The following is a 56,853-nucleotide window of genomic DNA, read 5'->3' as shown; positions in this document are numbered from 1 at the left end:
TCCGGTAAGAGAGTTTTTACAAAAGGAAAATTGTATAAAGCAAGGCATCACACAACGACCTTAGAAGATCCGTGGACACCAGTTAAAGTATTACGAGCTAATAATGATTTAAATGATCTTCATATTATCAAACACTGTTATGAAGGAGCAGACCATACATTCTTTGAAAATCATTTTTTAGAAGTTAAAAACTAAACAAAATTCTTATTTTGGAGGGAAATAGATATGATGAAAGTTTTTAAAATGAATGATTGCGATTGGGTTTGCGCTGAAACGGAAGAGCAAGCTAAAGAGTATTACAAGAAAGAATGTGGTTTTGATGATGACGAAGTTAATGAGTATTTCGAAGGGGAGGTAAGTTTAAATACCATGATGCATGTAGATGCAGATGACTTGCCAGAAGAAGAACTTACTAAATGTCAGCAGATGACTAAGTACGGTGATACATTGTTGGTCTTAAAACCGTTCAAATGGGTAATTGAACACGAGAATATTACAAGTCCTTGTGTTATAGCTTCAACAGAATACTAAACAAAATCTTTATTTGAAAAGGAGACGGGAGTCATGAGAGAACGTGAAAATTGGGATGTATTATGTGAGGTTTGCGATAAAACGATTGAACGTGGAGTAGCAACAGAATCTGGCGATAATTACTGTGACACTTGCTATGACAAGTTGGCGTATGGAAACAAAGATAAATAATCTAATAAAATCGTTATTTGAGAGAAAGGAAGAATGAAGAATGAACAAATATACAGCAGTAACATTTGTTAATTTAGGTGTTTTAACGTTAGCTGGATTTATTTTTTACTTAACAAATAGTTGGTGGTCATTAATTATCTTATTCTGCTTATTTAGAACTACTAAGGATTAATACAAAAACGCTATTTTAGTAGAATCCCCCCTTTTTAAAAGGCCTGTTGTGAGGGTAGGCCTTTTAAAAAAATTAAGGGTAAAGCTTTACATGGAGATAAATTATATATTACTAGATTTAATTCATAAATCCTGTGTGTTGAAGATTAAAAAAATTATATATTTAACAAAAACTTCATTTTAATAGAAAGCGAGGTGGTGATATGAGTCTTACTTTTATAGACTTATTCGCCGGGATTGGCGGATTTAGATTAGGAATGGAACGAGCGGGTCATAAATGTCTTGGATATGTAGAATGGGACAAATTTGCTAGAAAATCGTATGAAGCAATCCATAACATTGAAGGAGAGTGGACAGTAAATGACATTAACGATGTTAACCCAGGAGAAATCCCAGCAGCTGACGTTTGGTGTTTTGGATTTCCTTGCACCGATATATCAATCGCAGGACCACAAAAAGGATTGTCCGGAGCAAGATCAGGATTATTTTATAAAACGATTGAACTCCTCAAAAGCCAAAAAGAAAAAGATAAACCTAAATACCTTTTCATTGAAAACGTTAAAAACTTGTTTTCAGTTAATGGAGGATGGGACTTTGCCAGAATTCTCATTAGCCTGGACGAAGCAGGGTACGATGCAGAATGGCAATTGCTCAATTCTAAAGACTTCGGAGTCCCACAAAACAGAGAAAGAGTCTTTATTATTGGACATTCTCGAAACAAATGTGGACGAGAAGTATTTCCTATCGGAGGAAACAACAAAGAGATTGATAATGTACCCGGACAACAAATTTACGCCAATACACTCACAGCAAGATACGGATCAGCATTGGGATCAGGAGCGTATATTCTTGAACGTGAACAGCATTAAGAAATCGAAAGAACCGAAAGTATTGGTGAAGGAAGCTACAAAGCAAGGATATGCAGTAGCGGAAGTAGGAGACAGCATTAATTTTTCGGTCCCGAACTCAAAAACGAGAAGGGGAAGAGTCGGAAAGCAAATCGCACAAACATTAGATACGGCATGTAATCAGGCAACGTTGCTAACTGATTATCGAATCAGAAAATTAACGCCAAGAGAATGTTGGAGACTCCAGGGCTTTCCGGATTGGGCTTTTGATAAGGCACAGGAAGTAAACTCAGATTCTCAGCTTTATAAACAATCCGGAAACTCAGTGACTGAGACAGTCATCCATGAGATAGCAAAGAGATTAGTATAAAAATTTCATTTTGTAGAAAATGAGGGATATATATGCGGATGTATAGATGGAGAGCTACATTAACTGCTAGTGGAGAATATGAACGGCTAAAAAAACTCAAAGAGCGTAGCCGAAAGAGAAAATTACATCGTAACTTCACTATAGAGAAGCAAGAATGGTCTTCAGCGTGGTTTGGCTGGATAGATCCAATGTGGATTGCAAAAAGAGAAGACAGAAGAAGTAATAGACGTAAATTTAAAAGAGCAGCTAGCAAAAGCTAACTGCTCACCCAAGAAAAACAGAGGAAAGATAACCATGTATCTATAGTATTTACGGAATATTGAGTTTTATTCAGGGGAGGAAGAGAAAAATGAGTAAAGAAAAGCAATTAAAAGAAACGATTGAATCATGGTTAAATAGTGTGGATGTAGAAGATGTAGAAAGTTTTCAATCGGTTGTTAGAGAAATTGAAGATGTTTTAAATATTTACATTGAAAATATGTAGGAGGTAGAGGGAAATGAAGAAACTATTAATGCTACTATCACTTATGTTAGCGGTCGGTTGTGAGAAAGAAGATCCGCCAACAAATGCGGATAAATCAAATAGTACGGAATATATAAAAGTTTTTGTTGATAAGGAAACAGGTTGCGAATACTTGCATAAGTCTGAGGGTGCTGGATATCAAGGTTATGGCGGAATGACAATCCGATTAGATGAAAGCGGAAAACCAAAAGGTTGTAAAAAGATTTCTTAACAAAATAATCCTTTTAATAGAAAGCGAGGCAAAACAATGAGCGTATACTCAACGAAAGAACAAGAAACGGTATTAACTTTCGATAACGAAACGAAGGAATGGAGCGCATACTCTTGCGTTCCTAAACACATTCGTAAACTAGTAGCCTTGGTCGGAGAGGAAAACGTTACAGTTATCGAAAGTGATGGTGACGGCAACTCAGTAGCGGTGAAATGTACGTTGCAAGAGAAAAACGTAAGTATGAAACGCTTGCGAACATATAGCGAGAAACAGAAGCGTGAGATGGCGGAGAGAATGCGAGCGGTTCGTGGTATTGCAATTGACTAACGTAATCATTTTAAAATTGTTGAAATACAAGTATTAATATTTTTTGTAAACTATTAAATATAAACGATCTTTGGTAACCAAATAAAAACCGCTCAACAAACAATATATTGGAGGTGTAGTTAATGAACTACGGAGAAATGCTTTTATCGAAAGTGGTAGATACCGCTAATCCTATACAATTAAACCATGTAACAGAACGAGATTTTGTTACAGAAGCGGAGCGTAAAGCATACCGTTTTATTAAAGATTACGTAGATACTAATCGAGGGCGTGTCCCAGACTTCCGTACGCTAGTAGCAGAAGTCGACGGCTTCACATACGTCCCAAATGTCGAGGATAGTTTCGAGTATTTAACGAAGCAAATAAAATCCTATTCTGCGAAGATTGAAGTGATGGGATTACTACAAAACGAAGCGCCGGGCCAATTCGAACAACTAGACGGAAATTCTTTCCTTGAATGGTTGCGAGAAAAAGTCGACGGAGTTATAATAAGAACAAACGTTCGAGATAAAGTGGGAACAAGTTTAAAAGCTGATGCGCCTAAATTTCTAGAAGAATACGAACGGCGTAAAAAGGGTGATTCATATCGCATTTGGCACTCACGTTTTCCATTCATCAATAAGGCGATTGGTGGCTATGTTTCTTCAAACGTCTATACAATCTACGGAAAGTCAGGACGGGGTAAATCCGCAACGACTATCGAAGAGGGTGTAGAGATGGCGTTCCAAGGTGCGAACGTACTTATTTGGTTAATGGAAATGGGATGGTTCGAGGGAATGGTACGTTTGTATACATCGATTTCTTCTCGTATTGGAGCGACTGTAGCCGAACTAGACGGTATAAATTTAGAAGCCGGTTTTGATTCGAAGGAAATCCGTCATGGTAAACTATCAGAAGAATTTGAACAAGGATTTAAAACGTTCTTAGCGAATATCAACGAAATTCTACCTGGTAATATTATCGTACGAGGCGTAGATGATGACGATTTTCACCGAAGGGATTTACGACAGTTAGAAGTAGATATAACTGAGACGAATGCAGATGTAGTAATTGTCGATCCGTTCTATTATCTAGACTACGAAAAGAACACGTCTAAAACGGCTGGTGGCGATGCGGCTGAAACATCGAAGAAGTTACGTCGATTAGCCGGTAAGACAGGCGTGGTTATGTTCGCTATTACACAAGCGGATGAGGTCGATAATAATGAGGACGAAGATGGTCAACGAGAATTACGCTTACCAAAACGTAGCGAGGTAAAGAAAACAAAAGCGCTCTTAGAGGACGCGGCGTTATTGATAGCGGTTGATACTGACGCAAAACAAGGACGAGGTATGATCGGTATTAATAAAGGTCGTGACGGCGGTGAAGGGGAAAGCGCTGAAATTATTTACATGCCGCAGATTGGTGTAATTAAGGAAATGGAAACCGGCGAACAAGCGGCGAAGCAATTCACTTCGGTATTTTAAATTAAAAGAACGGTAGGTGGATCACCTTGTCAAGTATTCAGATACGTGGGCAAGACGTAAATGTAGACATCGAATATGAACTTCGGCAGTTTTCTTGGACTAACGAACGATGGTCCTACGATAAACTGATTGCGGCAAGTCCGTTTCGATATGAACACACGCCGAGCTTCTTCGTCAACTTAGATGGAGATTACGCAGGTACATGGAAAGATTCAGGCGCATTTGATAACGAGTGGGAAAGCGGCAACTTTACCAGATTGTTATCTTACTTGCGAAATGAGACGTATGAAGAAACGGAAGAGTATCTACTCGAAATGTACGGTGTGGAATATAGTTACGACAATCTCATACTCAAGCCGCCGAAACTCCGGATTGAAAGCAGACGTAATCCCCTCGATTTTGGTCGGTTGCAAGAGTACGCTTATCGTCATCCGTATTTAGGACAACGAGGTATTAGTGAAGAGGTGCAAAGGCAAATGAAGATCGGTTACGACCGTTTTAGGCAGGCGGTTGTAATTCCGTGGTTTGATACAAACGGTAGATTGGTGAATATAAAGTATCGGAAGGTTTCTTCGAAAGTCTTTTGGTACGAAAAGGATGGAAAGCCAATTGGAGATTTAATATACGGACTACATCTTGCTTATAGACGAAATATTAAACGTGCAGTATATTGTGAAGCGGAAATAGATGCGATGTCGTTTATGACGGCTGGGGTTTTCGGATTGGCAAACGGAGGCTCGTCGTTTAACCAAAGTAAGGCAGATCAATTATTAAAGTCGCCAATAGAAGAATTAGTTATCGTAGCGGATAACGATCTAGCAGGCGAGAAACTTCGAAAAGAACTTGAGAAATATTTAAACGGCAAAATACGCTTGACAAATGGATTTGTTCGTGGGTATAAGGATGCGAATGAAGCGTTGATAAAAGACGGAAGGGACTCGTTGATATCTGTAGTTGATAATGCGGAGCCAGTTCGATTAAAATTGATATACGTGAATTCACGTAGTGACGGTCGGAGGGAAGATACGAAACCTTCCCGGTAAATAGATGTTATTCCGTTTCCCATTCGTATAATTCTTCGATGTCACAATGTAGTTTAGCGGCAATATTACGTGCTCTTTCTACATTCGGCAAATTACGCAGGCTGACATAATCCGTTATGGATTGCGGTGTAATACCAACTTTTAGTGCGAGTTCAGCTTGTGTAATGCCGTTCTTTTTACATAGTTCGGGAATACGGCACCTTCCGACTTTAAACGATTTAACCACCTCCTTTCTTAAATCGGAGGCTTTGAAACTATTATTCTTGAATGTTTATAATTTTAACTACTTTTTCTATAGGTACGTCTAGATGTAGACAGATTTCTTCTATTGTACTCAAATTTACAGACATCCCTTTGTTAATATTGGCAATAGTTCTTGCGTTTAGAATGGTACCGCGGAGATCACTAATTACCATCTCTTTCTCTTTTAGTGTCTCATGCAACGGAGAGTAGTCAATCATTTTAACACGTCCTTAAAAAAAGTTTCTCAACCCATTCTCTGTTTACAAAAGTAAACATTAGAATTATAATTACATTATACCAAAATTTTCTTATACAGCATAGGAGGGTTTTCAAGTGCCGGGGTTTCACAGAGAGATATGCGATTTTATAAATGATAGAGACGATTTAACATTTTCAAGTGTAGGTGAACAAATCGAGGCGTCAAAGCAATGTATGTCTAAGTTTAAGAAGGATGGTACCATAGGGTTTAGAAAACTCTTGAGACTCTCCTATTATCTATTTCCAGAGAAGCAACGTGAGAGGATGGAGGATTGGTGCCTGCAATTAGATTCAGCAGAGTCAATCCAACAGAGTCTAGAATATGCAGCAATAACGCGGAATGTAAATTTACTAAAAAAACTAATTAAGAAACACAAAAAAGAAACTGGTATTGTAGGAGATTATATAGATGTTTATAAAATTATCTATAAATACATGAATTATGATATAGAAGGTTATGAAATAATAGAACATTTAAAAAAGATTGAAAATACTGAAGATGGTACGCTTGCGATTTTGATTAACATACTTAAGTGTTATGATCATTTTGCACAAAAAAAGATTCACCTTATGTTGGATCTCGCTTTAGAGGTAGAAGAAATGATTAAGAATTTAAGTGACAGTCGAAAGTTATTTATCAAAGAATGCTATCTTCATAGATTAGCTGAAATTTTAGCTCCAGTTTACCTACATAGAAATGAACTAGATTTAGCAAGACATTATGCATCTCTAATAATTAATGCAAATATTTGCGCGAAAACAGTTTCTGATGCGTCATACTATGTAGGGATGTCGTACTTAGTTGAAGATAAAGATAAATGTTTAGAATATCTTCAAAGAAGTCACGAAATCGCCAAATCTGTCAATGTAAAAAATTTAATTCTACAAACCAGAGATAACCTAGATTATGTTAAAATTTACCTAGGTATACCGCTTGGGATAGATTCAGATGCGAGACTTGTCATGTATCAAAACAACAGAAAAAATGTAAAGTTAATTAACGATTATATTGAGGAGAGAGGTGAGAGAGATTTTCTTTTGATGTATAGAGCTTGCAATCAAGAATCTATCCTTGGGCTGTACGAATGTTTCCAGAGGTTCTTTTCAAATTCGAACTTCTTTTTCTCTAGTCTAGTAGCGAAAGAAATATACGACAGAGGCGATCGTTCCGGTATGACTCAAATGTTAACTAATTTTAAAACTAACAATTTAAAGGGAGAGATTCAGTTTGAAAAAAGTTTTATTAGGAGTTTCCGCAATTTTGACTCTAGCTCTAGGAGTGTTTGCGCTTAATGAATTTGTAGATGCACAAGGAGATAATCAACAATACAGTTCACAAGAAACAAGACCGGGTGGTTAATTAGCAATTGAATAAGATTATGAAGAGCGATCTTATTGATCGTTCTTTTTTTTGTTTTTCTAAATGCTTACTAAAGTATACAAAGTGTAAATTCCAGTACTTAGTGTACTTTGATAAATATTCCATGGTAATATGCTACAATTTGAACATTGGCAATAAACGAAAAATTTCTTTTGAAAAAAATTATAAAAAATGTGCGCGGGCTTGGCCGCTTGTGCGTCATAGTTATTGTAAGGGGGAATAAGAAGTGAAAGAAGAACAAAAATTGAATATTAACGAGATGGCAAACGATTATCTTCGAACAGGAGACGATTTCATCTTTACGGATTTGTACACTAGCTTATCGGAGGTATATCGGGACAAGCTTCGGTATTGGAGTACGAGTACATACATGGCAAACGAACATGATATAACCGGATTGTTCCACGATGTAATACAAAAGGTATTAGAAAGTTTGCGAAATAACGTTGGCGGCGATTTCGTAAAACTATTCGCAGTATCATTAGGTAACAGTTACAAATCATTACTACGGAAGTTACGTACAAGAAGAAAGTACGAATTATACGATGGGCCAGATAGCGATGAGAATGAGAACACGGCAATGTTCGAAACTCTCAAAGACGACTTTGACTTAGAAGAGCACGTTATAAAAAAGAAAGAAGCCGACCAGCGTGAGCTAATCGACTTCCTTACAGACCCAGACAAGGTCAATGACGAGACAACGACGGCGATCGTTGAATCGTTCCTGTCGAGTGAGAATAAAACTCCAACGCCGACGGCAATCGGCAAAATGTTGGGGCTACATCACTCGACAGTTATACGCAAAATTGAACGCCTGGCAAAGCGCTTCGACGAGAGACAATTCGGTAATTACCGAGATTATCTCCTTGCGTAAAGATACGTTCTATATGCTTAGGCAGTGCATATAGGACAAGTAGTTTAACTCATTTTGTTTAATGTACGAAGGGGGCAAAACGCTTCCCTTTGTACTTACAACTAACCGACTTGGCAGGTCGATTAATTGCAATACTTTTGCTTAACGAGGAGTTAAGCGGAGGTACACTGACAATGCACCTCACTGTAATTATACAGTATTACCATGGTATGTTACAAATTAATTATATGTAAATTCTAGCGACAACATTCGAGATATTACGTATTATTCGTATAAAATAATTTAACGAATGTCGATATAACGTCATTACCCGTCGTTAACCTTTCCTTCCCCTAAATGTAGTAAACGGGTAGTGGCGTCATATGGGCGTTTGGCATTACAGCACGATGTGTTGCGTCCTAAAATTCTTGATTTCTACCGATGTATCCCCCACGTCGGTATTGCGTAACTTGAGAGGTTGTTTATCGCTGAAGAGCGATAAGTTGCGTAATACGGGCGTGGGAGGCACCCAAGCTCGAATTTATAACAAGGGAGTTGTTTCAATGGGTATTAGAGAAACGTTAAAAAAGCGTGAGGAACAACGTGAGGCAAATCAAAACGGAGGTAACAACGATTTTCCAGAAGGCGTAACGCGATATGTTCGCATGGGGAAACACGGCGAAGTAAACGCAGACGGCCGCACGTTTATCTTACTGGCTGATCCAGATAACTGGTATTTCTACTTCGTACACGAGGATAAAACATTCGACGGTAAACGTACGATTCACCGATTCAGAAAACATTCCTGTTTACATTCTCCACGTGAAACAGACGCAGACATTACGCAATACTTCAAACCAGGTAAAACGGAATGTCCATCATGTAAAGTCGGAGCGAAACGTAAGATGTACGCAATGATTCCTGTGTACGATTTGGAATACGGTACTTACCGCGTGATTGATACGGCAGAGTTCCACATTAACAACATCATCGCTGATTACGACAAAGCAGAAAAGATGGGCCGTAAGTTTAATCCGCAATATTCACTAGTAGGTGAAGCGGTTCACTTTAAACAAGTCGATAAGTCTTACTCGTTGGAGTCAGGCGAAGCAACAGACGAGCAAGTCGAAAAGGCTAAAACGTTTATCGGTACGGACTTCAGTTACGAAGATTTAGCTAATTATCGCGAAGAGGACGATATCATTGCATTGTTACAAGATGCGGAAGATGAAGCTATCGATAAATCGAAATTGCCAACGGCCACAAACAACGAAGGTACACCAATCGATATTTCAGACGATGACTTACCGTTCTAAGGGGGAGCGTATATGGCGCATGAAACAACAATTAAGGGCGGTTGCTCGGAACTACGAGTAGCCCTCGCGCTCTTAAACCTCGGTTGGGAAGTAGCGAATTCGTTCATCCCGGAGGTTTACGACTTAGTAGCGCGTGATCCGATTAACAAACAATGGTACACGATACAGGTAAAAACAATTCGAGTAAGACACGATCGTGACGATGCGTTAGTAGTACAAGCGAAAAAAGGTAACGGCGAAGCTTATACGAAAGATGATTGCGACTATATCGCAGGAGTCGAAGGTGACCGAGTATTCATGTTCGAATGTGCAGGACAACGTGAGTATTGGGCTACGGAAACTAGCGCAAGTCAACGATGGATTGAGTTAACGGCGGTAAATGAAAACGAAACGGAGGCGGTTGAGAATGGGTAAATTATCTGTTTTAGGCGCACAACGCGTCAAAGCTCTGACAGAGATGTTAAACGAAAAATTACGTGAAGAATTATTTAATATTGAGACTCCTTCAGAAAAAGAGCTTCAAGCAATGGTAGATAAAGAATTCGGTATCGATGATTGGCAATCAGAATACGAGAGCCATATAGAGCAGGCAAGAGAAGTAATTAAGAAGTTAAATATTATAACGGGCAGAGGCATTTCAATTAGTGAAAATAATTACGGGCGAAACAATACTACGGATTACTCGAAACGTCTTAGTGAATTACGTCAAGAATTTATAGATAAACCACGTCAACAATTACGTGATGAATATAAAAGGAAAGAACAAATGTTGTGGCTTTGTGAAACGTTAGAAGAAGCGAAAGCAATCGTAGGTATCTAATAATAACGAAGAAAACGAGGAGGAATAATAATATGGCTAAATTAGACGGAGTTAAAGTGGTTAATGAAACGGTGGAATACAACGGGTTTGTTTACGAGCTTACGAAAGAAGAAGCGCGACAAGGTGATCTAATTCAGTGCCTTGAAGATGGTGTTATGGATTTAACGTATGGAGCGTTTTATCAAGTAATCGGCACGGATGAATATGATGATATGCAATTTCTTGACGATGATAACGATGAAAGAGACCGAAGTGTTACTGATGAGGAATATAAAGTATTCCGCAAATCCCACGAAATTACCAACGACAACCTTACCGACGCGGAAGGCGGAAAAGAAGGTACTGTAAAAATCGAATTGCCTGACGGAACTAAACTCGAAGGTACTCCGTCTGATTTAGAAAAGATTACTCGTAAGTTACAAGAGATGCAAGTGGAACAGAGATCATCGGTGGAAATGCCAGAAGAAGCGGTCGAAGTAGAGAATGCAAGTGAGCCGGTGTCAGAACGTTTACAGGTTGGTGACTATGCGAAGGTTATCACACACGATGATAATGGCCAATCTAAATTTGGCGATATTGTAAAAGTAACAGAGGATGATGAAAGCAACGTTCCGTTTGACACTAAACATTTAGACGGTAGTTATGCGGGATGGCACTATGAAAATGATTTAGTACGTGCTACAGAAGACGAAGTAAAAGCGGCAACTGCAACGAAAGATGAGCCGTTAAAGATAGGTGATTATGCGAGGGTAGTAGGCAATGAATCAGATGTATATGAAAAAGGCAGTATCGTAAAAATTACCGACGTTCCTTACGAAAAATGGGATTATCAAGCGATTGGAATAAAGAAAGACGATGAAATCGAAGATGCGTACGAGCAATTCTTTGAACGAGAACTAGTAAAAGCAACCGATGAAGAAACACTTGAAGTTAAACAAGCGTTACTGAAAGAAGGGGACTTTGCGAGAGTTATTGCAAATACAACTAGCCATTACTTTGAGGTTGGGACGGTTGTAAAACTTGATGAATACTCAGAAGAAACAGATGCGTTTTCCGCATATTATCTCGACGGGTCTGATTTTTGGAGAATTTATCGTAGTGATCTCGAGCCACTAACGAAAGAAGAAACGGAGCACATTACTCGTGAAACTGAGGAAGAGAAGAAAGCGAAGGCAGAACGTGAGAAGTGGGCGGCTATCGGTCGTAAGGTTGGTGAGATTAAGGACGGTGATGTCGTTAAAGTAACCGACAATACAAACGGTTCACATTTAAATAAAGGAGATATTGGAGAAGTTTCACAAAGTGGTGGTAGAACGTTTCGTGTGAATACCCCAGATTGTACCGACGTAAATTGGTTTGTACCTGGAAGAGTAGAGTTAATCGTCCCTGTAGAACAACGTTTTGATACAGTAGGTTAATTGATGCGCATGCATTTCGAATATTGTAAGAACTGCAGCTCCGTAATAGGGCCGTACCATAATCACGTTTACGACGACCGTGAAGATAATCATTTTTGCGATAAACGTTGTTTCGAAGAGTGGGCGGAAGATAGTCACGAAGTGGTAGTAGAGTTTTATTATCGATTAAATTGCAAGGAAACGGGGCGGTAAATATGACGCCGAAGTTAACGTTAAATCTAAAAATACCGGGTGCTGAAGCCGTTGAAGAAACGAAAACACGGGTAGCGAAAGCGGTCGAGCGAAAGGAAAAAGCGACCGAAACGATTGAAGAAGCGTTCCAACGAGTTTGGCAGACGAGTAAATGGGACGAGAAAGAAGTAGCATTATTTAAACTGGCACATGAAGCGTTCTTTTCCGGTGCGATAGGCAGGTTATCGGAAAAGCGTTTAACGAAAAAAGAAATTAAAGAAATGGGACAACGAGTACAAGAAGAGCGTGAGGATGCGTTGCGAAAGCAGCGTATCCAACAAACGCTTGCTAATAAACCAAGTAATTACCATATTATTACTAATGAAACGAAACTAGGCGAAATGATTTCGCGTTTATATAAAGAAACAGAATTGCAACGTACTGACGAATGGTTTCAACAGGCATTCAAACTATTCGATAATACATTAATCCGACGTAAGTTAAGCGAGCGAGGTATCACAATCCCTTCGGCGCTGTCATTGACGGTGTGGGATACGGAGACTTCCGGATTAGACAAGATGATTGATTTAACGGGTGGTTATTCGTTTTGGCTTCCGTTATTAAATGAAGGTTATTACGTAGCTTACGGACATGTGAATGAAAAACAGCAGTGTAAACGTTCAGTGGCATTAGAAGTAGTTAAGCCGTTTTTAGAAGACGCAGCGCACATCAAATCGTTCCATAACGCAGAGTACGATTTGAACTTATTACGTAACGATGGATTTAAACCGGCGGGTGTACGTTTCGACTCAATGGATGCACAATTTATCTTATATGATCACGAAGAAACATACGGTTTAAAACCGCTATTCACGAAGTACAAAAAAGCAATTGGTGGCTATGCGTTAGAAATGGATGATTTTACTTTCGAAGATTTATTCGGAAATGGGTCACCGTTACCGTACGATGCTGAAACTGTTGGGATATACGCCATCAAGGATGTACACAAAGGTTGGTTATTAACGAAATGGCAAATTGATAACTTAGTAGCGACGGACGATTTAGCAAAAGCGTATTTTGAAATCCGTCAATACTTACCTGAGGTAAACGTGGAGATTGTTCGTACTGGCTTCGAATTAAACTTAGAAGAGCTTTCAAAGTTGGAAATTGAGTACGGAGAAGCCCATGGTGAGGCACAACGTAAGTTATTTGAAACGTATGAGATTGACGATGAGTTTCTATATAAGATGTCGATTGCAATTAAAGGCGAGCAGATTAACAAGTGGATTGAGGCGCAAAAGAAACGTATTGAAAAACAAAACGATATGCTAACTAAGTGCCAAGCAGAAATTAAAGCGGCCAATCCAACGACTAAGAAATATCAACAATTAAAGACTCGTATTCATAAGTATCAAAACGAGGAACTACCCGAGGCGATTCCGCAGAACGCTCCGGATTATATACATGAATTTAATTTATCAAGCAACGATCATTTAGCGTATTTAATATACGACCATTTAGGTATTAAAGACCGTACTAAAGAAATCGTAAAGGATAAGAAGAAAGTACGGGCGGTTTCAAATGATGTGCTAGAACGTTATTTCAAGGAAGAAGAATCGCTTAAACCACTTGCGGACTTCTCGAAATATAGCAAGTTACTCGGCACTTATGTCGAGAAGATGCCGAAAGCGTTAGATGTTGACGGACGGATTCATACGCAACTTAGAACGGTATCAACTGGGCGCTATGGTTCGAGTGGTTACAAAGGAAAACCCAACGACGTTTATACCGGCTCTATTACAGATAGTAACTTCTTAGATATTATTCAACGATTAATAGATTGTAATGAACAGGTCGAAAAAGGAACGAATTTACAGAACATACCTTCACGCTCAGAAGAAGGATTGCGAGTGCGTAAGACGTTTGTTCCTCGAAAGGGATACATGTTTGCTGGTTCGGACTTATCTTCGATTGAACCAAGATTACAAGCGCATCGTATGGCTACAGAATTCGGAGATGAGATATTCGCAATTATGTTCCGCAAAGGGCTTGACCCTTACGTGGAATTTGCATCGTTACTGTTCGATGTACCAAAAGAACATTGTGTGGAATCGTATTACAAAAAAGTAAAGGGCACTGATAAGGCCGTACCACCATTCCGTAAATTAATGAAACAATTATTCCTAGCGGAAGGATACGGGCAGGCTTTTGAGCAGTTTTATAAGTCTGTTCAGGTATACGGAATTACAGAAGAACACGCAGCAACCGCGTATAAGAAATTCGATGAAGTATTACCAGGATTTAAAAAGATGGTAGAAGCGACGTTTGAACATCTTCGACAACATGGATGGGTCGCTACATTATGGGGACAGAAACGTAGATTCCCGAAGTATAAAGAGCAATGGAAACGACTAAATCAACTCATGCGTAAAGCGCGCATTTCAGATAAAAACGACCCGAAACTAGGTGAGAAATCACGAAAGTTAAAGTGGGAAGAACGTTCGGAGTTTTGGGAGTTAATCAAAGCGACAGGTAAAGCCGAGCGACAAGCGTTCAACCATACGATTCAAGGTTCGGGCGCTAACGTATTACAGCTTTGTATGATTCGTAGTTATTACGAATGTACTCTTGCGAAAGGTTGGGAATTCAACCTAACGTTACATGACGAAATGAAGCATTCGATTCCAAACGATCAATTAACACCTGAAGTTATTGCGTTGTATGACGACATTATGACGAATACGGTCATTCTAGAAACTCCGCTAGAATGCGATACGGTAATCGAACCGGAGTGGATGAGCGAGTATTCGGCGGAAGATTGGGATTTCGAAAATTGTAAACCTAAGGAGGAAAAATAAATGTTAGAATCGTTACTTTTAAAATTAATCGTTATGCAAGAAGCGGAATACAACACTGAACAGGTTTTTGGTAAGACGAAAGAAGAGTGGGAGAAAGAAGTTAGCGAATTATCGGCAGAAGAGCAGGCAGATATTTTAGAAAATAACGGAACCTCGGTTCACTCTGAATACGAAGATGGTGGACGTTGGTCAAACTATGAAACTAAAGTATATCGTTTTTGGCATAATAGCGAATCAGTTTACTATCAAATATCTAAAGAAGTACCAGCAACGGAAATGCAAGACGGTGGCGATTTCGGTAATCCAGAAATTGAACAAGTTTACCCGAAAGAAGTGACGACAACTATTTATGTAGGTACTCCACCAGATGAAACAGAGAAGAAACCGAAAGGAGGGCGTAAATGATTAATCTATCCCAAGTATCAACGAAAGAATTAAGCGAAGAATTAGAGCGACGACAAGGCGTAATCAGCGTCAAGGTCGAGCCTTACGAAAAGATAGAGGTCGGAGGTATACGTGTAGCAGGACCAGCAATCGTTTTAATAAATCAAGACTAATAGGAGTGAGGGAATGTTTAGAGGACTAGGAGCAGTATTTACGTTAGCTATATTAGGAATTCTGATTCTGTCATTTGGAACATGGTCAGCTATTTGGCTAGGACTAGCGTGGATTATTAGCTATGTATTTAATTTGGATGTTAGTTATATGACAGTGTTTACGATTAGTTCAATTGTATGGTTGTTAGTTTTTATTGTTAAGAGTTTATTCGCTTATTTAGGAAAGAAAGCTGCAGAAAGATTTTGGGATTGATTGTTGTTAAGGAAAGATAAGCGCAAACGTGTTGCATTTATTAAAACAAACGAACACAACGAATGAAAATAGAAGAAGACTAATGGGAGGCGTTGACTTATCGTAACGAAAACTAACGCAGCACAGCTACTACGTCAGAACACGCAGGAAACATTCGCTTATGAAATCGCAGAGGAATTTCGTCAGTTCCTCGAAACATGGCATTCATACACAGAGCCTTATGATACTTCGTTGGATATCTGGCTCCACGAAAGCTATGCGAAAGTATTAAGCAAAGGTACGTTCTTAGATTATCGAAGCCTACCGTATTTCTCACCTTCCTCAGCTAACTCATGCCCGAGGGAGCTTTACGAAAAGGCATTACGAAGTCCGCGAGATCAGGCCGAAGTGAAGCCGTGGCAAAGACGTTGGCAATTTATCGGAACAAACATCGGAGATGCAATCCAACGTGATATTTTACTAGCGGAACGCCATTACGAAAAGTTCACCGGTGAAAAACCACGTTTCAGAATTGAACGTACGAAAGACGGTTATCCAGCGTTTGAGGATTTCGTTAAAACTCGTAAGGTAATTGAACACAATAAACAACAGTTCGCTTTAATCGGTACGTGTGACGGTATTTTAGAATATACAGATGAGCATGGCGTAATTACACGCGTCGGACTCGAAATAAAATCGAAGCAGACTACCTACAGTAAAACTTCCGAATATTCACTGCGCGAACCTGGCGTCGACCACGTCAAACAAGTTACATGCTACTCGTTAATGTACGACTTAAATTATTACATCGTACTTTATATGAACGCATCGAAAAAAGCATGGGATATGAACGAAGGGGATTATGCGAAATATCCGGATTTCAGAGCGTTCGGCATTGCGATAACGGACGACATGCGTAACGAAGTCTTGGACAAGTTTGCTAGTATCGTAGCGGCAGTTAAGTCGAAACAACCTCCGAAATTAGATATCGAACATTGGACATTTAACAATTATAAGTCGGCATGTGCGCAGTCGTTAAGCGACGAAGAGTACGGGGAAATTAAGACGCAGGTTAATCGTGTAAAGCGTTCAAGTTTATCAGATACGAAGAAAGCTCCGTATATTGGGGCGTTGGAGTTTATCGATAAAGTACGGGAGGGAATTTAATGGAAAACAAAAAATATCTTTATAGATTTTACTGGGATTGTGGTCGAAGTGGATATTTAGAAGGATTATTCGTAGCAACGGAAGAGGAAGTATCAAGTGTAATCGGTAAGGAAGCTTATTTCGGTGAAGTATTAGGTAAACATAGCGAAGTTTACGGAGAAATTGAAGAAGGTGACATTACGAAAGTTGATATTTCACCGGAAGCTGTCTCTGAAGTATCGAAACATCTCGGCACTGAATGGAGCGGGTTTAATCCGTTAGAGTACATCAATGAGGACGATGAGTAAACGTAAAGTCTACCGAGTTCTTTCGGTAGACACCTCGTTAGGCTCACCAGGAATCGCAGTTATAGACGTAATTAACGGCAAGCCGAAACTAATCGATGTATCACACGTTAAAACGAAATCGACCGAACCAATCGCTTTACGTACCAAGACAATCGAATCATGGGCGCACTTATTTATACGCAAGTACGCGCCCTATGATTTGATAGTTCGAGAGGGTTTCGCTAGTAAAATACCACATACGAATTATACGGTGTTTAGCGCTTGGAATGCGGTGGATCGTGCGTTAAATGATTTCGGTTTGAAGGTCGATGATAGCATTGGACAGGCTTCCGTTAAAAAGAAACTCCTCGGTAAGGGACGAGCGGAAAAGGAAGAGGTCGAGGCTGGCGTGAGGCGGTACGTTGAGTGGGGCGGATTTGAAACCTTCGATGAAAGTGACGCGGCAGGTATAGGACTAGCATATTTAATCGATAAAGGGATTATTTCGAAGGAGGAAACGGAATGACTTTTGAGATTTTTAAAGCAAAGATGAATCAGATTCTTGACGATAATAGCGATGAAATATCGGAAAACATAGGAGATTGTTATTATTGGGAATGTTGGAGTATCAGTCGACTAGAAAACGGTAACTTAAAAGTTGGATTTGATATTGGATCAGGTAGTGGGTGGATACCGACGAATATTGAGTACAAAGAGATGACGCTTGAGCAACTTTATGGGCTATTCGATGCTCAGAAGGATTTAGGTGAATTCGATGCGCTTTCTCTGATAATGAATAATTACGGTGGGATTGATGCGCCTGTAATTTATGAGGAAAAAGAATGAAATATGTACTTCACCGACTAGGAATCGTATTCTCTCCGTCACTCACGCATAAAGGAGTCGGACCATTTCCTATTAAATCCGCAAGAAAACGATTTGAACAACGTATTAGATTAATCGAAGAATTCTTAAGTAAGCAAAGGGAGGACGCATAAATGGTTAAAGTTAAACGGTTGCATGAAGACGCAGTAATTCCGAAGTATGCGAAACCAGGGGATTCCGGTTTCGATTTGGTAGCGGTAGAGAACGTAATCATCGAACCAGGCGAAACGGCGGTTGTTAAAACTGGATTAGCGTTCGAAATCCCTAACGGTTACGAAATGCAAATACGTCCTCGTAGCGGAATTTCTCGTAAGACTAAATTGCGAGTTGTGTTAGGGACTATCGATAGTGGATATCGTGGAGAGGTCGGAGTGATTGTAGACAATGCGTCAATCATTGAGTATGCGTCTCAGCCGAGGTTGTTAAAAGGAGTATTTTCTGGAGATAGTGATTTTAATATTACGAAACCAATTAAGTATGAAGCTATTAAAATTCGAAAAGGTGACCGCATTGCACAAGGTGTGATCGCAGCCGTTGGTCATACAGTATTCGAAGAGGTCGAAGAATTATCGGAAAGTGAACGAGGAGAAGGCGGTTACGGAAGTACTGGTACTCAAATTAAAGTTACGACTTGCATAGATGGACGCAAATTAGGAGAAACAATTGCAGACGGATTTATCGCAGGAATTGATTTGGCTAACAACATAGATCGTACAGGGTATCCGAAGCAACTCGAATTTGATTTCGAAAAGGGAGGCGTTAAATGATGGAGATGTTTATCAATGTACTAGACAAAGGTTACGTTAGATTAGTAGATACAATGGGATGCGACTTATCTGTCGTAAATAGCGCTCGTGTCAGCTACGACAAGGAATCAACGGAACTAACCGATAAAGATATCCGTTTAATCAAATTCCTAGCAAGAGAAGGACATACGTCACCGTTTCGACACGCTACGTTACAGTTCGAAATTTATGCTCCGTTAATGGTAGCACGCCAACATTGGAAGTATATCGTCGGTAGCGATCATACAATGGACGCTTGGAACGAGTCTAGTAGACGTTATGTAACGGAAGAACCTACGTTTTATATCCCAAAAGAAAATGAATGGAGAAAAGCGCCAGAAAATAGCAAGCAAGGCAGTGGCAATCTAATCTCTCCAAGTGGCGGTTTCATTTTTACGGATGAGTTAGAAAAATACATCGAAGAAGGGGAACGCCTTTATCAATTCGCGTTAGATAGTGGAGTCTGCGCAGAACAAGCCCGATTATTCCTACCAGCTTACGGAATGTACGTACGTTATTACTGGACGGCTAGTTTACAATCAGTTGTTCATTTCCTTAATCAACGGTTAGCACACGATGCCCAGCTCGAAATCCAATCCTATGCGAAAGCCGTTCTTGAATTAACTAAAGAACAGTTTCCGGTTAGTATTGACGAACTTGTAAACGGATGTGGTAAATAAATGACAATATTAGCGTGGGTCAGCTTGGTAATTAACGTATTTATTGCGTTGGCGGTTATTCGCGACAAGGATTTAAAAGAGGATACGAGGATGTTCTCGCTAGTAATCCAGTTTCCAACGTTGTTGTTCATCGTTTTATATCTAATCGGCTAAATACACTAAGGAGGGCGTTAATATGGCAGACGTAATTAAAATCGAAAGTAAAGACGGAAATATTTACGAGGTTGACGGAAAGAGATATCGTGAGTTAGCGAAAGAGCCAGAAGTTGGAGATACGGTGTTAATTGTTAACGCTGAAGATTCTTTTGGTAAATACGAGGATGGCGATGCTTTAGTGATAGATGAAGTACGGAGTAGAGGTGTTAAGGTAGCCGCTTGTTCAGCTATAGGAAACATAGATGGTTTCATCTATAATGATGAATTTATAGTCGTAGAATCCATCGAAAAGTCAATTGAACAAGAAGCCGAACAACTATCCCGAAAACTAATACGCCTAGAAGAACGAACTGAAGAAAATCACCGCAATATCCTAACGTTCTCACAAATGGCTGAGTCCGCACGTAGTGACGCATCGAAAGCTGTTGGTGGTGTAAACGCATTAGACGAACAACTAGACTTAGTGCGTGAAGATATCGTATTCCTTGACGAAAAGATAGACGAGTTAAAGGAATCAGTGGAAGAACGTAATGCTACACCTATTACGATTAATATCGAAAACTTAAACATATCAAATACGGAATCACTCAAAGACTTCATCGAAAGAATTGCGAAAGGGCGTGGGAATGGTGTTATGTAACGCTAAGAAAATCGCTATTACGGGCAAGGCCCGAAGTGGTAAAACGGAGTTATCTCATTACGCCTGGATGTTATATGGCTTTAAAGAATTCGACTTCTCAACTGTACTAAAGGACGAGTTCCATCGACTGTTTCCGCATATCCCACGCGACCCGAAACCTCGCGCTTATTATCAAAAGTTCGGACAGTGGTTACGGGAGATTGATCCGGATATTTGGGTAAAGATAACGATGGGTAACGTACACAAATATTGTTTCGAGGATTCGTTAAACAAAGTGAATCACAAGCCAAAAGTGTTAGTAAACGGAGTGAGACAGCCGAATGAGTATCAACGTCTTAAGGACGAAGGTTTTACACTTATCCGAGTAAGTGCATCGGATGACTTACGTATTGACAGGGCGAAAGCTGAAGGCGATGTATTTACCGAAGCGGATTTGGAGCATGAAACGGAAAATCATATCGATACTTTCGAAGTAGATTATGAGATTAATAATAACGGTGAGTTAATTCAGTTGTACGGTCAGTTCGATGAGGTTATGAAAGATATCGGAGTGCAGACAGTAAGTAGTAGAGAGAATATGGCGGAAGCTCTTGCTGGTATCAGGAAGTTTTTATAAGGAATTTTTATAAAGAGTGTGGAGATTGAGAGTCTCACTTGTATATAGACGTGTAAGGCAAGATGAAAAAAAAACGAGGAGGAGTAAGCGATGCGTCACTACAGATGGAAACAATCGTTAAGATACGAAGGAAGAACTAAGGGGCTCATAACGTTCATTAAAAAAGCAAAGCGTTATTTAGGCGGTAAGACAATGACTATTGAGCAAAAGAGAAATGAGTACAAATCGAAAGCGATGGAGGAATCGAAATGACCAACGTAATCATTTACACAAAGAACGCATGTCCAAACTGCGACCAAGTAAAGTGGGCGTTAAACGCCGCAGGAGTAACTTATGAAACTCGTAATATCGACGAAGACCCGGCACATACAGCCTGGCTAGCAGACAAAGGGTACATGAGCGCACCTGTAACCGTATTTCCTAGCGGTAAGGAATTAGTCGGATTTGATATGGGTGAGTTTGCTGCGGAATTAAATCTATAAAAGGAGCGTGGGTACATGGGCGTAAGCAAATACGATAACGAAGCGGCACATCGTCGTATTGAACAAAACTATGCATTAGACAACCCGAAATCAATTGATTTATTACTACGGCATTTACCGTATATGTATGAACGTAGATTTAACGGTGATTATGCAGCCTGCGATATACTAATCGATTTAGAGACGGCAATCTCAAAAGCGGACTTGACGGATAGGCAGCGTCAAGTCTTGCGATTAGTATATTTCGAGGATATGAAACAAACGCAAGTTGCGGTCGAGATGGGGATCACGGCACCGACGGTTAACTTGTATAAGCGGTTGTTAACGCAAAAGATAGCGGCAGTGTTTGAACGATGGGGTTGGGAAGACGAGGGTTATAAATTGACGGTAGTAAGTACGGAAAGGAAGGCGGTTGTTTAATGGAGGAACAAACGAAGTATACAAAATACATCTTCAATATCAACGGGGATTACAAAACGCAGTTTGAAACGTACGTAAATACGCTAATTACCACTCTCCGAGAAAGTGATTCTAGCGCGATTAGTAATAGAGATGTACGTGCGGAAGAAATTAAATCGCTCACAGACGCTTATGTGGAAGCGGTGGGAGAACGACCTGAACCGAAACAAATCGAACGTTTAGCAGATTTGTTGCTATACGAGGAGTTGCACGATACACATCCCGATAAAATGACTCGAGAAGAATATCCGATTATGAGCGATCATCAGTTGTCGAGAAGACATAGCGGAGAAGTATCGATGAAAGTAGCGGAGGAGTACGGCGTCGACCGTCGAAACTACAAGCCTCCGGTGCGGAGGAAGCGTACGAGAAAAGAGACGTGGCAAATCGATAGAGAAGCGAAGTCTAGGAATGAGGAGAGACGTAAGGTATATCGCGAGTTTACGAGAGTGCAAGCGGTTAGGGTATATAATGGAAGGGAGCTAGTCGTATGCAAATAAAAATAGCTTTTGAAGATAATACTTCGAAAACACTTACGTATTCTGGTGAAGATAGTTTTGCAGAGTGGTGTAAGACGTTCTTTTCTGGTAGATATTTCATATTAAATGCTCATGAAACGAAAGGTAATATGTGTATTGATACTCACAAGATAAAGTATGTTGAATGTATAAAATAGAAATAAGAACTGATGAAGGCTACCTACCTATATGGTGGTCTTTTTTATGGCTTATTCATATGTTAGAATTGTATAGTAATATCAAGATGCTGATAATTCAGATTTTAAATATTAAGGGGGAAATAAAAATGAAAAAGTTAACAGATGTAATTTCACTTAAACAAGCGGAAAACCCACAGATGCAATACCACATTTACATAAGCACAAAGAGGGATATTGAATTAGAAGGCCGTATTGATTTAGCTGAGAAAGATAAAGAAGAGCAAATACAAACGGAATTAATAGAGTTCTTAGAAAATCAAGACAATGAAAATGAGTTTATTCTAGTTGGTAATCAGGCTGTAAAAGTTAATGAAATTATCTACGTAAAGGTAGAATCGTTGAGGTACTTTGGTTTTTAAGAAAAGACATTATTCATAAAGAGTACCACATATTTAAAAAGGCGCCTATTTTAGGTGCTTTTTTTGTAATTTAATCCAATTTATTTTCTTTAATCACTTTACATATGTTAATAGGTTTGGTATAATATAAGTATAAGGAGGTGAGAAAATGCTAGACGATATGATAAAAGTTCTTCAAGTTATCTACTTCATCGTTTCAATCGCTTGGGTTGTCGCGCAAGCTTCGAAAAAAGACGACGAGTAAGATAACCGAAGAACTAAGCAAGGGGAAGCGAGTTGGTCGCTCGCTTCTCAATAAAATTATAACACGTCTAGTTACAAAATGAAAAAGAATAACAAAACGTTCGTATTTTCGTTAATATTAATGTGTTTCGCTGTTATTGGAATCCGTCAAATGTGGCAGAATACATTTACCGATGTAATAACGATGATCGCGATAGTAATAACAATCGTAGTAGTCGTTAAGGATTTAGTGGGAGGTAAAAGCAAGTGAGATACGATTTAAAATCACGCGAGGAAGTCGAGGGCTTCATACGTAATGAAGTTCTTACGGCTCCCGAAGCCATCGAAATATTAGGCATTACACGTGCGCGTATGAGTCAGTTAATTAAGCAGGGGAAAATTAAGCCTGTGAAAAAGTTGGACAAGGTTAGTTTGTTTTTACGTGCAGATGTCGAGGAGAAACGTAAGGAGTTAGAGGTATTACGGGAGAAGTACCAGCCGTATAATTCTACGAATGAAGACGAGTGAAGCCGCCAGAGATGGCGGTTATTTTTTTTTTATTTTATTAAGTGAATTTTATCGAACACTACTAATTTTTACCTCGTTAGCTACCTATACGTTATGAACCCCTCGTGGAATATTATTCGGCTTCCAAATATACGGAAGTTTACTACAGACCAAGCGGTTATTCCACGATATAGGTTCTAGTAGGGAAACGAATGTGAATTCCACCCTTCGTACTTATAACTAAAAGGAGTCGATTAAATGGCGGATAATAAATCACGCGAATTAAACGCACGAAACAGTTTACAAATTAATGTAGAATTAGACGCTTCAGAAGCAATTAAAGGTTTAAAAACGATTCAAAGAGAAGCGAAAGCCGCAACGAAAGCACTTCGAGAATTAGAGGAAGCGCAGAAAGCGGTGGGTAACTAATGACTCCTTTAAGAATTATCGATGTAACTACCGGTGAAGACCGTACACAAGAATATAGTTTAGTTAACCGTAAGCAAGCCGAAGGATATAAACGTGCTATTGAAAAAGAACAGTATCGTTTATTATCACGAGGTAAGAATTGGGTAGCGAGTTACCACGACCCTATCCGAGAAATCATTACGGGTTTAACATTAACAGAGGCAGGAGCGATTATAAAGCTCTTGCCTTTTTTACGTTTTAAGAGTGACGGTAAATTAATTAAGAATGGAAAGCCGTTAAAACAGATGGACATCCAGCGCATATTTAAGCGTGGTAAAGTCGCTACTACTAAGATATTGACTCGCTTAGAGAAGTTAAGCGTTATTCACGTTTTAAAAGAAGGGCGTAGCAACGTTTATTCTATCAGTGCTAATTTTCATACGATGGGCGACGTTAAGGATGGCGAGTCATTTACGAAACTCTACCAGGTGAAAACGCAAGAAATCGTAGCTGATCTCGATTTAAATGAAGTCGGTTTACTGTATAAGATTCTACCGTTCTTTCATTTTCAAACGTATTACTTATGTAGCAATCCGAATGAACAGGACGCTAAGGAAATCAAGCATTTGAATCGTGATGGACTTGCGAGTGAGATCGGACATGAACCGGAAACAGTATCGAGGTTAATGGTACATTTACGGAATGCAGGCGTCATTATGCAACAAAGAGCACATCGTTCAGAGACGTATTTAGTGCACCCCGATATTATGTTCCGTAAAGATAGCGAAGATGAGTATACGAGAATTATTCGTAAACAGTTCGAGGAGTTAGCGAAACTACGAAAATAGGTATCGTTTTGACAACATAGGTGACCGAAAAGGAACCTATCGAATTTCTCGTGTGACGAAAACGATACCTATTACCCCATAACGTGTGACGAAAACGATACCTATTGAAATCGCCTTGAGCCTTAGAGCCACAACGGATAGAGGTAGATTTAGGTGGATTTCTTCTCTTTATCTTGTTGCGTAATTAATACGTAATAAAAGGATAAAAGATAAGACCTTGCGACTTCGATTCCGGCTATCGCCTCCACTCGTCGCTACTATACTTATTAAATAAATTATCGATAATAAATACTTTATCGGTGAATTAATTAAAGAGTAGTAGCAGACGACTTTGGAGCAAAGCGGAAAAGGCGGACGCAAGGTCTTATGTATTTTATCTTTTTACTAACGTTATTATAGGCGTAATATAATACGTTCATTTAACGATAATATACGGTCCAAACTGAGCCTATTAAATGGATTACTATCGGTGTGGTATTACGTTTATCGGAAGCTAATATAAAACGGTACATTTACGTTATATATAATAGGAAGAAACTCAGTTAATATTGCGTCAACAGGACGCTACGTATTTCCGAATTACCAGTCGATGCCTTCACGACGGAGACGTCTCGAAAACATCGACCCTGATGTTGTATAACGTATTCATTATTCCTTTATTCACTCGATGAATAAACCGCATGATATCAACGTTTGTAATCTATGCATAAACGATATAAATAGTATGCAGTTACGGTAAGTAGTACGAACGTTGATATGACACGGTTTATACGTAATTGTAACCGAGTCGATTACTTCATATAACGTGAATTATGTAAACTAACAATGAATGAAATAATGCATAAAAAGAAGCGGGTTAAATAGCCCGGGGGCGTTCGAAATGAACGACGGCGTGCAGGTCCCGAACGATTTCTTGCAAATTTTAAAACCTCGGGTCTAACGAAAGCGCCCGATAACTTACTCGGAATCTATAAGCGTAATCTATTACGAATACAAATACACTACAATTAATTTACGTAGTCGAAACGTTAGAGTTTTGTCTACGTTTTTTGTGCTTAAAACGGAAAGGAGGACGTTACATGAGCGATAAAAAACGACGCCTAGAAACACAACTCACTCGCGAACAAATCACGGCGGCTGCTTTACTATCAATTAATAAGTTCTTACCGAAAGCAAATACAATTGATGATCCAGAGGAATTAGCGAGAGCAAAAGAAAACGGACAAGTTCGATTAAATCTCGAAGAAATCGCGGAGAAATCGAACATCAGCACGCGCCAACTTTATACGTGGCGACATCGAGATAGTAATTTTATCGATTACGTCAATCTACTTTCTTCGGACGCTTTTATGTCACATTTACCTGACGTAATGCAGAAACATCTCGATATGACGCTAAAAGGACAAGGTTCGATGAAAGGTATCGAGTTATTCTACAAATTCGGCGGTTTACTGGTTGATAAGCAAGAAGTTAAAACAGAATCATCAGACGGCGGTTTAACAATGGAAGAACGTCTTGCTCGATTGAAAGAACGTACAGGCGGCGAGCAATAATGGCGTGGCTTGACGGTAAATGGTTGGCTAGAAAAGAACGCCAACAAGCGATAAATGATCGTTTATTATTACGAAAAGAATATGAAAGACTCGCTTTAAAAGGCGATTTGTTAGAGCACGATCTCACACAATGGGAAGTGTTGGAGGATGAATTAGAAAAGTTACAACGAGTGCACGATTGCGAGCACGACGTACTACGCTTTACTTACGAATACTTTTCCGATGAATTAAACCCTGATAACGAATCGAATTTAATTCCGGCGGGACAGACGTTAGAAAACGCAGCTGATTTCCACGTAACGCTTTGTTCTTTACTTGACGATATCACTGAAGGAGTAACGAAAAGTAACGTAGGTTGGTCGGTAGGACGACGTCATGCTAAAACCGCTTACCTTTCGAATTCTTATTTGTGTCACCAAGTAGTTTATCGATTACAGAAATATATCGTAGAAGTTTCCGAAACTACAGACGTAGCAGGTGATTTCATTAAATGGACGGTAAACCAGCTTAAGTTTAACGAAAAACTACGTGAGGATTTCGGTGGAATATTACATCCAAAGCCGTCTATGAATGAAGTCGATAACAAATATGAATTTATTACGTCTACTGGTACAAAAGTTGAAGCGAAAGGTATCGGGACTCAGATGCGTGGTTTGCGTCATTTATCTGAGCGCCCAGGCCTATTTATCCTTGATGACTTAGAAAGCGGAGAAAATACGAATACTCCGGAGTTGCGAGCGAAAAACTTGCATTGGTTCCGTTCAGAGATGATTGAAGCGCTGGGTTTCGGTGGTATTTGCGTTTATATGGGAACTATCGTTCATTATGATTCGTTGCTGAACCACGTACTAACTAAGCGTAAAGATTTTATATCACGTAAATTCCCGGCTATTTTATCGTGGTCAGAGCGGGAAGATTTATGGGAAGAGTGGCGAAAGCTCTACAATGCAGACGAAAAAGACGCAGTAGATCAAGCCAACGTCTTTTACGAAGCAAATAAAGAAGAGATGCTACGTGGTACAAAAGTACTATGGCCACAAGCATATGATTATAAATATTTCATGGAAAAACGTGAATCGATGGGTGCTCGAGCATTCAACCAAGAATACCTTGGAAACCCTGTCGATGAGGAGTCGCAAGTATTCAAACCCGAATATTTCACGTACTGGACTGATAAGGATATAGAAAACAAGCAATTAGAATATTTTTGCGGGATAGACTTCGCCATGGGCAAAGAAAAAGGCGATTATTCCGTTATTTTGACCGTTGGACGTTCATCTAACGGTATTTTTTATGTCGTTGACACGTTTATTGAGCGTGTGCATCCCGATATCTTATTACAAAAAGCAGTAGAGAAATCGCTTCAGTATCAATATTCGGGCATTGCAGTAGAGGCACAGCAAGCGCAAGAATGGTTTGCGGACAAGCTATCTCAAGCACTACAACAATCTGGCTATCCGTCGGCTACTCGTATGAAACAAATCAAACAAAGAACACGTAAGGCCTTACGTATTGAATCGTTATTACCGGACATTCAAGCGGGGCGTATTCGATTTAAACGAGATCAGCGTTTGCTTCTCGAAATGTTAGAAATGTATCCGAATCATAATCATGATGACGGGCCGGATGCTCTGCACATGGCGGTTTCAACAGGTATCAGTAGTAACGTAGTAGTAAGGACGACTAAAAAAAGAATGAGATAGAAAGGAGGTAACTTATGAATCTACCTATGGCAGATTACAACATATTAAATCCGACTGATATGGACGAATTATTATTTTCCCCATGGCAACAAGCTATCGGAAAAGAAACCTGGGGCCGAATCAATAGACAAATTCGTTACTACGAATATTATGACGGAAAACAACACGTTGATCCTAATACCGGACAACTTGTAAAGGCTAGAGAACTATCACGTCCTGATGGATTAGATTATGACCCGACGCGTTACGCTACGAATTACTTTAAAGTCATGATTAATGAGAAAGCACGTTGGCAAATGGCGGGTAAGCACGGAATTTCTGTATCGCCAATGCGAATTGATTCAATCGAAGAAATGTTACAGATGGACTATAAGCCGTCTGAAGCGCAAATGGTTGAAAACCAACGAGCAGACAATTACGAAAAATTGTTATACAAGATATGGAAAGAAAATAAGATGCGTGAAAAGCTGATTCAAGCAGCACGTGATCGCTTAATCGTCGGTAGAGTCGCTTGTAAAATCGCTTTTAACCCGACTAACGGTAAAATCAAGTGGGTTTTCCGCCCGGATACGGAAGTAATCCCGATTTATTCAGACGATGACTATGACGAATTAGAAGCGGTACACTTTGTTAACTTTAAAAGTCTAAACAATGAGGAAGTTATCTATAAACAAACGTTTAGTCTCGAAGAAGGACAATGCTACTTGGAAGAAGCTTATTACGATAAAACCCTGAAAGTTGTCAAGGAAATTCAACCTAGAAAGGCAATGGGTATCGACTTCATTCCAGTAGTATTGTTTCCGGTAAATGATTTGAGTGCCTCTGAAGCAAATAACACGGAAGTTGACGATATGAAAGAGCAAACGGACGTATTAAATCGTATGAATGAAGATGCACTTGATTCACTTAAATTTGAAATGTTCTCGATGACGGCTTTGTTTAACGTACCTGATGGAACTGCCGATAAGATGCGAATCGCACCTGGTGCAGTGCTCGAAGCAAAAGGTGGGATGAACGGATTGAATCCTGATATTAAGAAAGTTGAAGGTGGCTTTCGTTGGAAAGAGGCATTTAAAGATCAATACGCAAGGGTAAAAGGAGCATTGCACGAAATCACCTCGTTACCACAAATCGTACCTTCTGAAATGAACTTTGGGGGATTAAATAGCGAAACATTGCACGTATTGTTCCACGATATTATTCAAGAAACTGAAGAGCATTGGTTATCATGGGGACCGCGTTTAGAAGAATTACATGAAAAGACAATCCGATACTTACAAGCAAGGGTTGACCGTCAAAAATTCGGATACGACCGAGAAGTAGTGAAAGCAATCGGTGATAACTACGACAATGAGATTCGATTTGTTCTTCCTTTACCAGATAATCGTAAGGAATTAGTCGAGTTACTTACAGAAGAAACGTCCGCAGGATTTGAATCTATTGCCGGAGCGATGAATCGTTTAGGTGTAGAAAACATCACAGCTAAGAAACAGGAGATTTCAAACGAGCAGCAACTTCGAATACAAAAAACTGATCCGTATGGAGGTAGTGAATAAATGAGATTAATTGATCAAAAGAAAGCGTCATTCAGATTACGTCTAGGGAATTTGCAACACTTTTCAGATCCTGAACCTGGCGGTCCACAAGACCCGCCAACGCCGCCTGAGCCACCTAAACAAAAACATACTGACGAAGATGTTCAGCGTATGATTGACGAAGCATTGGCAAAAGCGAAGGCTGAAGCTGATGAAAAGGCGGAAAAAGAGCGCCAGGAAGCAGAACGTAAGAAACTAGAGGAACAAGAGAAGTACAAAGCGCTTTATGAAAACTTACAACAACAAGTAGAAGAACAAAAGGCAAAAACAATAGATGCAAAGAAAGAAGCAATTTTAGCAGCGGCAAATTACGCGCCGGAACAAATTGCTTTAGTCAAAGACCTGTTAAAAGGCGAATCGGACGAAGAATTAAAGCAATCACTAGAGTCCGTAAAATCAGTAGTTTTACCTTTAGGGAGTGGCGCCGATCCTTCACCTGGTAATCCAAGAAGAGGCAATCCAGAACCGAAGGATTTAGCAGACGTCGGCCGCGATTTATACGCGAAACTAAAAGCCGACGGTAAATTATAAGAAAAATTGAGGAGGAATATTAATGCCAGTTTACACACCGAAATTTACAGAACAACCGTTTAAAAGTGGTAAAAACATTTTAGCGAGTGAACACTTGCAGTATATCGAAGGGGGAGCGACATTAGACGCTACTAAATTCGGTGCAAAATACGTTGAGTGTGGTACGGCTATTGCTCGTAACATAACTACAGGTAAGTTTGAACCTTATAAAGACGGTTCAGAAGGAGCGCTACCAACTGGATTCGATGAGTTTGCAATTCTTGATATTGATTGGGATTGCGATGGCAAGAATGACGGGGTAGTTGGTCAAGTAATTGTTCGGGGGTCAGTATACGAATCAAAACTTGTTGGTGTTACAGAAACATTCAAAAAAGAAACGCCACTAATTCGATACGTAAAACACATCTAGTCAAGTCGCTAATAAAGCGGCTTTTTATTATAAATTTTTACGGAAAATTGAGGAGGAATATAAATGGCAGGTATTGCAGAATTAAAGGAATTTAAAAAGCCCGCACTTCGCGGATTGGTTGATGCATTGGAGAAGGAAAAACAAGACGCACCGTCGTTGGCGGACCGTTTCTTACCAAATGATCAAATCTTTTCTACAACGTTTGCTTACGATGTAATTAAGAAAACCAACCATATTGCAGCTATGATTGGTTACGGTGCAGAGCCACCAGTAGTTGACCGTGATGCAGTTGCTTCTAAAATGGGCGAACTTGCAAAAATGGGACTTAAGTATATCGCTACAGAGGAAGAATTACTTGCGTTAAATCAGTCACGTTCTGACGCCGAACACAAAGCGATGATTGAAAAGTTAATCGTTAAAGGGGCTGACTTAGTAAAAGCATTACAACGTCGTGTTGATATTGCGAAATTAGAGGCTATTACCAAAGGTAAATTTGATTACAACAAAAATGGCGTGAAAATTGTAGTTGACTATGGTATCCCAAATGAACATAAAGTTGCTTTAACTGGTACGAACGCATGGACTAACGTTGATGCCGATGCTTTAGGAAACTTAATCGAGTGGAACGATAAATACGTTGATACGAATGGGAAAAAAGCTGATGTTATCTTAATGACTCGTGAGACACAAGCACTATTACAAAAGAATAAAGGGATTATCGCTGAAGCTCGTGGTGTAGCGAAAGACGGGGCTGCACGCATTTCAGTTGCGGAAGTTAACGATGTTTTAGATGGTTATGGTTTACCGCCAATTCAAATCGTAGAACAACGCAAGGTTACAGTACGTAACGTTTACACAGGACAAGACGAAGTAATCGAGTTCATGCCTAAGTATCGTGTCGTATTCGTTGCTCAAGGACTTGGTAATTTCGTATATGGTCCAACCGTAGAAAATGACTACAAACCAGGTATTGATTTACGCGCTTATGATAAATTCGAGCCAATCGAATCTGTACTTCGTGTAGCGGCAGCAGGTTTCCCAATCGTTGAAAAACCATCGTTATTATTCCACGCTGACGTAGCGGCTGAATAATGACTAAAGTTAAAGTAGTGGGCGGTATCGTGGACGGTCACGGTATCGGCTCACAAATCGAAATCGACGAAAAATCGGCGTCTTACTTAGCGTCGATTGGTTACGTCGAAATTATTGAAACGCAAGCAGTTTCGGGTGAAAAAGGCGAGTCAGCACCGAAAAAGCCCGCTACACGCAAGCGTAGTACAAAACCTAAGGAAGAATAAAAGAGGTGACGGCTATGGCGACGGAAGGTTTTATTAGCGTAGAAGAATTGAAACAACGGTTGCAAGCCGACGATTCGTTATTCGAAGAAGCATTAATCGCGAATGGCTTTTCGTCGCTAACCGTTCTAAACGAGAAACAAGCGCAATTAGTTACGTTCTATTATCGCTATGTTGATTTAATGGCGAAAGCAACAGTCGAAGCATCTTCGTTTAAATATACAGACGGTGAAGAAAGCGTAGATAAATCTAGTGTGTCGAAGAATTATCGTGACTTGGCGCAACACTATTATGACCTATGGCGCAGTAAACGAACAGAATATGACGATACAGGTTCTAGCTTTCGAATTGCAAAACGAGTTGATCGTCCATGAGCGATTTACAGCAAGAATTTGACAAAGCACTTGGTAAAATATCGAAGCAATACGAAAAAGAAAACGAAAAACAAGTAGAAGAGACGGTAGGCGCAATTATGCTAATCCGTCTTTTTTTATTGGACTTAATTAACGACTATCAAAAAGACGGTGTAATTAAGCGAGGTAGATTAAACGCTTTGTTACGGGATTTAGACTATTACGAAAAAGAGTTTCGCAAGAAAGCAGGAGCGTCATTCGAAAAAGTAATCGATGATACAGCGAAATGGACGACTTCTAGACTTGCAGAAACTAATCTTGGCGTAACGAATTTAGATTCCGTAAATCAGCAAATTGTGAGGGGCATGTTAAAGCGTAGAGGTGAGGATGGTTTAATCCTTTCTGACCGAGTGTGGAATCTAGCAGGTGATATGCGTGCAGAGTTAACAAAGGTTATAAGACCGGCTGTATTAAAAGGTGAAAGTGTAAGTTTAATCTCTCAGAAAATACGAGAAGTACACGATAACGAGAAGTGGAAAATCGAACGTGTAGCGATTACGGAGAGTAACAATACACACCGAGCAGCTACGATATATAACGGTAACGAAAGTGATATTGTTACAGGTTACAAGATTATCGATAACGGACACCGTCACAGATACCACTCGAAGCATATGTGTTACAAGTTAGCTAGACGTGACGCTTACGGACTAGGTCCTGGCAGTTATCCGAAAAAGATCCCTGAGAGTTTGCTAGCTCAACTAATCAGCCCACATCCACAATGTTCATCTCGTTTAAATTACATTATCGGAGAGGAGGAGTAACGAGTGTTAACTGAAAAAGACATCGAACAGATTCGAGCCAATCGTGAATTAATCGAAGAAAATCGCCGTGAACCGATTATCTTATGGCGAAAAGGTATAAGGGAAACAGATCCAATTACAGGCGAAGAGATTCACGGTGAAGATACGCAAGAAGCTGTGCAAGTTGTTTGGAAGAAATTCACGCTTGAAGACAACGTAAAATTCGCAGGTACTGACGTAAAAGAAGGTGAAGCACTCGTTACTTTCCGACTCGATATCGATTTGAATAACGTCGAGTACCTTGAAAGAAACGACATCAAATACGTAATCATGCTTGTTGACGAACGAGGACTAGGCGGAATTAACCGTCGAGAAGTAGTCGTAAAGAGGGTGGTTTAATGAAAGTCAGCACGAGGATTAAAGGTATGGGAGATATTTACCGCATGGCTAATCCTGATCGATACAAAACACCAGTTGCTAATACAGTAGAGAAACATGCGAGGCTACAAGCGAACACAGCTTCTAACAGAGCACCTGTTGAATCGGGTAATTTAGCGGGAAGTATTCCACCAAGTGTGAAAGCTTTCAACGGAGATAAAACGGGATGGTCTTACGGATCAGAAGTCGAATATGCAGCCGTTCAAGAATACACACATAAAACGAAAAAAGGATTCATGCGTAAGACAATGTTCGAAGGCGAGCAACCGTTAGTTTCTGACTTGGAAAAAACGGTACAACGAACAGCGAGAGGTTTATAACGATGTATACAGTAAATGACGTAATGTATTCGCTGAAGAAATCATTAGATGAATTCGCACCTACTATTTGGGTATATGACGGTGTTTCTCTAACCGGAAAATCAAAACCGTTTCTAACGATTGAATCTTTAACGGGAACAATAGACAGGTATTCAAAGGATAATTACGCACGAAACCATCTAATACAAATCGGAGTGTATTCCGATACAGTATCAAACCGAAACGAATTACAAGATAGAATCATCGACCGACTAGAAAGGCGACCTATCGACTTGTACGACACAAGTTCGAAGGCACCTACGCTAGTCGGTTTTTTATATGCGGAAGTTTCGTCGTTCGAACCAATTCCTCAGGAAGATGGGACGCAAGTAACGGCGAAACACCGCAGTTTTATCACGATAACTATACGAAACTAGGGAGGAAATTAAATGGCAGGCTCACCGGAATTTAAGGGTAAAGAAACGTTATATTTAATCGATATTCCACAAACAGAAGGCGCTAGTAAAACAGTTCGACTATTTAACCAGACGTCAGGCTCACGCTCTATCGAAGCGGGCGAAATCGAGTTGAAGACGAAAGATAAAAGCGGTTCAGATTATGGCGATGTAACGCAATCAGTATCTATTGAGGGCGTGAGTACAGAAGGTGACGAAGCGTTAGACTACATCGAAGAAGCAATTACAAATAAAAAACTCGTTAAAATTCACGAAGTTTCTTTACGTAGTGCGAAAGCAGGTGAGTACAAATCGAAGAGTGGTACGTTCATGTTAAGCAGTGTGGAACTATCGCACGAAAACGAAGAGTTCTCGAAGTACTCTATCGAAGCAAAATTAAACGGCGGGTTGTCCGTAGGTAAGATCACAACGGTTCCACCAGGCGCTCCTGACGGAGATATCGCGGATAAACCTAGCGCATAGATAGGACGGGCTTAATTGCTCGTCTTTTTAAATTTCAAAAATAAAAATTAACGGAGGTTTTTATAGATGACTAAAACATATACACGTTTTGAAGTAAAAGGGAAAGAACATGAACTGAAATACGGATTTGAAGCAATTAAATTAATCGATGGAAACGGCGGTCCTTTTGAGTTTGTCCAAAAAGCGATGCAAGGCGGTCTTGAAGATTTCGTTGATGTAATTTATTACGCGTTGATCCATACAGGAGAAGGTATTACACGAAAAGATATTGAGGAAGAAATTGAACGTCAATTACTGTCTGAGGAGTTATCTTTTGATGACATCTTAAAAGTAAATAAGGCGGTAGTTCTAAATAGTTTTTTCTTCAAGAAAACAGTGAACAAATTACTAGCGAGCATGGGCGAGGATCAGAAGAAAGCGTTCGAGAGTCTGTACGAATAAACATTGATGATTTACAGGCCGATTGTTTTCGATATTTCGGAATGTCAACGCTTGAATCGAAACAGTTAAGTATTAAAGAATACCACATTATGCTTACCGGATACCGCGAGCGTCTACTAGATACCTATGAAATTGCTAGTGTTCAAGCTTTGTTTTACCGAAATGCACAAAGTGATAAGGTTAAGAGTTTAGATGACATATACAAGCGTCCTGAAAATGCTCGAATGTTAGAAGCGAGAGAAAAAGAGCGTGAGCAACTTACGAAAAAAATTCACGCCAATGAGTCTTTATTCGATGATATCGAACGGGCGTTACGTCAAAACGGAAAGGGTGGTGAATAGTTATTAGTCAAAACAGAGTAGAGGTACAACTTCTAGCGGATATATCGTCTTTAAGGAGTAGTTTGACACAAGCGACACAACTTTGGCGCAATTTTCAGCAAGCAGTAAGTCAACCGATAAATATACCGGCACCAACTATGCCGACAATACCACCGATACCTAGACCCGCACCTCCGCCACCGCCTGATATGTCAGGTTGGCAACGGACGTTTCAAAATGTAGGTAATCAAGCACAAGAAATGGGACGTAGGATACAATCAGTTGGACAAAACATGACGACGGCGTTTGCACCACTCGCTTATGCTTCCGGTAAAGCTTTCGGAAGTATGATTAAAAACTCGATGGAATTCGAGCAACAAACGAGAAAAGCGGCCGTACTTACAGGCGGTGCGTATGGACAAGTTAAGAAAGATATCTTAGAAATGGCGACTAGCTCCGTATATTCAACTGGACAAGTAGCGGCGGCGTATGCGGAACTAGGGGCGAAAGGATTTGACGCAACACAATCTACAGCCGCGTTACCAGGTGTTCTATCAGCAGCAGCAGCATCCGGTGAAGACCTAGGTATGGTAGCCGATACGATAACTTCCGCATTAAACGCATTTAGTATGGAAGCGAAGGATAGTGGGCACGTAGCGGACGTCCTTGCTCAAGCAGCAAATGCAACCGCCGCAGGTGTGTACGATATGCAATACGCATTTAAGTACGCAGCAGGTCCGGCAGCACAATTAGGTATCTCTATGGAAGAACTTGCAGCATCCGTCGGTATCATGTCTAATGCTGGTATCAAAGGTGAGACGGCCGGTACAGCGTTAAGATCGGCAATGCTCCGTTTAGTCAAACCGCCGAAAGCAGCGGCAAATATGCTGAAAGAATTAGGCGTTACTACGACTGATAGTAGCGGTAATATGAAGTCACTCTCTCAAATTATCGGTGAATTACAAAAAGGTATGAACGGAATGACAAGCGCTCAAAAAGGTGCGGCGTTAGCTACGATATTCGGTACAGAAGCTGTTTCTGGTATGATGGCGCTTGTTTCAGCAGGTCCGGAGAAAATCGATAAATTAACGCAATCTCTTATTAAATCAGACGGCGCTTCGAAAAAAGCAGCGGACTCGATGCTTGAAGGTTGGGCTGGTGCGATAGTTAAAATGCAATCGTCAATCGATGTAGCAGCTCGTGCATTTACGGATGCTTTAGCTCCAGCGATTTCAGTTGTAGCTGATAAGATTAAAACATTAGCAGACTGGTTCAATGGCTTATCACCGACAATGAGAACGGCTATCGCGACAGTGATTACAGCTGTTGCGGCATTTACTGTGTTTATGGCTGTGTTGGGACTAATTATTAGCGCTATAGGAAGCACTATAGGGGCTTTCGGAATGCTTGTGAAGTGGTTAGGCGAAAGTGCAATGATTGCAAAATTAGCAAGCGCCTCAATGGTCGCTCTACGTGCAGCATTTGCTTTTCTAACCGGACCAATTGGTGCAACTATTGCTATTATCTCTTTACTAGGAACAGCACTTGTCCAACTATACAAACACAACGAAACATTCCGTAACGCAGTAAATAGTGCTTGGGAATCGATTAAAACTACAACTATATCAGCCGTAGAATCTATGAAAGCGGCATTTGACTCATTTGGTGCGTATCTTGCAACAATCCCCGCTAAATTTACAGCGATGGGCGTTGCGATAGGTACTTTTTTTAGTTCCGTAACCGCTAAGCTAAGCGGTATCGGTCAGAGTATAAGTGGAGCTTTCGGTTCAGCTATTGAAGGATTAACCGCTAAGTTTTCGGGTATGGGAGCAGCGATTTCACCAGTTGTAGATTTTATAAAAGCATCGTTCTCATCAATCGGTAACACAATCGCTACATTAACGCCATTAATCGTACGTTTAGGGTTATCGTTTTTAGGTGTGTCTGGTCCTATCGGTTGGGTAATCGCTATTGTCGCTTCATTAGGTGCTACGATTTTTAAACTTGTGAATACGAATGATCAGGCAAAAGCAGCGTTAATGTCAGCGTGGGAATCAATTCAAAGTGTATTTAGTACGGTTGCTTCTGTAATTATGCCGATAATTACTTCGCTAGCGCAAGGCTTTATCGATGCATTCGCGCCTTTAGCGCCGGAGTTTCAAAAGACCGGTCAAGTCATCATGGAAAGTTTCGCATCGCTACAGCCAGCATTTGCAGAGTTAGGCGCAGCGTTTGGCGAGTTAGGTTCGACTATCATGAGTCTCTTTGGAGACGTCGTAAAACAAGTAATGCCGGTAGCAATGGATTTATTTAAGCTATTCGGAGAAAACATTCAATTAATCATGCCTATGGTTACGGATCTAATGAAACTATTCGCTGATACAACGATTGAAATCATGCCTGCAATTACGCAAGTAGTCCAGGAGTTATCTCAGATGTTTGCAGAATTAGCGGCTGAAGTAATGCCGATGCTTTCACAAGTGGCACAAGAAGTGTTTCCTGCGATATTAAACGTTATTCAAACATCGGTTGGTGTATGGGTAATGCTTATAAAAACTTTCGGTGAAATTCTTGTAATTGTAGCGCAAGAGATGATACCGGTCATACTTACGGTTGTTCAAGAGGTATTTCCTATAATTCAATCGATTATCGAGACGGCTATTCCTATAATCATAGAAATTATTAAATTGTTCGGGGAGATTATAACGATAGTTGCGACGACTGTAGTTCCGCTTATCTTACAAGCGGTGCAAGAGGTCTTTCCGGTAATTCAAGCAATTATTCAGGCTGTAATTCCTATAATTTCAGCATTGTTACAAGGTGCAGCCGAGATTATTAAAGGCGTATTAATTCCAGCAATTCAATTCATTTTACAAATCGTGCAGGCCGTATTCCCAGCGGTAATGGGTATTATTAAATCTGTTATCGGCATCATCACGAACATTATCAAACTATTTACGTCTATATTGAAAGGTGATTGGAGTGGCGCATGGGATGCGGTTAAGGGAATTACGTCAAATGTAATGTCGTTGATTAAAAGCATTATCGATGGAGCGATTTCCTTAATAGGTGTAATCGTACGTAACGGGTTGAATTTAGTCCAATCTATTTTCTCTAGCGTATTAAATGCGGTATGGAATGTAGTCAAATCTATATTTGATGGAATTCGTAATGTAATTTCATCAGTAATTTCAGCAGTTGGAAATATCATTTCTGCGGGTTGGAATGCAGCTAGTTCCGCAACGTCTAGTATCTTAGACGCGATGTCTAATACAATCTCGAACATATGGAATAAGATCATCTCGTTCTTAAAAGGGATTAACCTAATGGATATTGGTAAAAACATCATGGAAGGTTTATTAAAAGGTATTACATCAATGGCGAGCGCGATTTGGGATAAGGTTGCCGATATTGGTAACGGTATTAAGGACAAGCTTACCGGACTATTTTCGATTCATTCTCCTTCGCGTTGGATGCGCGACATGATCGGCGTAAACATGATGCAGGGTTGGATTAACGGTGTTGACGGAATGAAAAGTTCGGTGCAACGTACGACGCAACAGATGGCGGACTGGATGAAGCCGGAAATGTTAGCGGTGGATACAGGTGCTTCCATACCGAGAGGAGTAAGCGGGTTAGGTGCGTATCAATCAGCTAAACCAACGCCAAGCATGTATAAGCCGAGTCAATACGATAATCCAACGTCAAGAGATAAGCAACCAGCGTATATTAACGTCCAACTCGGTAAACAAGAGTTTGCGAGATTCGTTGACGATATTACTGGCGAGCAAGAAGCGGTTAAAAGACGTAGAGAGGTATTTAAAGGAGGGCGGTAGATTGTTAGTTTTTAACGGGATAAATTTAGAAGAATACTTCGGGAAGAAATATGAACAGGGATTCTTTATGGTTAACGATATAAGAGGTCGAGGGATTTTGAGCGATGAGGTTAATAAGTTAGCGGCACCCCACCGTCCAGGCTCATACTATTTAGGTAAAAGGACTCCTGAGAGAGTTATAGAGGTAGACTTCTCTCTTAAGGGAGTCTCTCTTTTTGAATTAAGAAAACGGATAGACGAACTAAATGGTTTGTTAGATACGGATGAGCCTGTGGAAATATCGTTCACAGACGAGCCGGAATTAATCTACTACGGAATTAAAGAGTCAGTCGAAGAAAAGCTTGAAAAATCTAATATTCACCAAGCAACTATTTCAATAATTTGCCCAATGCCATATAAGTTAGGGCCTACTAAAACATTAGAATTTGAAATGGATGGGCGTGGGTTAATAGCAAATGTTCAAAACAAAGGAAGTGTAGAATCCAATCCAATTATAGAGGTTGAAGTGACAAAACCTTCTACATTTCTTGATGTATGGAATGGAACGAATTATTTTCGCATTGGATATCCATTAAAAGCAGACCAGGTTCCAGTGGAAAGAAATCAACGTGTGTTATGGGACGAAATGGGGACAACCATAGGATGGACGGATGTTCCTAAAACAGAAGATATGACTGGTGGAGGAAAGTTTAAATCGGATGGATACCGTTTTATGGCCGAGTATCTAGGTGAACCTACAGTAAAAGGATGGCATGGTTGCATAGCCAAAAAGAATATTCCGCAAGGACCTTTACAGGATTTTATCATGCAAGCTTATGTACACATTAATAGTTATCATTGGGATCAAATGGGTCGTGTGGAAATCGGTCTTCTTGATGAAAATAGCGATTATGTAGCCCGTATATCAATGAGTGATGTCCAATGGGAGGCAGAGCAAAACAGTGGATTTGCTAGTGTGGGTAACAGTAAGAAACCTGGTGGGCAAGTTTTAATTAATGAACATGGAGATCATCCAGATACTTGGACTAATTTTAGAGGGCGATTATGGCTCGCTAGGACCGGTAATAGATGGGAAGCGTATATTTCTAAGTTTATATTAGGTACGGAGATTGATGACTCGGAACGATTTGTAGTTTGGATAGACGAGAATAATGTCAATATGAATAAAGTCGCTCAAGTACAAATCAGTATATCACAGTTCTCTAACAACATGTTTTGTTCGCAAATGAGTATCGATGATTTGAAAATATGGAAAGTCAATATGAATACACAAGATACCCCACCATATATTTTCGATGTTGGGGATAAAGTAGCCATTGATACAGAGAGAAGTATTGTTACTATAAATGGTAAGAGTGCTATTAATCTAAAAGATATATTTAGTGATTATCCAGTTATTAATAAAGGTTCTAATAAATTAGAAATCATGCCTTCAACCGTCGGAATAGCCAAAGTAACATATAAGGAGCGATTTAGATGAGAACGCCAAGTGGGATTTTACATATTGTTGATTTTAAAACAAGTCAAATCGTTTCCAATATACAACCAAAAGACTATTGGGATGATAAACGACATTGGGAGATAAAAAATAACATTGATACATTAGAGTTCAAAACATTTAATGGGACATCTCATGCAATTACCTTGCAACAACAAAACTTAATCCTAAAAGAAGTACGTGATGGTCGTATTATTCCCTATGTAATAAATAATGAGGTTGAAAAAGATTCAAATGATAAGTCACTTACTGTACACGCTTCTGGGGCATGGGTCCAAATAGCAAAAAACGGCTATATAATGCCGCAACGTATAGAAAGTAAGACCGTAAATGAGTTTATCGATATGGCCCTGATAGGTATGAAGTGGAAACGCGGTAGAACGGAATATGCGGGCTTCCATACAATGACAGTCGATGAAATTATAGATCCTCTTACATTTTTAAATAAAATCGCTTCGTTATTCAATTTAGAAATTCAATATCGTGTAGAAGTGGTTGGCTCTCAGATTACCGGTTGGTACGTTGATATGATAAAGAGACGTGGACAAGAAACCGGTAAAGAAGTCGCTTTAGGTAAGGATTTAGTCGGTGTAAGACGAATCGAACATTCACGAGATATTTGTACAGCTTTAGTAGGGTTTGTTAAAGGTGAAGGCGATAAAATTATTACTGTTGAGAGTATAAATAACGGACTGCCTTATATTACAGATAGCGACGCTTTCCAACGGTGGAATGAGCAAGGGAAACATAAATTTGGTTTCTATACTCCTGAAACAGAAGATCAGAATATGTCTCCAGAACGACTTATGACACTTATGAAAACCGAATTTAAAAAACGAATAAACACATCCGTTTCCTATGAAGTTGAAGCGCAAAGTATTGGACGAGTATTCGGATTGGCGCACGAATTAATTAATGAAGGCGATACAATCCGGATTAAAGATACTGGATTTACACCGAAACTTTATTTAGAAGCACGCGCAATTGCTGGTGATGAGTCATTTACTGATCCTTCACAAGATAAATATGTGTTTGGAGACTATCGTGAACTTGTTGATCAGTCTGAAGAATGGCGTCGTTATTATAAACAATTGGTATCGCAACTAGGTGGAAAAGCAACACAAGATTATGTTGATCAATTGAAATTAATCGCCGAAAAAGCTGAAGCAGACGCAGCACAAGCGATAATTGACGCTGATCTAGCTGATAGAGCAGCACAAAAAGCGAAAGAGGATGCAGAATATGCAAAGGCGTTAGCGGATCAAATTAATAAGGATTCTGCAACCTGGCAAACAGTCATAATAGAAAGCACTAATGCACCGACAACGGGACTAGTTGCAGGAAAATCATTGTGGCTGGATATCTCAAAAGGAAAGCCAGGAATTTTGAAAAAGTGGAATGGCACAACGTGGGAAGCAATCGTTCCAGATACCAAACAACTTGAACAAGATGTGCAAACTTGGGTTAATGGCGAGTTAGACAAGATCAAAGGCGATATGGAGGATTTAGTCGATATTAATTGGCTTAATCAGCAAATGGAAGGTAAAGCAAACAAAGCAGACACCTACACAAAAACAGACGTTGACACGGCTTTAAATGGTAAGGTTTCTAATAGTAAATATACAACGGATCAGCAGGGTGTTTTACAGAAATTTGAGAACCAACAAACGCAAATTAACCAAAACGCGAAAGATATCACACTAAGCGCAACTAAAACGGAATTATCAACAGTCGATGGAAAAGTTACTACGGTTGACGGTAAACTAAACACGACAAACGGAAAAGTCGCAGGTTTAGAGGGTGATATGGTCAACGTAAAGAAAGAAGCAAGTGAGTTAAAGGTTGAAGTAGGTAAAATCAGCACGAGCGTTTCTGAAGTGACTGGAAAAGTAGACGGGATGAAATTCGGCGTTGAAAACTTGCTGATCAGATCAAAGGATAATGAAACGCCTTTCTGGGCAATAACAGGCAATACAAAAACTGCTGAAAAATATCTCGATACGAGTGTTTGGTCGTCAACTGAAGCATGGAGCGGGCTTGAATATTTAACCGCATATTTACGAGATCAAGGAGTACAGAAGTTACAAACGGACTACACATTCAGCATGTATATGCGAGTAGTTAGCCCGAATAGTGACAAGAAAGTCGATGTGAAGTTCTACTGTGGATCAGCTACAGACAACGGGAAAACAGTTGCAAACGTGGGCGCTGCATGGCAACGAGTAACACATACTTTCAAATGGATCAGTACGTCCGATGATCGTTTACGTTTCGAACCGATCAACACGGCTACGGAAATTGGAGCAACTAGGTTCGAATATGCAGCTTATCAACTGGAAGAAGGAAATATCGTTTCTAGTTACAAACCATCATCAAAAGATGCGTTCACATCGGGTGGCGGTAACGTTATTCGAAATTCAAGTTTTGATCGCGGTCTTATGGATTGGGACTACAATAATTCAACCGCTAAAGCAAAAATAACTGTTCCGCAAAATCCTGATTTAGGATCAGTTTTAAAAATCGCAAATGCGGGCGCTGCTACTGATCAATATATCGGGGTTAAACAACAATTGATCGATCTAATCCCGAAAAGCGGTCAAGTAGGCGAGCAGATTTCTATTTCATTCTTCATTAAATGGAATTCAGCAGCAGCAAATCTTAATGATGATCAATTTGCAGTAGAATTACAGGATACAACGGATTCTAACAAGCCTTTCGTATCGAACCTGTATGTTACTAGAACGGCGGTTCAACAATGGCGAAAAGTCACACACACATTTACAGTTACGAAATCATTTAAAAACCCGCAAATCGTAATATGGTTACGTCGAAACGGTGATATCGAAGTGTCGAACTTCATGTTAAACCGTGGAAACTTACCGCTCGAATGGTCGCCGTCGCCGATGGATCGTCAATTGTCCGGCGGTACTAACTTATTGTTAAATTCATCGGGTAACAACGAGTTTGTAAAACATAAAGGAGCAGCGAAACATTTCACGAATAAAGCAACCGTTACAAACGTGGGCGATTATATTCACATGGTATGTAACGATTACACTGACTCTTTCTATCAGTTCACGGATATAACAAGCGCTAAAACGGAAATGTACGGTTTTAAAGCTGATACAAATTACGTTCTATCATTCGAAGCCGACACGGATTCAACCGATATGAACTTCGTATTGTTTGAATATCTATCGAATGGGACGTTAACAGAAGTTAATACAAAAACATTTGCTTGTGTTTCGAATTGGAGAAGATATGAAGTCAGATTCCGAACTACTGCGGGCATTACGGGTTTATTCTTCAGGTTACGTTTTCCGAAAAATGCAGCATCAAACGGAAAGATTTTCAGATTTAAGAAAGTTCAAATCGAAGAAGGAGAGATTGCATCCGACTGGAATCGAAATGCCGATGATCTTACATTAAATACCGAGTTCGTCAAGAAAACATCCGAGATTATCCAAACAGTGGACGGAATCACTCAACGTGTGGAAAATACGGAGTCTGGTTTAACAGGCGTCAAAAGCCGTGTAGGGACGTTAGAAACTACATCTACTGATATTACGGCGCGTGTAACTGAAGTTGAAAAAGTGAATACTGCACAAGGCAACACGTTAACGTCACAAGGACAAACGATCACAGAGCATACGAGCGAAATTAACGTACTGAAGAATCAAATCACTTTAACCGTTTCTAAAGACGAAGCGCAGGGATATGTTTCGGCAGCAGGAAGAGAGAACATTATTAAAAACGCGGTTCTGTCTAGCGGAAAGTATTGGGGATTTCATGCAGGTGTTTCGCATGATCCGGCTTTAAATTACAAAGGATATGGCGTTTTAAAAACTGTACAATCTGGTTTAACTACTGATTCATGGCGTGGAGCGTATACAGACAGATACCCATGTGTAGGTGGTAATTATTACGTAGCGAGCGCGTGGGCGTACAGAACAACGGCAATGGATCGCGGTGCGTCGTATGAAATTCAGTTCTTTGATAAAGCGGGCAATCGAATTGGTACGGCTTATTCATCTATTACAGATGCAAACCTTCCTATCAATACATGGAAGAAATTCCAAACGGATGAATACAAAGCACCAGATAGCGCAGTTTCGATGTTTTTCCGTTTCCATGTTGTAAGAAATGGAACATTGATGATTTCGCAGCCTACGTTACAAGCGGGGAAAATTGCGTCAACTGATTTTTACCCTTCACCTTTTGATTATACGAATCAAGAGCAATTAATCAGCGACGTTTCAAATAAAGTCAATACTTCAGACTACAACCAAAAGGTAACGCAGATTGATAATCGTTTAACCATCAATGAGCAAGGATTAGATTTAAAGGCTTCAAAATCAGAAGTATATACACAAACTCAATCTGATGGTAGGTATGCTAAAGATGCATATGTAAAAGAGCTAGAAGGGCGTGTTCAAGTTACTGAGAAAAATATTCTTAGTACTGTAAAAAAAGGCGATATTATCTCTTCTATCAATCAAACGGCAGAGCAAATAACAATTGATGTTTCAAAGCTTGCTATTAACGCAGCGACAATTGTAAAGTGGCTTACGGCTGAAGGAATTGATACCAACTTTATATCTGTTCGTGGTGATAAAATTATCATCGATAAAAACGGTGTAACTGTTAAAATGCTAGACTTCCTTTTTGAAGACGAATGGGGAACAAAAACAACTGCGGTATCAAGACGAAACCTAATAGCAGATCCTGACTTTTCTAGTGTTACAAAGAAAAACATTGGGAATGCAGATTATTATGGATTTGAAGGTGGATATGGTCTTACTTGGAAGTCGTGGGGCAATGTCGTAATAGAAAAAAATACACATATATTTGATTACGAGCAAATGGTAAATGCTGCAAGGGTAGATATGTATAACTATCCAGAAGCAATCGTGAATAATGGGATACATCCTGGAAATGAATACACATTATCTGCTCATTTTAGAACAGCAATGATAAATGGGGTACGTAAAACAGGGAAGCCGCGTTTACAAGTATGCTGCGTTACATTCCGAGACAATGTAAGTTACGATACATGGCATGAACAAAAAATGGATTTTCCTGAACCGTCTACCTATTATGGAGAAATCAGAAGATACTCTTTCACTTTCAAAGTGCCAACAAACTATATTCCGCAACAGCACGCATTAATTATTAAGGTTTGTTCTGGAAATGCTGACATGAGACAAGGGACAGCGGTTTGTGTATCGGGTGTAACGCTATACAGTGGTAAATATGCATCTATGTATAACTGGGATCGAGCAGCAGCCGAAAGGGCCGATGGCCTTCAACCGTTTAATAGAATTGCTATAGGCGGTGTAAATAACAACATAGGTCCAGCTGATCATGGGCAGACCTTTGATATAAGCACAGAAAAGGATGTATTCATAAATCAACCTATTCTAACGCAGGGAATAAATTTAGGGCGTAATAAAATGGGCCAAGCTGGGTCCATTCGTTTCTTTGATGGCGGTCAAGGCTATGGGTTTTATTTTATGGGAATGGCAGGACAATGGTACAAGCTACCTAACGTTTAGGAGGAAAATATATGGATGATTACAAAGACTTACAAGGTTATCCCTTACAAGCAGGACAAGGCGCTCCGTTTGCTGGTAGGTTAGTAGATTCAGAAAGAAACGAAAACGGAGTATTTGTGCGAATTCCTTTTGATATGCTAAACAATGCCGGTTTATATGGTGCGAATAAAGTAGAGGTGTGGGGGGAAACGGATGGAACGATATATTTCCGTATTGCAACAAGATGCGAAATATGTAAACGTGGCGCGCGTTTGTACCCACTGGATATGGGGTTTGCGAAAAAGAATATTTGTTTAGAGTGTTATACATCACTTACAGGGAATTATCCATCTCAAGAACCGCCAACACCAACTAATGAAAATAACACACAAACAGAGCAGGAGCAGCAATAGCTGGTCTTTTTTTATTTTGTATAAAATACAGCTTTGAGTAAATTCAATTCATAGATCAAGAGGGGCGATATCGCTTCTCTTTTTATCTTGAGAGGAGATGGAAACAGTGGAAGATGCAATTTTTAATTCAGTTATTCAACAAGGAGCATTCGCAGGATTATTTGTGTGGATGCTTTTTACCACGCAAAAAAAGAATGAGCAACGTGAAGCGCAGTATCAGGCAGTCATTCAAAAGAACCAAGAAGTTATTGAAGAACAAGCAAAAGCTTTTGGATCTATTTCTAAAGATGTAACAGAAATTAAACAAAAACTTTTTGAAGGAGACGATAAATAATGGGTTACACTGTAGATATTTCAAAATGGAATGGCGATATTAACTGGCCTGTAGCAAAACAATACATTGATTTCATAATCGCTCGTGTACAAGATGGTTCAAATTATGTAGATCCATTGTATAAAGAATATGTACAAGCCATGAAGCAACATGGTATTCCTTTTGGTAACTATGCATTTTGTCGATTCGTTTCTGAAAATGATGCACGTGTAGAAGCTCGTGACTTTTGGAACCGTGGAGACAAGAGCGCTACAGTCTGGGTGGCTGATGTAGAAGTGAAAACAATGGATGACATGCGAGCAGGTACACAGGCTTTTATCGATGAATTACGTAGATTAGGTGCTAAGAAAGTTGGTTTATATGTTGGCCATCATATGTATGCTCCATTCGGAATGGCAAATGTAAAATCTGACTTTGTATGGATTCCTCGTTATGGCGGGAATAGACCAGCTTATCCATGTGATATTTGGCAATACACTGAAACAGGAAATGTACCTGGTATTGGAAAGTGTGATTTGAATGAATTAATTGGAAGCAAGCCGCTATCTTGGTTTACAGAAGAGAAGCAGCCAGAACAAGCTATTGCCAATGGCGGCTATCAATATGTTAAATCTGGTGGGTTTGGTATTTCATTAGTTCAGGAAGTCGTAAACGCTATGAATGAGCGTGGAACAAAAGGGAAGGTTGTCTCTGATCCATTAACTGGTTTAGCGTACTTACAAACTGAAGTACTACCTAATGGCGAGCTTGATAAGATTACAGCTTGGATGGATGAAAGAAAATGGTGGTACGAGTATATTAAAAAATAAAACAAAAGAATAGTTTGATTGGCTAGAATAAGAACCGCCCAACAGGGCGGTTGATTTTTTTCGTTTATTTCCATTCTATTAAAGTCAGCTTCTTACAACTCTTACATTCAAATTGTCCCGCACCTTTACGTACGCCTTGTTTTCGATTGCAGTTAGGACACTCAACACGTTGATAACCAAGTCCAGCCGCAATAAGAAATGCTGAAACTATAAATAGTGGTATGGCGATAATTATCCCAATAAGAGTGACAAATAAAACTACCGATATTACAAATCCACCGATACCAGCGAGTATTGATAGTATACGAGATGCTGTACCAAAAACTGACCCTTTCTTTTTCTCAACATCAATCATAAACGATTGTCCGTCCGCGGTTTTTCGTAATTCCATAAATAAACCTCCCCACAGTATATCTACGTTAAGTATATGTTAAGTATATCAAAAAGGGCGGTAAATTTCTCCAATAAAAAAGAACGCTTTACTTAGCGTCCTCCACAACGAATAAATCTTCGATTTTCAATTCTAACGCATTGCTGATACGAATCAATGTTTCGATTTCATAACGTGACTGACGACTGAAACGACTAATCGTAGCCTCTGTCGTACCGGCCATCTCTGCTAAATCTTTTTGACGTAAGTTACGTTCAGCTAAAATCTCCGACAAACGTGGCGTCACCTTCATAGTAGTACCTCCGTCCTAATTATCCTTAGTTACATCTTACAGTTTCGTAATTATTTCGTCAATAACTATTGACTTGCGAATTACACAAGTGTAAGATGAAATCATAAATAACGAATTACACATACGTAATGTGAAAGGGGATAAGCGAAATGAATGAGTTTAAATCGTTACTAAACGCTATTCAATTCATAACATTCGAAGAACTACCCGAAGAATTACGACATGAGATTACTAACATCGTAGATTCAATCGAGATAGAAAACGGAGTATTGCTGTTTAAAGTACGTAACTTAAATGTTGGAGGCTATCTACATACGATTGTTTACATCGAAACAGAAGCGAACTATTACGTATTTACTCACGTAGTACTTAAAGCTGGACCGTTAATTAGGAAACAGACGATAAGTAAAACAACTATTAGTATGTTTCAGTTATTACGCAACGAAGATGAAGGAGGTAACGTATTATGTTCGCAAAGCTAAACAATTACTTCGGATTGGAGACGTTATCTGATCGTATTTACTACTATGGAGTCTTTGGAGTAGGCGGTACGTTGTACGCTATCGATATGTTTATTGCTTATGTACTTTAATACGTGAATTCACGTATGCGGAAAGACAATTGAATAACGGAATTTCTCCGAATAGCCTCATGTAATCATTCGTTTTTAAAAACGGAGTACACGAGGCTTAGTTTCCTATTGTCTTTTTTAGGAGATACGGAGGTAATTTCCGAACGTGGAATTGCCTGTAAACCACGCTAAAAACTGACGTTGGCTTGCTATCGGTCGTGCAGGGGACACTTGTCATGTCCCTACAAGGATAGCGCCCCGTAACGTATTCCTATTCATGCGTTGCGGGTAGGTGAGAACTTACCTTGGCTTATGCGCCTAAAAGGTTCGGGTGGTAGCCATGAGTATTAAGGTGCTCGGGAACACGTTCAGCTTGTCGCACAGGGGTGGCTTTGTGTAGTGGACAAGCCTTAGGCGAAGGGCGTGCGCGATGAAAATCGCCAAGTGAATAGGGTCTATACATACGGAACACTGACAAAGCAAGGCATGGCAAAACGTAGACACTTGTCTCTCTTACGCGCTTCGTTTATTTTTTAACGTAGCGACGTAGGGGACAAGTCCGCCTGCCAGCCGTTTTCCTAACTTCGCTTCGGCATGATAAAAACCGAAGGACCTTAAAGTCAAGAGCAAAAACGAAAAGTAACGCCACTGGCTACGAGAAGTGGAGGACGATAGTAATTGCCGCTAACTAAGCGAGTGGAAAACCATATTAGTAAGTAGTCGAGGAACAGAGTAAGGCAAACGTTGATTTTAAACGGAAATAACGAGACAATACACTGATAAAACGGAGGAGGAATTACGGTTGAGAGTTAGGGGAAGAGGAGGAGAGTTAACGTAGATTATCGAGAGTACAGTCGATAAATATGGCGGAGGACAAAGTGGATATATAATAGAAGGAAGTGGCCGGACAAGTGGTTGGTCAGCGATATAAAAGGACGGAAAACAGGACGTTTCAGTATCCGTATATTTTAAGTGACCCAACAATGGACACATAAATATTAATAAAAGAAAAGAACGCTACAAATGAGCGTCCTATGAAAACAGTTATATGGAAACTATTGAGCAATATTAAGTCGTAATTTTTATTAATAAACATACACATTTTGGGTCACAAATTGGGACACATTTATGTGGCCACGCTATATAACCTAAGTCACAATACCGCTCGGATCAAACGAATACTGCTGCTTATTCTCAATCCGCTCAATCACATCTTGCAGCTCATCCGGCTTCAGAAACTCAATAGGAGAGAAGCCTTTTTCAAATGTAAGTGTGTCTGCTTCAATCATAAGTACATATCGATCATTTACCTTCGCAATATGTATTTGATCCCCGAAATCCGCAAGCAACGCCTTCACAGAGATATGATCGGCTTTTAGTTTTAATTCCACTTCAGGAGCATGCTCAACGATTTGAGCGGTAGCTTCCATTACTTCTTCGGTTGAAAATTGTTCCATAATTTCGCGTTTCGGACTGGCAGCCCATACTTCCATTGCTTGGTCGAATTGTTCGCGTTCTTCCGTACCTTCTTCAAATACATCTTCAATTTGGTCATATACCATGTCCATTACTTGTGTTTTCATAATTTCAGGCATAGAGCGTTCATACTCGACGAATTTTAAGAAGTCTTCAAAATAACGGGCGTGTGATGCTTGATGAATTTTTAGTTCGCCTACTTCAACCATCCCTTCTTCAGGCATGTACGGATATTGGATAGATTTCATATTCTTTGTTGTGATGGCCATTTCAACGTTACGAATCAGTGTTGATTCATCAGAAATAGAAGCAACCTTTGGTTCAAAGTCGCATTTCATTACGAATACGAATGGATCATCAAAGTATTTGCGTAGTTTTGCCTGAGCAATTAAAAATACACCACCACGTACAGCGCTTGTGTCAAGATATGTATAAACGAGAGGTTCGCTCATATCTTTAAAGTTTTCTTTTGTTTCTGCAAAGCGAATACGATTAAAAAGGTTGTAATGAGGGTTTGAATCAAGTTCGTGCCCTTCTTCTACAATAAAGCGACCAATTTTTGTTGGGGCTTGTTCTGTTTTTGCATGACGTTCTACTTTTCGCTTCGATATTTTTAATAACTCACCATTCAAAAATTCTTTTAAGGAGCTATCTTCATATTCTTCAGCGTCTAAAGTTTGAAAATGTTTGTAGCGTTTATCAACTGCTTCACCTTTTCCTTCTACTTGTACAACATAAAAGGAAAGATAATTTATTTCAAAATCCATATTTATCACCTTGTTTCATTTCATTAACTCTTATCAGTATAGAGATGGAAAAAACTTTCGTCAATTTATATAAGGAAGGGGGAGCCCCTTCCTTATATAATTTTTATTTTTTCAATTAAAATCCGTCTTCTAATGCTGCGAAAGGAATATTTAGTCTGTTTTCTACTGTGCGTAAACGTTGGTTTAAGCGGTTGAGTCTACGTGTATGGCGCTCAACTGTATTTTCTAGTTGACGTACTCTTTGTTCAAGCTCATTTACGCGTCTTTCTAATTGACGATTTCCAGTGCCAGGAAAAGAGATTGGAAGTTGGAATTGTCTATTTTGGTCGTATGGATTCGTGTGCTCTGCTTGATCTATATAAGATTGATATTGTGTTTGTAAGTCATACTGTGGTTGTTGGTACGCATATTGATTATATGGATCATATGGATTGTAGGGATACATAATAACATCCTCCATTTCTTTAAAATAGGTTGAATACACCATAATGTATGTGCAAAAGCGGAGCGGTGGCACGGCAAATACCTATTTATGTTGACGGGATTTCTCTTTATCCCGCTATTTGCTGGGCAATAAGACCCCCATGTCAAAATTCAGCAGAAACAAAGAAGGTCGGGATGCCCGTAAAACCCCCACTGATTACAATTTCACTTTATAAAAAATAGCTTGAGGGTTTTTGATTTGTATTTCTTTTGTTTAATGGTATATACTGGATAAAAGGGAGAGTTTACATAAAAGTTACAATTCTATCAAACTCAAACTTTTATGTAAATATGTATAGACATTTATAAAAGAAAAGAGTAATTTATATAGAGTGAAAAATAACTTGTAACATTTTATAAACATATTGTAAAATGATTGTAACAAAACATACATAAAAATGAAATAAATACATAATAGTGATGTTGGGGAAAGGGAGAGAGTATATTGTTCCGTAAAGTAAAGGGTATATTAGTTGGGGTGTTATGTGTAGCTATAATGAGTGGCTGTGGTGCAAAAGTAAGTGATGTTGCATTGGTAAGTGATATTGGTGGGCACACTGTAGAGGCTAAAGCAGAAGTACAGGATACTATTAGTTTAGTTGATGGTCGAACTGGTACTGAAGTGAAAAAATTAGATTTATCTGGTTTAGGCTATTTTGAAGATGAAGCGAAATTTAAAAAGTCTGTAACAAAGGTTGTTGGTGAGGTTGGAAAAAGCGTCGACAAAAAAATGGTTCCTTCACGTATAGCACCTGATGGAAGTTGGCAAGAAGGAAAACCTTCTTATGAATTAATGGAAAAAGAATTAGTAGATAAATTGTTAAACGTTGGTATGTGGGATGCTACGTATCAGTTGCCGATCGTGGAGAAAAAACCAGTCGCAACATTAAGTGATGCGCAAGGAAATGGTACGGTAATTGGTAGATATGAAACGAACTTAGGTGGTTCAACAGGTGGCCGTATTGAGAATATTCGTTTGTCAGCAGCGAGCATAAATGGAGTTGTGTTAGCAAAAGGAGACCGTTTCTCTTTTAATTCATTAATCGGTGATACAACACCAGATAAAGGATATCAATTAGGGAAAGAAATAGTTGATGGTAAATTAGTAGATGGATATGGTGGTGGTGTTTGTCAAACATCTTCAACTTTATACAATGCAGCAGATCAAGCTGGCCTGAAAATGGTGGAGAGAACTACACATTCTAAAACGGTAGGTTATGTTCCACAAGGAAGAGATGCTACAATTGCATATCCATATTTAGATTTAGTATTTGAAAATACGAATGATGCACCTGTGAAGCTTTATATGGGCATTCAGGGTGGAAAACTAGTTGCTGAAGTACATAAAATGAGATAAGAGTTATAAAGCCACCTTTTCTGAAATTTAGAAAAGGTGGCTTTTTTATTATGAAAATAAAAATGTATGTAAATTCTGACTTTTCTTATTTACATAGGATGATTTTAGTTGTATCCTTCATAGTAACGGTTATATGTAATGGAAAAATATAGGGATAAGGAGATGGAGTTATTCATGGTACAAATTCATCCGAAAACACGTATTGGTCATATTGAATTTAAAGTGAAAGATTTAGAGCGTCAAATTGCTTTTTATGAAAATGTTGTAGGATTAGAGGTAATTAAGCAAGAGGGGAATAAAGCATATTTATCTGGAAAAGGTGGAAAGAACGCGTTACTTGTTCTTGAAAAGTTAGAGGACGGGGTACTGCAAGAACCGCGTACGACTGGTATATATCATGTAGCCTTTTTAGTTCCGACTCGTGAAGCTTTTGCTTCTGCGCTATTTGGGGTTCTTCGTAATAAAAATGTAATTGACAGCCCGGATGAGCAAGAAGGGCGTTATACATATTCAAATGAAATTTTACCAATTTCAAGGTTTAATAGTGCAAGTGATCATACATATAGCGAAGCTTTTTATTTGCAAGATTTAGAGGGGAATGGTATTGAAATTTATGCAGACCGTCCGCACGATCAATGGGGAGAAGGGCCAGGAGGAAGTACACCACTTGATTTAAAAGAATTGGCAACACTCGTTGATTATGAGTTTGATGGTTTGCCTGCTAATACTGTCGTTGGGCACGTACATTTACGAATAGCTGATGTAGAGAAATCACATGAATTTTATGTGGAAACAGTAGGTTTTGAAGTACAACAGCGTGAAGAGGATTGCTTATTTATTTCAGCAGGGGGATATCATCACCATATTGGTGCAAATACGTGGAACGGAGTAAACAACCCACACCCACCAGTACATGCAACTGGGCTAAAAGTGTATACGATTGTACTACCGTATAAAGAAGCGTTAGATGAAGTGAAAGAAAGATTAATAGAAAAACAACATGAAATAAATGAAACTACAAATGGGTTTGTGGTGGTAGATCCAAGTGGTATTACAGTGCAGTTTGAAATAGAAGCAGTGTAAAATAAGCGAGAAAGTGTATAATCACTTTCTCGCTTATTTGTGATCATTCATAGCTCAATCCAATATCTTCTTACTACATTCCCATCTTCCTCAGTGAAATCATCATCACGAAGTCCGCCGTTATGTAAAATCGTTTTTTCAGAAGCGGTATTCACTGCGTCGCAAACGACAAGTACTTTCGTGATGTCTAATTCCTTCGTTTTTTCTAATGATAATGCTAGTAATTTCGTAGCATAACCTTTTCTTCTTTCAGAAGGGCGAATGCCATAACCGATATGACCGCCAGTGTTAAATAAATGTTTGGTTAAACTATGACGTATATTAACAGCTCCGACAATTTTATTTTCATCTGTAACAAGCCAATATGTAGAGTCTGGTACCCAATTTTTAGGGATATTTATTCCTTTATGCGCATCGAGAAGTTCTTGAACCATAGCTGGGAAGTTGGCAGGATTTTTTGAGATAACCCACGGGATCATTGTTTCACCGCTATCTTTCCATTCGTTATAGAAATCTAAGTATTCTTCTTGTAAATCAGTAGTAGGCGTAAGTAATGAGACGTTCATTGTTAGTAAGCTCCTTTGTTTATGTAGTATTTATAAAAAATTATGATACAAAATGAAAGCGTTTTCTGAAGTTTCTCAACCTAATTTCATGTAATCCATCTTTGTTTTTTTAGAAAATTAGTGGAGGTTTAAAATTAGAAGTTATTTATTTTATGTTAATATTTTAAATATTAACATAAAACAGTCGGAGTATTAAGTGTATTTTAGTAGTATTCCTTCATGTTGATAAATGGATATTTGTGATAATTTTTGTTTTATCTATCTATAATGAATGAAAGGGGGAAGTGCCCGTGAGTGTAGATTTTGATTTTATTATACGAATCGGTGTTGCTGGCTTGTTAGGAGCAATGATTGGTATTGAAAGAGAAATTCGATCGAAAGAAGCTGGATTAAAGACTCATTTCCTCGTAGCGGTAGGAAGTGCGTTAATAATGGTTGTTTCGAAATATGCCTTTTCAGATATTGTGTTTGAGGAGCATATGTCTCTAGACCCAAGTCGTATTGCAGCACAAGTCGTTAGTGGAGTTGGTTTTTTAGGTGCAGGCACAATTATTATTCAAAAGCAGGCGGTGAAAGGATTAACGACCGCGGCTGGCTTATGGGCTACTGCCGGTATAGGATTAGCAATTGGAGCGGGAATGTATGTAGTAGGCATTGGAGCGACGATTCTCGTTTTAATTGGTTTAGAAATTGTAAGTCGTATTTTTAAGGTGCAATTTTTATTTCCACAAAATATAACAGTGCAAATGTTTGTAAATAAACATGAAGCGGTACAACAAATATTAGAAACACTACAAGTGAAAGGCATCCCAATACTCTCATATGAGGTGGAAGCTTCACAGCAAAGTACAGAAACTGTTTATAAGGTAGGGATGCAACTGAAAAATATATCGTCAGAAGAAAAGAATGAGTTTATTCAGCATATGCAAACATTACCGGAAGTTACGTTTATAAAGTTAAAATCATAGTGTTGAAAACGAGGATAGATGTAGCAGAAATTTTGCTATTATCTATCTTTTTTTGATATAAAATGCACGGAAAGTCAAGCGTTAATTTTACAGGGAATGGATACATGTGTGAACGTTACCTTGTTTTTTTCTCAATACAGGACAAAAAGTAAAAATAGTAAAATAATGGAGCGGGACACTAAAAATGTAAGGTAGGGGAGAGCATGAAAGGCTATTCAAAGAAAATGTTAGTAGGGGTAAGTTTTGCTAGTTTAATGTTAGGGAGTTTTCAAGGGGTAAGTTTGGCAGAAGATACTAAGGGAGAGCAAGTTTCTTATCGAAATGTGCTAAAAATGGAGCCAGTCGGTGTACAACTACCAGTACAAGAATTAGCTCATTCATCGAAAGTGCTCGAAAGCAAGTCTTTTGAGAAAAGGTTACAATTTGCCGATTTATCACAAAGACCACCTGAGGTGAAAAAAGAAAGTAAGCAATTAGCTGTAGCGAAAACTTATACAATTGCTGAATTAAATCAATTAAGCAATCAGCAGTTAGTAGATTTACTTGTAACAATTGATTGGGAGCAAATTACGGGGCTATTTCAGTTTAATACAGACAGTCTAGCATTCTATCAAAATGATAGTAGGGTGCAGGCGATTATTGATAAATTGAAGCAGCAAGGACAAGCCTATACGAAGGATGATTCAAAAGGGATTGAGACATTAGTAGAGGTATTACGTTCAGGATTTTATTTAGGATTTTATAATTCGGAACTTAGTAAATTAAATGAACGGAGTTATCATGATAAATGCTTACCTGCATTAAAAGCGATGGCTAACAATTCAAATTTCA

The 56,853-nt window shown here is 39.3% G+C and carries 72 protein-coding genes and 2 pseudogenes (2 of these 74 only partly in view); 67 read left to right on the top strand and 7 right to left on the bottom strand.

The window, feature by feature from the left end:
• From MHB52_RS18350 to MHB52_RS18300, 11 genes and pseudogenes are all read left to right on the top strand, one after another.
• On the top strand, nt 1-195 hold the 3' portion of the coding sequence (locus MHB52_RS18350; protein ID WP_061664072.1) for a hypothetical protein. Its footprint begins 60 nt before the window's first position; the window shows 195 of its 255 coding nt (coding positions 61-255); its start codon lies beyond the left edge, outside the window; it ends in the stop codon at nt 193-195.
• A 30-nt stretch (nt 196-225) separates the two neighbouring features.
• Complete coding sequence (locus MHB52_RS18345) at nt 226-531, top strand: hypothetical protein (protein ID WP_061664071.1); 306 nt, start codon at nt 226-228, stop codon at nt 529-531.
• Between the two features lie 33 nt (nt 532-564).
• On the top strand, nt 565-702 hold the full coding sequence (locus MHB52_RS18340) for a hypothetical protein (RefSeq protein WP_080451652.1): 138 nt from the start codon (nt 565-567) through the stop codon (nt 700-702).
• 40 nt (nt 703-742) lie between these two features.
• Entirely contained in the window at nt 743-874 is a 132-nt protein-coding gene (locus tag MHB52_RS18335; RefSeq protein ID WP_277996114.1) for a hypothetical protein, read from the top strand.
• 202 nt (nt 875-1,076) lie between these two features.
• Nucleotides 1,077-2,091: pseudogene (locus MHB52_RS18330) on the top strand (DNA cytosine methyltransferase).
• A 32-nt stretch (nt 2,092-2,123) separates the two neighbouring features.
• Nucleotides 2,124-2,351, top strand: coding sequence for a hypothetical protein (locus MHB52_RS18325; protein WP_061664070.1), 228 nt, complete (start codon nt 2,124-2,126; stop codon nt 2,349-2,351).
• A gap of 89 nt (nt 2,352-2,440) precedes the next feature.
• Nucleotides 2,441-2,575, top strand: a complete 135-nt coding sequence (locus MHB52_RS18320) for a hypothetical protein (protein ID WP_255289357.1) — start codon at nt 2,441-2,443, stop codon at nt 2,573-2,575.
• Between the two features lie 13 nt (nt 2,576-2,588).
• Complete coding sequence (locus MHB52_RS18315; protein ID WP_061664069.1) at nt 2,589-2,825, top strand: DUF6440 family protein; 237 nt, start codon at nt 2,589-2,591, stop codon at nt 2,823-2,825.
• 36 nt (nt 2,826-2,861) lie between these two features.
• Nucleotides 2,862-3,152 carry a hypothetical protein gene (locus MHB52_RS18310; RefSeq protein WP_061664068.1) on the top strand — a complete coding sequence of 97 codons (291 nt, stop codon included), beginning with the start codon at nt 2,862-2,864 and terminating at the stop codon, nt 3,150-3,152.
• A gap of 122 nt (nt 3,153-3,274) precedes the next feature.
• Nucleotides 3,275-4,618 (top strand): DnaB-like helicase C-terminal domain-containing protein, encoded by a 1,344-nt coding sequence (locus MHB52_RS18305; RefSeq protein WP_061664067.1) that lies wholly within the window; start codon nt 3,275-3,277, stop codon nt 4,616-4,618.
• Nucleotides 4,619-4,644: 26 nt separating this feature from the next.
• Complete coding sequence (locus MHB52_RS18300) at nt 4,645-5,661, top strand: toprim domain-containing protein (protein WP_061664066.1); 1,017 nt, start codon at nt 4,645-4,647, stop codon at nt 5,659-5,661.
• Between the two features lie 7 nt (nt 5,662-5,668).
• On the opposite strand, the gene MHB52_RS18295 is transcribed toward MHB52_RS18300, so the two are convergent.
• Together MHB52_RS18295 and MHB52_RS18290 are read right to left on the bottom strand one after the other, a co-directional pair.
• Nucleotides 5,669-5,887 carry a helix-turn-helix transcriptional regulator gene (locus tag MHB52_RS18295; protein ID WP_042867551.1) on the bottom strand — a complete coding sequence of 73 codons (219 nt, stop codon included), beginning with the start codon at nt 5,885-5,887 and terminating at the stop codon, nt 5,669-5,671.
• 31 nt (nt 5,888-5,918) lie between these two features.
• Nucleotides 5,919-6,122, bottom strand: a complete 204-nt coding sequence (locus MHB52_RS18290; protein ID WP_000568403.1) for a helix-turn-helix domain-containing protein — start codon at nt 6,120-6,122, stop codon at nt 5,919-5,921.
• Nucleotides 6,123-6,237: 115 nt separating this feature from the next.
• On the opposite strand from MHB52_RS18290, the gene MHB52_RS18285 reads away from it, so the two are divergent.
• From MHB52_RS18285 to MHB52_RS18040, 50 genes and pseudogenes are all read left to right on the top strand, one after another.
• Nucleotides 6,238-7,455, top strand: coding sequence for an AimR family lysis-lysogeny pheromone receptor (locus MHB52_RS18285; RefSeq protein ID WP_061664065.1), 1,218 nt, complete (start codon nt 6,238-6,240; stop codon nt 7,453-7,455).
• A gap of 314 nt (nt 7,456-7,769) precedes the next feature.
• A complete protein-coding gene (locus MHB52_RS18280; RefSeq protein WP_061664064.1) occupies nt 7,770-8,417 on the top strand; it encodes a hypothetical protein in 648 nt (215 codons plus the stop codon).
• 542 nt (nt 8,418-8,959) lie between these two features.
• Nucleotides 8,960-9,712, top strand: a complete 753-nt coding sequence (locus MHB52_RS18275) for a hypothetical protein (RefSeq protein WP_061664063.1) — start codon at nt 8,960-8,962, stop codon at nt 9,710-9,712.
• Between the two features lie 12 nt (nt 9,713-9,724).
• Complete coding sequence (locus MHB52_RS18270; RefSeq protein WP_061664062.1) at nt 9,725-10,126, top strand: hypothetical protein; 402 nt, start codon at nt 9,725-9,727, stop codon at nt 10,124-10,126.
• Nucleotides 10,119-10,532, top strand: coding sequence for a hypothetical protein (locus MHB52_RS18265; RefSeq protein ID WP_061664061.1), 414 nt, complete (start codon nt 10,119-10,121; stop codon nt 10,530-10,532). The genes MHB52_RS18270 and MHB52_RS18265 overlap by 8 nt, the downstream gene beginning before the upstream one ends.
• Nucleotides 10,533-10,564: 32 nt before the next feature.
• Complete coding sequence (locus MHB52_RS18260; RefSeq protein ID WP_061664060.1) at nt 10,565-11,950, top strand: hypothetical protein; 1,386 nt, start codon at nt 10,565-10,567, stop codon at nt 11,948-11,950.
• 3 nt (nt 11,951-11,953) lie between these two features.
• Nucleotides 11,954-12,142, top strand: a complete 189-nt coding sequence (locus MHB52_RS18255; RefSeq protein WP_154698672.1) for a hypothetical protein — start codon at nt 11,954-11,956, stop codon at nt 12,140-12,142.
• A 2-nt stretch (nt 12,143-12,144) separates the two neighbouring features.
• Nucleotides 12,145-14,979, top strand: a complete 2,835-nt coding sequence (locus MHB52_RS18250; RefSeq protein WP_061664059.1) for a DNA polymerase — start codon at nt 12,145-12,147, stop codon at nt 14,977-14,979.
• Entirely contained in the window at nt 14,980-15,384 is a 405-nt protein-coding gene (locus tag MHB52_RS18245; protein WP_061664058.1) for a hypothetical protein, read from the top strand. It begins immediately after the preceding gene.
• A complete protein-coding gene (locus MHB52_RS18240; protein ID WP_061664057.1) occupies nt 15,381-15,536 on the top strand; it encodes a BC1881 family protein in 156 nt (51 codons plus the stop codon). Before MHB52_RS18245 ends, MHB52_RS18240 begins: the two co-directional genes overlap by 4 nt.
• Before the next feature lie 13 nt (nt 15,537-15,549).
• A complete protein-coding gene (locus MHB52_RS18235) occupies nt 15,550-15,789 on the top strand; it encodes a hypothetical protein (RefSeq protein ID WP_061664056.1) in 240 nt (79 codons plus the stop codon).
• A gap of 231 nt (nt 15,790-16,020) precedes the next feature.
• The gene (locus MHB52_RS18230) at nt 16,021-16,935 is read left to right on the top strand and encodes a hypothetical protein (protein ID WP_431519947.1); all 915 of its coding nucleotides are present in this window, start codon (nt 16,021-16,023) and stop codon (nt 16,933-16,935) included.
• A complete protein-coding gene (locus MHB52_RS18225; protein ID WP_061664054.1) occupies nt 16,935-17,222 on the top strand; it encodes a hypothetical protein in 288 nt (95 codons plus the stop codon). Before MHB52_RS18230 ends, MHB52_RS18225 begins: the two co-directional genes overlap by 1 nt.
• The gene (locus MHB52_RS18220) at nt 17,206-17,727 is read left to right on the top strand and encodes a crossover junction endodeoxyribonuclease RuvC (RefSeq protein ID WP_340767767.1); all 522 of its coding nucleotides are present in this window, start codon (nt 17,206-17,208) and stop codon (nt 17,725-17,727) included. The genes MHB52_RS18225 and MHB52_RS18220 overlap by 17 nt, the downstream gene beginning before the upstream one ends.
• Complete coding sequence (locus MHB52_RS18215) at nt 17,724-18,047, top strand: hypothetical protein (protein WP_061664052.1); 324 nt, start codon at nt 17,724-17,726, stop codon at nt 18,045-18,047. Before MHB52_RS18220 ends, MHB52_RS18215 begins: the two co-directional genes overlap by 4 nt.
• Nucleotides 18,044-18,199, top strand: coding sequence for a hypothetical protein (locus MHB52_RS18210; protein ID WP_172797032.1), 156 nt, complete (start codon nt 18,044-18,046; stop codon nt 18,197-18,199). The genes MHB52_RS18215 and MHB52_RS18210 overlap by 4 nt, the downstream gene beginning before the upstream one ends.
• A pseudogene (locus MHB52_RS18205) lies at nt 18,200-18,703 on the top strand (dUTP diphosphatase); the annotation flags it as partial.
• A gap of 149 nt (nt 18,704-18,852) precedes the next feature.
• Entirely contained in the window at nt 18,853-19,551 is a 699-nt protein-coding gene (thyX, locus tag MHB52_RS18200; protein ID WP_061664082.1) for an FAD-dependent thymidylate synthase, read from the top strand.
• A 175-nt stretch (nt 19,552-19,726) separates the two neighbouring features.
• Nucleotides 19,727-20,347 (top strand): hypothetical protein, encoded by a 621-nt coding sequence (locus MHB52_RS18195; protein WP_061664050.1) that lies wholly within the window; start codon nt 19,727-19,729, stop codon nt 20,345-20,347.
• Nucleotides 20,337-20,963 (top strand): AAA family ATPase, encoded by a 627-nt coding sequence (locus tag MHB52_RS18190; RefSeq protein ID WP_061664081.1) that lies wholly within the window; start codon nt 20,337-20,339, stop codon nt 20,961-20,963. The genes MHB52_RS18195 and MHB52_RS18190 overlap by 11 nt, the downstream gene beginning before the upstream one ends.
• A gap of 90 nt (nt 20,964-21,053) precedes the next feature.
• Nucleotides 21,054-21,215: a hypothetical protein gene (locus tag MHB52_RS18185; protein ID WP_172797031.1), complete on the top strand. Its 162-nt coding sequence runs from the start codon at nt 21,054-21,056 to the stop codon at nt 21,213-21,215.
• The gene (locus MHB52_RS18180; protein ID WP_061664049.1) at nt 21,212-21,445 is read left to right on the top strand and encodes a glutaredoxin family protein; all 234 of its coding nucleotides are present in this window, start codon (nt 21,212-21,214) and stop codon (nt 21,443-21,445) included. The genes MHB52_RS18185 and MHB52_RS18180 overlap by 4 nt, the downstream gene beginning before the upstream one ends.
• A 15-nt stretch (nt 21,446-21,460) precedes the next feature.
• The gene (locus tag MHB52_RS18175; RefSeq protein WP_061664048.1) at nt 21,461-21,865 is read left to right on the top strand and encodes a sigma factor-like helix-turn-helix DNA-binding protein; all 405 of its coding nucleotides are present in this window, start codon (nt 21,461-21,463) and stop codon (nt 21,863-21,865) included.
• Nucleotides 21,865-22,404: a hypothetical protein gene (locus tag MHB52_RS18170; RefSeq protein WP_061664047.1), complete on the top strand. Its 540-nt coding sequence runs from the start codon at nt 21,865-21,867 to the stop codon at nt 22,402-22,404. The genes MHB52_RS18175 and MHB52_RS18170 overlap by 1 nt, the downstream gene beginning before the upstream one ends.
• Nucleotides 22,395-22,580, top strand: coding sequence for a hypothetical protein (locus MHB52_RS18165; protein WP_061664046.1), 186 nt, complete (start codon nt 22,395-22,397; stop codon nt 22,578-22,580). The genes MHB52_RS18170 and MHB52_RS18165 overlap by 10 nt, the downstream gene beginning before the upstream one ends.
• Nucleotides 22,581-22,708: 128 nt before the next feature.
• Nucleotides 22,709-22,981: a hypothetical protein gene (locus tag MHB52_RS18160; RefSeq protein ID WP_061664045.1), complete on the top strand. Its 273-nt coding sequence runs from the start codon at nt 22,709-22,711 to the stop codon at nt 22,979-22,981.
• A 489-nt stretch (nt 22,982-23,470) separates the two neighbouring features.
• A complete protein-coding gene (locus MHB52_RS18155; protein WP_061664044.1) occupies nt 23,471-23,731 on the top strand; it encodes a helix-turn-helix domain-containing protein in 261 nt (86 codons plus the stop codon).
• A gap of 237 nt (nt 23,732-23,968) precedes the next feature.
• A complete protein-coding gene (locus MHB52_RS18150) occupies nt 23,969-24,139 on the top strand; it encodes a hypothetical protein (RefSeq protein WP_172797030.1) in 171 nt (56 codons plus the stop codon).
• A complete protein-coding gene (locus tag MHB52_RS18145) occupies nt 24,139-24,966 on the top strand; it encodes a hypothetical protein (RefSeq protein ID WP_061664043.1) in 828 nt (275 codons plus the stop codon). The genes MHB52_RS18150 and MHB52_RS18145 overlap by 1 nt, the downstream gene beginning before the upstream one ends.
• A 1,049-nt stretch (nt 24,967-26,015) precedes the next feature.
• Complete coding sequence (locus tag MHB52_RS18140) at nt 26,016-26,519, top strand: phBC6A51 family helix-turn-helix protein (protein WP_242071510.1); 504 nt, start codon at nt 26,016-26,018, stop codon at nt 26,517-26,519.
• Nucleotides 26,519-28,222 carry a phage terminase large subunit gene (gene terL, locus MHB52_RS18135; protein ID WP_061664041.1) on the top strand — a complete coding sequence of 568 codons (1,704 nt, stop codon included), beginning with the start codon at nt 26,519-26,521 and terminating at the stop codon, nt 28,220-28,222. Before MHB52_RS18140 ends, terL begins: the two co-directional genes overlap by 1 nt.
• A gap of 14 nt (nt 28,223-28,236) precedes the next feature.
• Complete coding sequence (locus MHB52_RS18130) at nt 28,237-29,778, top strand: phage portal protein (RefSeq protein ID WP_061664040.1); 1,542 nt, start codon at nt 28,237-28,239, stop codon at nt 29,776-29,778.
• Nucleotides 29,779-30,348: a hypothetical protein gene (locus MHB52_RS18125; protein WP_061664039.1), complete on the top strand. Its 570-nt coding sequence runs from the start codon at nt 29,779-29,781 to the stop codon at nt 30,346-30,348.
• Nucleotides 30,349-30,370: 22 nt separating this feature from the next.
• Nucleotides 30,371-30,757 carry a hypothetical protein gene (locus tag MHB52_RS18120; protein ID WP_061664038.1) on the top strand — a complete coding sequence of 129 codons (387 nt, stop codon included), beginning with the start codon at nt 30,371-30,373 and terminating at the stop codon, nt 30,755-30,757.
• Between the two features lie 63 nt (nt 30,758-30,820).
• Nucleotides 30,821-31,849, top strand: a complete 1,029-nt coding sequence (locus tag MHB52_RS18115; RefSeq protein WP_061664037.1) for a major capsid protein — start codon at nt 30,821-30,823, stop codon at nt 31,847-31,849.
• Nucleotides 31,849-32,055, top strand: coding sequence for a hypothetical protein (locus tag MHB52_RS18110; protein WP_061664036.1), 207 nt, complete (start codon nt 31,849-31,851; stop codon nt 32,053-32,055). Before MHB52_RS18115 ends, MHB52_RS18110 begins: the two co-directional genes overlap by 1 nt.
• 14 nt (nt 32,056-32,069) lie before the next feature.
• Nucleotides 32,070-32,426 carry a hypothetical protein gene (locus MHB52_RS18105; protein WP_061664035.1) on the top strand — a complete coding sequence of 119 codons (357 nt, stop codon included), beginning with the start codon at nt 32,070-32,072 and terminating at the stop codon, nt 32,424-32,426.
• Nucleotides 32,423-33,229 (top strand): hypothetical protein, encoded by an 807-nt coding sequence (locus tag MHB52_RS18100; protein WP_061664034.1) that lies wholly within the window; start codon nt 32,423-32,425, stop codon nt 33,227-33,229. Before MHB52_RS18105 ends, MHB52_RS18100 begins: the two co-directional genes overlap by 4 nt.
• A gap of 3 nt (nt 33,230-33,232) precedes the next feature.
• Nucleotides 33,233-33,607: a hypothetical protein gene (locus MHB52_RS18095; protein WP_061664033.1), complete on the top strand. Its 375-nt coding sequence runs from the start codon at nt 33,233-33,235 to the stop codon at nt 33,605-33,607.
• Nucleotides 33,607-33,966: a hypothetical protein gene (locus tag MHB52_RS18090; protein WP_061664032.1), complete on the top strand. Its 360-nt coding sequence runs from the start codon at nt 33,607-33,609 to the stop codon at nt 33,964-33,966. Before MHB52_RS18095 ends, MHB52_RS18090 begins: the two co-directional genes overlap by 1 nt.
• 2 nt (nt 33,967-33,968) lie before the next feature.
• On the top strand, nt 33,969-34,382 hold the full coding sequence (locus tag MHB52_RS18085; RefSeq protein ID WP_061664031.1) for a hypothetical protein: 414 nt from the start codon (nt 33,969-33,971) through the stop codon (nt 34,380-34,382).
• Nucleotides 34,383-34,394: 12 nt separating this feature from the next.
• Nucleotides 34,395-34,883 carry a phage major tail protein, TP901-1 family gene (locus MHB52_RS18080; protein WP_000919092.1) on the top strand — a complete coding sequence of 163 codons (489 nt, stop codon included), beginning with the start codon at nt 34,395-34,397 and terminating at the stop codon, nt 34,881-34,883.
• 66 nt (nt 34,884-34,949) lie between these two features.
• Nucleotides 34,950-35,324, top strand: a complete 375-nt coding sequence (locus MHB52_RS18075; protein ID WP_061664030.1) for a tail assembly chaperone — start codon at nt 34,950-34,952, stop codon at nt 35,322-35,324.
• A gap of 41 nt (nt 35,325-35,365) precedes the next feature.
• Nucleotides 35,366-35,665, top strand: coding sequence for a hypothetical protein (locus MHB52_RS18070; RefSeq protein WP_016123145.1), 300 nt, complete (start codon nt 35,366-35,368; stop codon nt 35,663-35,665).
• A gap of 62 nt (nt 35,666-35,727) precedes the next feature.
• Nucleotides 35,728-39,480 carry a phage tail tape measure protein gene (locus MHB52_RS18065; RefSeq protein ID WP_340767756.1) on the top strand — a complete coding sequence of 1,251 codons (3,753 nt, stop codon included), beginning with the start codon at nt 35,728-35,730 and terminating at the stop codon, nt 39,478-39,480.
• A 1-nt stretch (nt 39,481) separates the two neighbouring features.
• The gene (locus MHB52_RS18060) at nt 39,482-40,960 is read left to right on the top strand and encodes a distal tail protein Dit (RefSeq protein ID WP_340767755.1); all 1,479 of its coding nucleotides are present in this window, start codon (nt 39,482-39,484) and stop codon (nt 40,958-40,960) included.
• Nucleotides 40,957-46,533 (top strand): phage tail spike protein, encoded by a 5,577-nt coding sequence (locus MHB52_RS18055; protein WP_061663297.1) that lies wholly within the window; start codon nt 40,957-40,959, stop codon nt 46,531-46,533. Before MHB52_RS18060 ends, MHB52_RS18055 begins: the two co-directional genes overlap by 4 nt.
• Nucleotides 46,534-46,544: 11 nt before the next feature.
• Nucleotides 46,545-46,925, top strand: a complete 381-nt coding sequence (locus MHB52_RS18050) for a hypothetical protein (protein WP_098607081.1) — start codon at nt 46,545-46,547, stop codon at nt 46,923-46,925.
• A 106-nt stretch (nt 46,926-47,031) separates the two neighbouring features.
• Nucleotides 47,032-47,259, top strand: coding sequence for a BhlA/UviB family holin-like peptide (locus tag MHB52_RS18045; protein WP_061663517.1), 228 nt, complete (start codon nt 47,032-47,034; stop codon nt 47,257-47,259).
• Nucleotides 47,259-48,068, top strand: a complete 810-nt coding sequence (locus MHB52_RS18040) for a GH25 family lysozyme (RefSeq protein WP_061663518.1) — start codon at nt 47,259-47,261, stop codon at nt 48,066-48,068. The genes MHB52_RS18045 and MHB52_RS18040 overlap by 1 nt, the downstream gene beginning before the upstream one ends.
• Nucleotides 48,069-48,132: 64 nt before the next feature.
• On the opposite strand, the gene MHB52_RS18035 is transcribed toward MHB52_RS18040, so the two are convergent.
• Both MHB52_RS18035 and MHB52_RS18030 read right to left on the bottom strand, forming a co-directional pair.
• On the bottom strand, nt 48,133-48,459 hold the full coding sequence (locus MHB52_RS18035) for a hypothetical protein (RefSeq protein ID WP_061663519.1): 327 nt from the start codon (nt 48,457-48,459) through the stop codon (nt 48,133-48,135).
• 88 nt (nt 48,460-48,547) lie between these two features.
• Entirely contained in the window at nt 48,548-48,751 is a 204-nt protein-coding gene (locus MHB52_RS18030) for a helix-turn-helix domain-containing protein (RefSeq protein WP_000869305.1), read from the bottom strand.
• 149 nt (nt 48,752-48,900) lie between these two features.
• On the opposite strand from MHB52_RS18030, the gene MHB52_RS18025 reads away from it, so the two are divergent.
• Both MHB52_RS18025 and MHB52_RS18020 read left to right on the top strand, forming a co-directional pair.
• Nucleotides 48,901-49,233, top strand: a complete 333-nt coding sequence (locus MHB52_RS18025) for a hypothetical protein (RefSeq protein WP_061663520.1) — start codon at nt 48,901-48,903, stop codon at nt 49,231-49,233.
• Complete coding sequence (locus tag MHB52_RS18020) at nt 49,218-49,343, top strand: DUF3961 domain-containing protein (protein ID WP_170963246.1); 126 nt, start codon at nt 49,218-49,220, stop codon at nt 49,341-49,343. The genes MHB52_RS18025 and MHB52_RS18020 overlap by 16 nt, the downstream gene beginning before the upstream one ends.
• A gap of 1,127 nt (nt 49,344-50,470) precedes the next feature.
• Here MHB52_RS18020 and MHB52_RS18015 read toward each other — a convergent pair.
• Nucleotides 50,471-51,565, bottom strand: a complete 1,095-nt coding sequence (locus MHB52_RS18015) for a DUF3900 domain-containing protein (protein ID WP_061663837.1) — start codon at nt 51,563-51,565, stop codon at nt 50,471-50,473.
• A gap of 115 nt (nt 51,566-51,680) precedes the next feature.
• Complete coding sequence (locus MHB52_RS18010; protein ID WP_000283715.1) at nt 51,681-52,010, bottom strand: hypothetical protein; 330 nt, start codon at nt 52,008-52,010, stop codon at nt 51,681-51,683.
• A gap of 483 nt (nt 52,011-52,493) precedes the next feature.
• On the opposite strand from MHB52_RS18010, the gene MHB52_RS18005 reads away from it, so the two are divergent.
• A complete protein-coding gene (locus MHB52_RS18005; RefSeq protein ID WP_000488971.1) occupies nt 52,494-53,405 on the top strand; it encodes a VanW family protein in 912 nt (303 codons plus the stop codon).
• 174 nt (nt 53,406-53,579) lie between these two features.
• Nucleotides 53,580-54,488, top strand: a complete 909-nt coding sequence (locus MHB52_RS18000; RefSeq protein ID WP_044795258.1) for a VOC family protein — start codon at nt 53,580-53,582, stop codon at nt 54,486-54,488.
• Nucleotides 54,489-54,535: 47 nt separating this feature from the next.
• On the opposite strand, the gene MHB52_RS17995 is transcribed toward MHB52_RS18000, so the two are convergent.
• On the bottom strand, nt 54,536-55,054 hold the full coding sequence (locus MHB52_RS17995; protein WP_061663836.1) for a GNAT family N-acetyltransferase: 519 nt from the start codon (nt 55,052-55,054) through the stop codon (nt 54,536-54,538).
• Between the two features lie 290 nt (nt 55,055-55,344).
• Between MHB52_RS17995 and MHB52_RS17990 the strand changes: the two genes are divergently transcribed.
• On the top strand, nt 55,345-56,022 hold the full coding sequence (locus MHB52_RS17990; protein ID WP_000109721.1) for an MgtC/SapB family protein: 678 nt from the start codon (nt 55,345-55,347) through the stop codon (nt 56,020-56,022).
• A 203-nt stretch (nt 56,023-56,225) separates the two neighbouring features.
• Nucleotides 56,226-56,853, top strand: the 5' end (the start) of a protein-coding gene (colA, locus tag MHB52_RS17985) for a collagenase ColA (protein WP_061663835.1). Its footprint extends 2,288 nt past the window's final position; the window shows 628 of its 2,916 coding nt (coding positions 1-628); the start codon lies at nt 56,226-56,228; the stop codon falls past the right edge of the window.

The sequence above is a fragment of the Bacillus sp. FSL K6-0073 genome (assembly GCF_038006085.1).
In the GTDB taxonomy this organism is placed as follows: domain Bacteria; phylum Bacillota; class Bacilli; order Bacillales; family Bacillaceae_G; genus Bacillus_A; species Bacillus_A cereus.
This window is presented reverse-complemented; position numbering and strand designations above follow the sequence as displayed.

Excerpts from the sequence above, each read along its gene's own strand:
- MHB52_RS18345 (WP_061664071.1), top strand. The coding sequence starts at position 226 with ATGATGAAAGTTTTTAAAATGAATGATTGCGATTGGGTTTGCGCTGAA.
- MHB52_RS18340 (WP_080451652.1), top strand. The coding sequence starts at position 565 with ATGAGAGAACGTGAAAATTGGGATGTATTATGTGAGGTTTGCGATAAA.
- MHB52_RS18335 (WP_277996114.1), top strand. The coding sequence starts at position 743 with ATGAACAAATATACAGCAGTAACATTTGTTAATTTAGGTGTTTTAACG.
- MHB52_RS18325 (WP_061664070.1), top strand. The coding sequence starts at position 2,124 with ATGCGGATGTATAGATGGAGAGCTACATTAACTGCTAGTGGAGAATAT.
- MHB52_RS18320 (WP_255289357.1), top strand. The coding sequence starts at position 2,441 with ATGAGTAAAGAAAAGCAATTAAAAGAAACGATTGAATCATGGTTAAAT.
- MHB52_RS18315 (WP_061664069.1), top strand. The coding sequence starts at position 2,589 with ATGAAGAAACTATTAATGCTACTATCACTTATGTTAGCGGTCGGTTGT.
- MHB52_RS18310 (WP_061664068.1), top strand. The coding sequence starts at position 2,862 with ATGAGCGTATACTCAACGAAAGAACAAGAAACGGTATTAACTTTCGAT.
- MHB52_RS18305 (WP_061664067.1), top strand. The coding sequence starts at position 3,275 with ATGAACTACGGAGAAATGCTTTTATCGAAAGTGGTAGATACCGCTAAT.
- MHB52_RS18290 (WP_000568403.1), bottom strand. The coding sequence starts at position 6,122 with ATGATTGACTACTCTCCGTTGCATGAGACACTAAAAGAGAAAGAGATG.
- MHB52_RS18275 (WP_061664063.1), top strand. The coding sequence starts at position 8,960 with ATGGGTATTAGAGAAACGTTAAAAAAGCGTGAGGAACAACGTGAGGCA.
- MHB52_RS18270 (WP_061664062.1), top strand. The coding sequence starts at position 9,725 with ATGGCGCATGAAACAACAATTAAGGGCGGTTGCTCGGAACTACGAGTA.
- MHB52_RS18265 (WP_061664061.1), top strand. The coding sequence starts at position 10,119 with ATGGGTAAATTATCTGTTTTAGGCGCACAACGCGTCAAAGCTCTGACA.
- MHB52_RS18260 (WP_061664060.1), top strand. The coding sequence starts at position 10,565 with ATGGCTAAATTAGACGGAGTTAAAGTGGTTAATGAAACGGTGGAATAC.
- MHB52_RS18255 (WP_154698672.1), top strand. The coding sequence starts at position 11,954 with ATGCGCATGCATTTCGAATATTGTAAGAACTGCAGCTCCGTAATAGGG.
- MHB52_RS18250 (WP_061664059.1), top strand. The coding sequence starts at position 12,145 with ATGACGCCGAAGTTAACGTTAAATCTAAAAATACCGGGTGCTGAAGCC.
- MHB52_RS18245 (WP_061664058.1), top strand. The coding sequence starts at position 14,980 with ATGTTAGAATCGTTACTTTTAAAATTAATCGTTATGCAAGAAGCGGAA.
- MHB52_RS18240 (WP_061664057.1), top strand. The coding sequence starts at position 15,381 with ATGATTAATCTATCCCAAGTATCAACGAAAGAATTAAGCGAAGAATTA.
- MHB52_RS18235 (WP_061664056.1), top strand. The coding sequence starts at position 15,550 with ATGTTTAGAGGACTAGGAGCAGTATTTACGTTAGCTATATTAGGAATT.
- MHB52_RS18225 (WP_061664054.1), top strand. The coding sequence starts at position 16,935 with ATGGAAAACAAAAAATATCTTTATAGATTTTACTGGGATTGTGGTCGA.
- MHB52_RS18220 (WP_340767767.1), top strand. The coding sequence starts at position 17,206 with ATGAGGACGATGAGTAAACGTAAAGTCTACCGAGTTCTTTCGGTAGAC.
- MHB52_RS18215 (WP_061664052.1), top strand. The coding sequence starts at position 17,724 with ATGACTTTTGAGATTTTTAAAGCAAAGATGAATCAGATTCTTGACGAT.
- MHB52_RS18210 (WP_172797032.1), top strand. The coding sequence starts at position 18,044 with ATGAAATATGTACTTCACCGACTAGGAATCGTATTCTCTCCGTCACTC.
- thyX (WP_061664082.1), top strand. The coding sequence starts at position 18,853 with ATGGAGATGTTTATCAATGTACTAGACAAAGGTTACGTTAGATTAGTA.
- MHB52_RS18195 (WP_061664050.1), top strand. The coding sequence starts at position 19,727 with ATGGCAGACGTAATTAAAATCGAAAGTAAAGACGGAAATATTTACGAG.
- MHB52_RS18185 (WP_172797031.1), top strand. The coding sequence starts at position 21,054 with ATGCGTCACTACAGATGGAAACAATCGTTAAGATACGAAGGAAGAACT.
- MHB52_RS18180 (WP_061664049.1), top strand. The coding sequence starts at position 21,212 with ATGACCAACGTAATCATTTACACAAAGAACGCATGTCCAAACTGCGAC.
- MHB52_RS18175 (WP_061664048.1), top strand. The coding sequence starts at position 21,461 with ATGGGCGTAAGCAAATACGATAACGAAGCGGCACATCGTCGTATTGAA.
- MHB52_RS18170 (WP_061664047.1), top strand. The coding sequence starts at position 21,865 with ATGGAGGAACAAACGAAGTATACAAAATACATCTTCAATATCAACGGG.
- MHB52_RS18165 (WP_061664046.1), top strand. The coding sequence starts at position 22,395 with ATGCAAATAAAAATAGCTTTTGAAGATAATACTTCGAAAACACTTACG.
- MHB52_RS18160 (WP_061664045.1), top strand. The coding sequence starts at position 22,709 with ATGAAAAAGTTAACAGATGTAATTTCACTTAAACAAGCGGAAAACCCA.
- MHB52_RS18150 (WP_172797030.1), top strand. The coding sequence starts at position 23,969 with ATGGCGGATAATAAATCACGCGAATTAAACGCACGAAACAGTTTACAA.
- MHB52_RS18145 (WP_061664043.1), top strand. The coding sequence starts at position 24,139 with ATGACTCCTTTAAGAATTATCGATGTAACTACCGGTGAAGACCGTACA.
- terL (WP_061664041.1), top strand. The coding sequence starts at position 26,519 with ATGGCGTGGCTTGACGGTAAATGGTTGGCTAGAAAAGAACGCCAACAA.
- MHB52_RS18130 (WP_061664040.1), top strand. The coding sequence starts at position 28,237 with ATGAATCTACCTATGGCAGATTACAACATATTAAATCCGACTGATATG.
- MHB52_RS18125 (WP_061664039.1), top strand. The coding sequence starts at position 29,779 with ATGAGATTAATTGATCAAAAGAAAGCGTCATTCAGATTACGTCTAGGG.
- MHB52_RS18120 (WP_061664038.1), top strand. The coding sequence starts at position 30,371 with ATGCCAGTTTACACACCGAAATTTACAGAACAACCGTTTAAAAGTGGT.
- MHB52_RS18115 (WP_061664037.1), top strand. The coding sequence starts at position 30,821 with ATGGCAGGTATTGCAGAATTAAAGGAATTTAAAAAGCCCGCACTTCGC.
- MHB52_RS18110 (WP_061664036.1), top strand. The coding sequence starts at position 31,849 with ATGACTAAAGTTAAAGTAGTGGGCGGTATCGTGGACGGTCACGGTATC.
- MHB52_RS18105 (WP_061664035.1), top strand. The coding sequence starts at position 32,070 with ATGGCGACGGAAGGTTTTATTAGCGTAGAAGAATTGAAACAACGGTTG.
- MHB52_RS18100 (WP_061664034.1), top strand. The coding sequence starts at position 32,423 with ATGAGCGATTTACAGCAAGAATTTGACAAAGCACTTGGTAAAATATCG.
- MHB52_RS18090 (WP_061664032.1), top strand. The coding sequence starts at position 33,607 with ATGAAAGTCAGCACGAGGATTAAAGGTATGGGAGATATTTACCGCATG.
- MHB52_RS18085 (WP_061664031.1), top strand. The coding sequence starts at position 33,969 with ATGTATACAGTAAATGACGTAATGTATTCGCTGAAGAAATCATTAGAT.
- MHB52_RS18080 (WP_000919092.1), top strand. The coding sequence starts at position 34,395 with ATGGCAGGCTCACCGGAATTTAAGGGTAAAGAAACGTTATATTTAATC.
- MHB52_RS18075 (WP_061664030.1), top strand. The coding sequence starts at position 34,950 with ATGACTAAAACATATACACGTTTTGAAGTAAAAGGGAAAGAACATGAA.
- MHB52_RS18070 (WP_016123145.1), top strand. The coding sequence starts at position 35,366 with ATGTCAACGCTTGAATCGAAACAGTTAAGTATTAAAGAATACCACATT.
- MHB52_RS18055 (WP_061663297.1), top strand. The coding sequence starts at position 40,957 with ATGAGAACGCCAAGTGGGATTTTACATATTGTTGATTTTAAAACAAGT.
- MHB52_RS18050 (WP_098607081.1), top strand. The coding sequence starts at position 46,545 with ATGGATGATTACAAAGACTTACAAGGTTATCCCTTACAAGCAGGACAA.
- MHB52_RS18040 (WP_061663518.1), top strand. The coding sequence starts at position 47,259 with ATGGGTTACACTGTAGATATTTCAAAATGGAATGGCGATATTAACTGG.
- MHB52_RS18035 (WP_061663519.1), bottom strand. The coding sequence starts at position 48,459 with ATGGAATTACGAAAAACCGCGGACGGACAATCGTTTATGATTGATGTT.
- MHB52_RS18030 (WP_000869305.1), bottom strand. The coding sequence starts at position 48,751 with ATGAAGGTGACGCCACGTTTGTCGGAGATTTTAGCTGAACGTAACTTA.
- MHB52_RS18025 (WP_061663520.1), top strand. The coding sequence starts at position 48,901 with ATGAATGAGTTTAAATCGTTACTAAACGCTATTCAATTCATAACATTC.
- MHB52_RS18020 (WP_170963246.1), top strand. The coding sequence starts at position 49,218 with ATGTTCGCAAAGCTAAACAATTACTTCGGATTGGAGACGTTATCTGAT.
- MHB52_RS18015 (WP_061663837.1), bottom strand. The coding sequence starts at position 51,565 with ATGGATTTTGAAATAAATTATCTTTCCTTTTATGTTGTACAAGTAGAA.
- MHB52_RS18010 (WP_000283715.1), bottom strand. The coding sequence starts at position 52,010 with ATGTATCCCTACAATCCATATGATCCATATAATCAATATGCGTACCAA.
- MHB52_RS18000 (WP_044795258.1), top strand. The coding sequence starts at position 53,580 with ATGGTACAAATTCATCCGAAAACACGTATTGGTCATATTGAATTTAAA.
- MHB52_RS17995 (WP_061663836.1), bottom strand. The coding sequence starts at position 55,054 with ATGAACGTCTCATTACTTACGCCTACTACTGATTTACAAGAAGAATAC.